The sequence below is a fragment of the Halobacillus trueperi genome (assembly GCF_003386945.1).
In the GTDB taxonomy this organism is placed as follows: Bacteria; Bacillota; Bacilli; order Bacillales; family Halobacillaceae; genus Halobacillus; species Halobacillus aidingensis.
Genome location: NZ_QUAE01000001.1, coordinates 284,878 through 342,548, shown reverse-complemented (window position 1 = coordinate 342,548; position 57,671 = coordinate 284,878). Strand labels below are relative to the sequence as shown.

57 protein-coding genes and 1 riboswitch (2 of these 58 only partly in view) are annotated in these 57,671 nt (G+C 47.0%); of the genes, 11 read left to right on the top strand and 46 right to left on the bottom strand.

Annotation, left to right across the window (positions count from 1 at the left end; translation table 11 throughout):
• The 6 genes from DYE48_RS01780 to DYE48_RS01755 form a co-directional block, all read right to left on the bottom strand.
• Positions 1–1,262: the 5' portion of a bacteriocin maturation protein gene (locus tag DYE48_RS01780; protein ID WP_115822134.1), read on the bottom strand. It extends 670 nt beyond the left edge of the window; only the first 1,262 of its 1,932 coding nucleotides appear in the window; it begins with the start codon at positions 1,260–1,262; its stop codon lies beyond the left edge, outside the window.
• 150 nt (positions 1,263–1,412) lie between these two features.
• Positions 1,413–1,703, bottom strand: coding sequence for a heterocycloanthracin/sonorensin family bacteriocin (locus DYE48_RS01775; protein WP_115822133.1), 291 nt, complete (start codon positions 1,701–1,703; stop codon positions 1,413–1,415).
• A 185-nt stretch (positions 1,704–1,888) separates the two neighbouring features.
• Complete coding sequence (locus tag DYE48_RS01770; protein WP_115822132.1) at positions 1,889–2,650, bottom strand: phosphotransferase family protein; 762 nt, start codon at positions 2,648–2,650, stop codon at positions 1,889–1,891.
• Positions 2,651–2,682: 32 nt separating this feature from the next.
• Entirely contained in the window at positions 2,683–3,714 is a 1,032-nt protein-coding gene (locus tag DYE48_RS01765) for a DUF2332 domain-containing protein (RefSeq protein WP_115822131.1), read from the bottom strand.
• A 144-nt stretch (positions 3,715–3,858) separates the two neighbouring features.
• Complete coding sequence (locus tag DYE48_RS01760) at positions 3,859–4,689, bottom strand: ABC transporter ATP-binding protein (RefSeq protein WP_115822130.1); 831 nt, start codon at positions 4,687–4,689, stop codon at positions 3,859–3,861.
• 186 nt (positions 4,690–4,875) lie between these two features.
• Positions 4,876–5,091 (bottom strand): hypothetical protein, encoded by a 216-nt coding sequence (locus DYE48_RS01755; RefSeq protein WP_115822129.1) that lies wholly within the window; start codon positions 5,089–5,091, stop codon positions 4,876–4,878.
• A 773-nt stretch (positions 5,092–5,864) separates the two neighbouring features.
• On the opposite strand from DYE48_RS01755, the gene DYE48_RS01750 reads away from it, so the two are divergent.
• Complete coding sequence (locus DYE48_RS01750; RefSeq protein ID WP_115822268.1) at positions 5,865–6,347, top strand: SRPBCC family protein; 483 nt, start codon at positions 5,865–5,867, stop codon at positions 6,345–6,347.
• Here the strand turns inward: DYE48_RS01750 and DYE48_RS01745 are convergent, their stop codons facing one another.
• The gene (locus DYE48_RS01745; protein WP_115822128.1) at positions 6,348–8,702 is read right to left on the bottom strand and encodes a penicillin acylase family protein; all 2,355 of its coding nucleotides are present in this window, start codon (positions 8,700–8,702) and stop codon (positions 6,348–6,350) included.
• Positions 8,703–8,811: 109 nt separating this feature from the next.
• Here DYE48_RS01745 and DYE48_RS01740 point away from each other — a divergent pair, with 109 nt between their 5' ends.
• Together DYE48_RS01740 and DYE48_RS01735 are read left to right on the top strand one after the other, a co-directional pair.
• Complete coding sequence (locus DYE48_RS01740) at positions 8,812–9,816, top strand: aldo/keto reductase (RefSeq protein WP_089651072.1); 1,005 nt, start codon at positions 8,812–8,814, stop codon at positions 9,814–9,816.
• Positions 9,817–10,083: 267 nt separating this feature from the next.
• The gene (locus DYE48_RS01735; protein WP_115822127.1) at positions 10,084–10,560 is read left to right on the top strand and encodes a DUF456 domain-containing protein; all 477 of its coding nucleotides are present in this window, start codon (positions 10,084–10,086) and stop codon (positions 10,558–10,560) included.
• Positions 10,561–10,654: 94 nt separating this feature from the next.
• Here DYE48_RS01735 and DYE48_RS01730 read toward each other — a convergent pair whose 3' ends face one another.
• The 7 genes from DYE48_RS01730 to DYE48_RS01700 form a co-directional block, all read right to left on the bottom strand.
• On the bottom strand, positions 10,655–11,443 hold the full coding sequence (locus tag DYE48_RS01730) for a TerC family protein (RefSeq protein WP_115822126.1): 789 nt from the start codon (positions 11,441–11,443) through the stop codon (positions 10,655–10,657).
• A gap of 28 nt (positions 11,444–11,471) precedes the next feature.
• Positions 11,472–11,852 (bottom strand): sporulation protein, encoded by a 381-nt coding sequence (locus DYE48_RS01725; protein ID WP_115822125.1) that lies wholly within the window; start codon positions 11,850–11,852, stop codon positions 11,472–11,474.
• 532 nt (positions 11,853–12,384) lie between these two features.
• Positions 12,385–12,849 (bottom strand): helical membrane plugin domain-containing protein, encoded by a 465-nt coding sequence (locus tag DYE48_RS01720; protein ID WP_115822124.1) that lies wholly within the window; start codon positions 12,847–12,849, stop codon positions 12,385–12,387.
• Positions 12,849–15,785, bottom strand: coding sequence for a formate dehydrogenase subunit alpha (fdhF, locus tag DYE48_RS01715; protein WP_115822123.1), 2,937 nt, complete (start codon positions 15,783–15,785; stop codon positions 12,849–12,851). The genes DYE48_RS01720 and fdhF overlap by 1 nt, the downstream gene beginning before the upstream one ends.
• The gene (gene fdhD, locus DYE48_RS01710) at positions 15,778–16,581 is read right to left on the bottom strand and encodes a formate dehydrogenase accessory sulfurtransferase FdhD (RefSeq protein ID WP_115822122.1); all 804 of its coding nucleotides are present in this window, start codon (positions 16,579–16,581) and stop codon (positions 15,778–15,780) included. The genes fdhF and fdhD overlap by 8 nt, the downstream gene beginning before the upstream one ends.
• Positions 16,582–16,874: 293 nt before the next feature.
• The gene (locus DYE48_RS01705; RefSeq protein ID WP_115822121.1) at positions 16,875–18,089 is read right to left on the bottom strand and encodes an MFS transporter; all 1,215 of its coding nucleotides are present in this window, start codon (positions 18,087–18,089) and stop codon (positions 16,875–16,877) included.
• Positions 18,090–18,149: 60 nt separating this feature from the next.
• On the bottom strand, positions 18,150–18,740 hold the full coding sequence (locus DYE48_RS01700; RefSeq protein ID WP_115822120.1) for a DUF2087 domain-containing protein: 591 nt from the start codon (positions 18,738–18,740) through the stop codon (positions 18,150–18,152).
• A gap of 225 nt (positions 18,741–18,965) precedes the next feature.
• Between DYE48_RS01700 and DYE48_RS01695 the strand changes: the two genes are divergently transcribed.
• Complete coding sequence (locus DYE48_RS01695) at positions 18,966–19,226, top strand: hypothetical protein (protein WP_115822119.1); 261 nt, start codon at positions 18,966–18,968, stop codon at positions 19,224–19,226.
• A gap of 125 nt (positions 19,227–19,351) precedes the next feature.
• Here the strand turns inward: DYE48_RS01695 and DYE48_RS01690 are convergent, their stop codons facing one another.
• The 6 genes from DYE48_RS01690 to DYE48_RS01665 form a co-directional block, all read right to left on the bottom strand.
• The gene (locus DYE48_RS01690) at positions 19,352–20,056 is read right to left on the bottom strand and encodes a LutC/YkgG family protein (protein ID WP_115822118.1); all 705 of its coding nucleotides are present in this window, start codon (positions 20,054–20,056) and stop codon (positions 19,352–19,354) included.
• Positions 20,053–21,480, bottom strand: a complete 1,428-nt coding sequence (locus tag DYE48_RS01685; RefSeq protein ID WP_115822117.1) for a LutB/LldF family L-lactate oxidation iron-sulfur protein — start codon at positions 21,478–21,480, stop codon at positions 20,053–20,055. The genes DYE48_RS01690 and DYE48_RS01685 overlap by 4 nt, the downstream gene beginning before the upstream one ends.
• Before the next feature lie 15 nt (positions 21,481–21,495).
• Positions 21,496–22,212 (bottom strand): (Fe-S)-binding protein, encoded by a 717-nt coding sequence (locus tag DYE48_RS01680; protein WP_115822116.1) that lies wholly within the window; start codon positions 22,210–22,212, stop codon positions 21,496–21,498.
• 78 nt (positions 22,213–22,290) lie between these two features.
• Complete coding sequence (locus DYE48_RS01675) at positions 22,291–22,995, bottom strand: FadR/GntR family transcriptional regulator (protein ID WP_115822115.1); 705 nt, start codon at positions 22,993–22,995, stop codon at positions 22,291–22,293.
• A 79-nt stretch (positions 22,996–23,074) separates the two neighbouring features.
• Positions 23,075–24,658, bottom strand: a complete 1,584-nt coding sequence (locus tag DYE48_RS01670) for an L-lactate permease (RefSeq protein ID WP_115822114.1) — start codon at positions 24,656–24,658, stop codon at positions 23,075–23,077.
• Positions 24,659–24,892: 234 nt separating this feature from the next.
• Positions 24,893–25,753, bottom strand: coding sequence for a DUF1028 domain-containing protein (locus DYE48_RS01665; RefSeq protein ID WP_115822113.1), 861 nt, complete (start codon positions 25,751–25,753; stop codon positions 24,893–24,895).
• A gap of 284 nt (positions 25,754–26,037) precedes the next feature.
• Between DYE48_RS01665 and DYE48_RS01660 the strand changes: the two genes are divergently transcribed.
• On the top strand, positions 26,038–26,385 hold the full coding sequence (locus tag DYE48_RS01660; RefSeq protein WP_089651057.1) for a YflT domain-containing protein: 348 nt from the start codon (positions 26,038–26,040) through the stop codon (positions 26,383–26,385).
• A gap of 37 nt (positions 26,386–26,422) precedes the next feature.
• On the opposite strand, the gene DYE48_RS01655 is transcribed toward DYE48_RS01660, so the two are convergent.
• From DYE48_RS01655 to DYE48_RS01635, 4 genes are all read right to left on the bottom strand, one after another.
• The gene (locus tag DYE48_RS01655; RefSeq protein WP_115822112.1) at positions 26,423–27,871 is read right to left on the bottom strand and encodes a phospholipase D family protein; all 1,449 of its coding nucleotides are present in this window, start codon (positions 27,869–27,871) and stop codon (positions 26,423–26,425) included.
• A gap of 732 nt (positions 27,872–28,603) precedes the next feature.
• Positions 28,604–29,170, bottom strand: coding sequence for an energy-coupled thiamine transporter ThiT (thiT, locus tag DYE48_RS01645; protein WP_089651055.1), 567 nt, complete (start codon positions 29,168–29,170; stop codon positions 28,604–28,606).
• An 88-nt stretch (positions 29,171–29,258) separates the two neighbouring features.
• Positions 29,259–29,358, bottom strand: a riboswitch (TPP riboswitch).
• 81 nt (positions 29,359–29,439) lie between these two features.
• On the bottom strand, positions 29,440–30,180 hold the full coding sequence (locus tag DYE48_RS01640) for an alpha/beta hydrolase (protein ID WP_115822267.1): 741 nt from the start codon (positions 30,178–30,180) through the stop codon (positions 29,440–29,442).
• Complete coding sequence (locus DYE48_RS01635) at positions 30,134–31,036, bottom strand: SDR family oxidoreductase (protein ID WP_115822110.1); 903 nt, start codon at positions 31,034–31,036, stop codon at positions 30,134–30,136. The genes DYE48_RS01640 and DYE48_RS01635 overlap by 47 nt, the downstream gene beginning before the upstream one ends.
• 218 nt (positions 31,037–31,254) lie before the next feature.
• On the opposite strand from DYE48_RS01635, the gene yfkAB reads away from it, so the two are divergent.
• Positions 31,255–32,379, top strand: a complete 1,125-nt coding sequence (gene yfkAB, locus DYE48_RS01630) for a radical SAM/CxCxxxxC motif protein YfkAB (RefSeq protein ID WP_115822109.1) — start codon at positions 31,255–31,257, stop codon at positions 32,377–32,379.
• 18 nt (positions 32,380–32,397) lie between these two features.
• Positions 32,398–32,979: a YgjP-like metallopeptidase domain-containing protein gene (locus tag DYE48_RS01625; RefSeq protein WP_167449422.1), complete on the top strand. Its 582-nt coding sequence runs from the start codon at positions 32,398–32,400 to the stop codon at positions 32,977–32,979.
• A 44-nt stretch (positions 32,980–33,023) separates the two neighbouring features.
• Here DYE48_RS01625 and zupT read toward each other — a convergent pair whose 3' ends face one another.
• Both zupT and DYE48_RS01615 read right to left on the bottom strand, forming a co-directional pair.
• Positions 33,024–33,830, bottom strand: a complete 807-nt coding sequence (gene zupT / locus DYE48_RS01620) for a zinc transporter ZupT (RefSeq protein ID WP_115822107.1) — start codon at positions 33,828–33,830, stop codon at positions 33,024–33,026.
• 216 nt (positions 33,831–34,046) lie between these two features.
• Positions 34,047–34,712 (bottom strand): SIMPL domain-containing protein, encoded by a 666-nt coding sequence (locus DYE48_RS01615; protein ID WP_115822106.1) that lies wholly within the window; start codon positions 34,710–34,712, stop codon positions 34,047–34,049.
• Positions 34,713–34,837: 125 nt separating this feature from the next.
• On the opposite strand from DYE48_RS01615, the gene DYE48_RS01610 reads away from it, so the two are divergent.
• Entirely contained in the window at positions 34,838–36,295 is a 1,458-nt protein-coding gene (locus DYE48_RS01610) for a flavin monoamine oxidase family protein (protein ID WP_115822105.1), read from the top strand.
• 207 nt (positions 36,296–36,502) lie between these two features.
• Here DYE48_RS01610 and DYE48_RS01605 read toward each other — a convergent pair whose 3' ends face one another.
• Both DYE48_RS01605 and DYE48_RS01600 read right to left on the bottom strand, forming a co-directional pair.
• Positions 36,503–37,657, bottom strand: a complete 1,155-nt coding sequence (locus DYE48_RS01605) for a S1C family serine protease (protein WP_115822104.1) — start codon at positions 37,655–37,657, stop codon at positions 36,503–36,505.
• An 11-nt stretch (positions 37,658–37,668) separates the two neighbouring features.
• Positions 37,669–38,820, bottom strand: coding sequence for a zinc ribbon domain-containing protein (locus tag DYE48_RS01600; RefSeq protein WP_115822103.1), 1,152 nt, complete (start codon positions 38,818–38,820; stop codon positions 37,669–37,671).
• A 442-nt stretch (positions 38,821–39,262) separates the two neighbouring features.
• Between DYE48_RS01600 and DYE48_RS21580 the strand changes: the two genes are divergently transcribed.
• The gene (locus DYE48_RS21580) at positions 39,263–39,757 is read left to right on the top strand and encodes a 3D domain-containing protein (protein WP_115822101.1); all 495 of its coding nucleotides are present in this window, start codon (positions 39,263–39,265) and stop codon (positions 39,755–39,757) included.
• Positions 39,758–39,974: 217 nt separating this feature from the next.
• Here DYE48_RS21580 and DYE48_RS01585 read toward each other — a convergent pair whose 3' ends face one another.
• Positions 39,975–40,211, bottom strand: coding sequence for a hypothetical protein (locus DYE48_RS01585; RefSeq protein ID WP_115822100.1), 237 nt, complete (start codon positions 40,209–40,211; stop codon positions 39,975–39,977).
• A gap of 642 nt (positions 40,212–40,853) precedes the next feature.
• On the opposite strand from DYE48_RS01585, the gene DYE48_RS01580 reads away from it, so the two are divergent.
• The gene (locus DYE48_RS01580) at positions 40,854–42,104 is read left to right on the top strand and encodes a YeeE/YedE family protein (RefSeq protein ID WP_115822099.1); all 1,251 of its coding nucleotides are present in this window, start codon (positions 40,854–40,856) and stop codon (positions 42,102–42,104) included.
• Positions 42,105–42,430: 326 nt separating this feature from the next.
• Here the strand turns inward: DYE48_RS01580 and DYE48_RS21575 are convergent, their stop codons facing one another.
• The 6 genes from DYE48_RS21575 to DYE48_RS01555 form a co-directional block, all read right to left on the bottom strand.
• On the bottom strand, positions 42,431–42,523 hold the full coding sequence (locus DYE48_RS21575; RefSeq protein ID WP_226591619.1) for a putative holin-like toxin: 93 nt from the start codon (positions 42,521–42,523) through the stop codon (positions 42,431–42,433).
• A 659-nt stretch (positions 42,524–43,182) separates the two neighbouring features.
• Positions 43,183–43,578, bottom strand: coding sequence for a secondary thiamine-phosphate synthase enzyme YjbQ (locus tag DYE48_RS01575; protein WP_115822098.1), 396 nt, complete (start codon positions 43,576–43,578; stop codon positions 43,183–43,185).
• Between the two features lie 4 nt (positions 43,579–43,582).
• On the bottom strand, positions 43,583–44,551 hold the full coding sequence (gene dapF / locus DYE48_RS01570; protein WP_115822097.1) for a diaminopimelate epimerase: 969 nt from the start codon (positions 44,549–44,551) through the stop codon (positions 43,583–43,585).
• 75 nt (positions 44,552–44,626) lie between these two features.
• Complete coding sequence (locus tag DYE48_RS01565; protein ID WP_115822096.1) at positions 44,627–46,651, bottom strand: iron ABC transporter permease; 2,025 nt, start codon at positions 46,649–46,651, stop codon at positions 44,627–44,629.
• 14 nt (positions 46,652–46,665) lie between these two features.
• Positions 46,666–47,679, bottom strand: a complete 1,014-nt coding sequence (locus tag DYE48_RS01560) for an ABC transporter substrate-binding protein (protein WP_167449421.1) — start codon at positions 47,677–47,679, stop codon at positions 46,666–46,668.
• A 287-nt stretch (positions 47,680–47,966) separates the two neighbouring features.
• Positions 47,967–48,788 carry a helix-turn-helix domain-containing protein gene (locus tag DYE48_RS01555; protein WP_115822095.1) on the bottom strand — a complete coding sequence of 274 codons (822 nt, stop codon included), beginning with the start codon at positions 48,786–48,788 and terminating at the stop codon, positions 47,967–47,969.
• Positions 48,789–49,178: 390 nt separating this feature from the next.
• Between DYE48_RS01555 and DYE48_RS01550 the strand changes: the two genes are divergently transcribed.
• Positions 49,179–49,475, top strand: a complete 297-nt coding sequence (locus DYE48_RS01550; RefSeq protein ID WP_115822094.1) for a hypothetical protein — start codon at positions 49,179–49,181, stop codon at positions 49,473–49,475.
• A 26-nt stretch (positions 49,476–49,501) separates the two neighbouring features.
• Here DYE48_RS01550 and DYE48_RS01545 read toward each other — a convergent pair whose 3' ends face one another.
• The 11 genes from DYE48_RS01545 to DYE48_RS01490 form a co-directional block, all read right to left on the bottom strand.
• Entirely contained in the window at positions 49,502–49,708 is a 207-nt protein-coding gene (locus DYE48_RS01545; protein ID WP_115822093.1) for a cytochrome C oxidase subunit IV family protein, read from the bottom strand.
• Positions 49,709–49,728: 20 nt separating this feature from the next.
• Positions 49,729–50,094: a cytochrome aa3 quinol oxidase subunit IV gene (gene qoxD, locus DYE48_RS01540; RefSeq protein WP_089651037.1), complete on the bottom strand. Its 366-nt coding sequence runs from the start codon at positions 50,092–50,094 to the stop codon at positions 49,729–49,731.
• Position 50,095: 1 nt separating this feature from the next.
• Positions 50,096–50,701 carry a cytochrome aa3 quinol oxidase subunit III gene (gene qoxC / locus DYE48_RS01535; RefSeq protein ID WP_089651036.1) on the bottom strand — a complete coding sequence of 202 codons (606 nt, stop codon included), beginning with the start codon at positions 50,699–50,701 and terminating at the stop codon, positions 50,096–50,098.
• A gap of 1 nt (position 50,702) precedes the next feature.
• Positions 50,703–52,646, bottom strand: coding sequence for a cytochrome aa3 quinol oxidase subunit I (gene qoxB / locus DYE48_RS01530; protein ID WP_115822092.1), 1,944 nt, complete (start codon positions 52,644–52,646; stop codon positions 50,703–50,705).
• A 24-nt stretch (positions 52,647–52,670) separates the two neighbouring features.
• Positions 52,671–53,618: a cytochrome aa3 quinol oxidase subunit II gene (gene qoxA, locus DYE48_RS01525; RefSeq protein WP_115822091.1), complete on the bottom strand. Its 948-nt coding sequence runs from the start codon at positions 53,616–53,618 to the stop codon at positions 52,671–52,673.
• Positions 53,619–54,049: 431 nt separating this feature from the next.
• Positions 54,050–55,084, bottom strand: a complete 1,035-nt coding sequence (locus DYE48_RS01515) for a zinc-binding dehydrogenase (RefSeq protein WP_115822089.1) — start codon at positions 55,082–55,084, stop codon at positions 54,050–54,052.
• A 101-nt stretch (positions 55,085–55,185) separates the two neighbouring features.
• Positions 55,186–55,626 carry a GyrI-like domain-containing protein gene (locus tag DYE48_RS01510; RefSeq protein ID WP_115822088.1) on the bottom strand — a complete coding sequence of 147 codons (441 nt, stop codon included), beginning with the start codon at positions 55,624–55,626 and terminating at the stop codon, positions 55,186–55,188.
• Positions 55,627–55,810: 184 nt separating this feature from the next.
• On the bottom strand, positions 55,811–56,314 hold the full coding sequence (locus DYE48_RS01505) for a DUF4188 domain-containing protein (RefSeq protein ID WP_115822087.1): 504 nt from the start codon (positions 56,312–56,314) through the stop codon (positions 55,811–55,813).
• Positions 56,315–56,327: 13 nt separating this feature from the next.
• Positions 56,328–56,864 (bottom strand): GNAT family N-acetyltransferase, encoded by a 537-nt coding sequence (locus DYE48_RS01500; RefSeq protein ID WP_208639624.1) that lies wholly within the window; start codon positions 56,862–56,864, stop codon positions 56,328–56,330.
• A gap of 149 nt (positions 56,865–57,013) precedes the next feature.
• Positions 57,014–57,481: a thioesterase family protein gene (locus DYE48_RS01495; RefSeq protein ID WP_244199346.1), complete on the bottom strand. Its 468-nt coding sequence runs from the start codon at positions 57,479–57,481 to the stop codon at positions 57,014–57,016.
• A 14-nt stretch (positions 57,482–57,495) separates the two neighbouring features.
• Positions 57,496–57,671, bottom strand: partial view of a 3-hydroxyacyl-CoA dehydrogenase NAD-binding domain-containing protein gene (locus tag DYE48_RS01490; protein WP_115822085.1) — the 3' end only. 778 nt of this gene lie beyond the right edge of the window; the window shows 176 of its 954 coding nt (coding positions 779–954); its start codon lies beyond the right edge, outside the window; the stop codon is at positions 57,496–57,498.

The window sequence follows — 57,671 nt, the reverse complement described above, 5'->3', positions numbered from 1 at the left end:
ACCCCCATGAGAGCTGCTTCCCGCCTTGCCTCTTCATGGGTTCTCCCACCGGCAATGATCTCTGGATTCAACTGCTGTGTCCGGACATGGACCACTTGAACGGCACATTGGGAAAGAGGGAGCTGTTCCAGGTCCTTTTCTTCCCAATGATGAAAGATTCCTAAAGGGCTCGCCGTTAACTCACTAAAATAGTACAGCCATTCGTTCTGGTCTTTCTTTTGAGTCGATCCTTCCGCTCCAGGCTTCATTTTATCCGTTGAAATACTCTTTGTAGCGAGTGGATGCGGTTTAAAAGGTTGCCACCTTCCCTCAAGGGTTTCCAAGTTCAGCAGATAGACGTGGTTGGTCTGATGAGCCTCCTGGATTCCTGTCATTTTCTTGAACAGTTCAAATACCAGGATTGTGGAAAGCATGGATTGAGCAGGACTCGAAGCATTCAGGGACGGGGATCCGCTTTTCATATGATGGGGCAGGCTCCGCCAGGCCGATTCCCAAGCTTTGCCTGAAGCTTCATCTATATAGGGCCCTGTTATTCCATAATCTCCTAGAATCATAGCTGGAATGAAGCCTTTCTTCTTTTCCAGACATTGGTTCATGATGCTCTGAAGCTCTTCCACCTTCCCTTCTTGAGATACGTAGAGAACCGCATCATAAGGATCGATCTCCTCAGCCCAGGAAAAGGACTCCTTTTCAACAAAGATGTTCACCGATACGGCAGGGTCAATTTTTCTGGCTGCTGTTTCTAATTCCGATAACCGGTGTACGTTTGTCTTCTTTGGATCTGTGAGAAAGACAGAAACGTCCGCCAACCCAGATTGAAGCATAGCGGAAACCAGCCCGGTCACCATCGTCCCCTCACCGATGGCTAACACTTTTTTCTGACGAAACTGCTGAAAATGGTAAGCAGGGGAGGCAACGAAACTTTCTAAGTATTCGATTTGAGAAGCGAATGCTCCTACCACCTGCTCTTTCAAGTCGTGAGTCCGTTCCTGACTGACATCTAAAAGGAACCCATTCTGATAAAGGGTGTCGGTAATTTCATAAAGCCGCTTGCGATAAGGATTCGGTAGGCCGTCTGTCAGACTTTCCATAGAATGACTTCCGTTCAGCATCGGGATGAGTTTTTCAATCCATTGCTGAATCATCGGGCCTTCCATTCGGAAAGAACCCGCATTGTTTCTGAAATAAACACGATCGGTCTCCGGCATAAAAAACGTGCCCTTTTTGACTTTCAAACACATGGAAGGTTGGACCTTTGTCATGACGTTCCTCCTTGCCAACTAAGGTGACTTCCTAACCGATTTTATGTATGCCGACACCGGAGTTATGCGTGGACAACACGGAAGAACCCCTGTCGGAATATCCAACAGGGGTAAGCATTCTCTTTCATTATGTCCGTCCGGGTCGATGGATCAGCGTCCTCCGCAGCGACCCCCACAACGGGCGCAGCCTGCACAACGAGCACAGCCGCCGCATCCCGCACAGCGGGCACAACCGCCACATCCCGCGCAGCGGGCGCAGCCTCCACATCCCGCGCAGCCGAAGCAACTGAAACAACCGAAACATCCTCCAATTCCGAACCCAAGCCCCACACACAGACGTGCGTCATTCGAATAAACTTCCTGCTGCTGACTCGGGACCAACTGTTGAGCCCGATATTCACCGACGTCTAAGTTTTGAATTTGATTTTGAAATTCATTCACTTTGTTTTCCCCTCCATCATTCCATCCTTTGTGCACAGAAAACACAAAGCACTACGTTCACAACAACGTATGAAGAAAGCCTAAAGATTGTTACAGCTCAGGAAAGTGGCCGGTGCCTGCCCCACCCTGTTAAAGTGATAACAGAGTGGCGGCAGAAGGTGATGTAAGATAGTTCAAAATAACATTTATGATCGATCGTAGTAGTGATTGACAACTTCCAATAACCTGCTGCCTTCTTCAGCAGATACTGATTCAGACAATCTTGCGGCAGCAATAATTGGCGCCCACCGGAAAATTTCATCTTTGGAGAGGCCGGTTTTCTTACAATACAGCTCTATGTACATTTCTGCCCATTTTATCGAAACTTGTGAATATAAAAGGTACGTTCTATAAATATCAGCGCGAATATCCCCTGCACTTGCATCCACCCAATCGATGACAGCAGCTTCATTCCCTGATTGAATCAAATTAAAAAAATGAAAGTCCCCATGACAGAGTTTCTTCTCATATGTCATGGCATTCAACTGATCCAATAATTCTTTTTTCAGTCTGAATTCCAAGCGAGGGGCTTCTTTTATTTGACGACTCAGTTTCTCTTGCATAGATTCCAAAGAGTGTGCTTCATGCTCATGAATGTTTTGCTGTAAATCTATAGAAAGATTCATATAATACTCCACTTGTTCCGGGTGTTGGGAGATGAGATGGCCCACCGTTTCGCCCTGAACATATTCCATGATCAGCGCTTGTCTGCCATCTACTTTTGTGACATCAAGAACCTTTGCCACAAAAAGCCCGCAGGAATGAGCATACTTCTGTTTTTGGGCCTCGTTCACAGCTTCCGAATCCGGCAAATACTCTTTGAATATTTTGACAACCTTGTTTTTAAAAAGATACACCTCTGCTGTATTCCCAACTGCAAATGGTGTGCCTAAATCAGTAATATTCATTCATGTACTCCTCTTATCACATTGCGCTCCTCCTAATTCTGCAGCTCCCAATCAAACCACCGTCCATGGCCATCCGTTTCACCGACCCTCTCCGTCTTAAAGCTTCCCTGCACATAGGAATCCACATGAAGCATTCTGTCATGGATATTGTTATAAATATGGAAGACGTCTCTTCCTTGTCCTATTTCATCCACTTTTTGAAGAAGGTCTTCTTTTACATTATCAGGCATTTGGTTGGCTACATGCGTATGATAGATACATAGAGTAGAGTTATGGGGGATATCCTCAGCAACGCTTGGAAGCAGGGCCACTCCATCCCCTTCCATCATTGTGGGTGGGGACGTTCTAAACTGTCGGACGGCCGTTTCAAAGTTCCTTCTACGTTCTTCGTGTTCCGGCCATATGAGGGCTTTCAGCCATTGAACATCCTCTTCTTTTGTTAAATCACTGACATGGAGGTCAACGCCTATTCGTTTTTCCACGGGAGGTGATGATTTCATTACCTCCGGCGACAACGTGCCTCGCCTTACTTTCGAATGGAGCTGGACGAGGGAGGATGGATCCCCGTAAATTTCATGATCTCCATAGGAATAGCTGTATTTGTCCAACAGCAATTGGAGCCCGGCGCTTGTTCCGATCTCTATGAGGGAGAGAGGTTTCTTTGTCTGTTGATGGATGGTGCAGAAAACAGGGTAGAGATAGGCGCACCGGCGGACTTCGTTTGTCTGTACACGCTTCGTTTCAAGGAGGGTGATGATGGCTTCTCTGTTTTCTTTACAAAAGGATTGGAAGAAAGGAAAAGGGTTTTGAGTTAGATCTGGAGATGTCGTGATGCTAGGGTAAAAGGTTCCCAGTTCATGATGATTTCCTTGCAGCAGCAAATAATGAACAGCACCGAAAAGCAGATTGGGGACGGGTTGTGATTCTCTTGTATGCCGGCACAGTTGTAGGATTTTCTCATCTTCAGCAATTTGTAGAGATAACTGTTTATAAAGCTCACTTGAGCCTTCACATTCGTTCCTGGCAAAATCTTTAAATAAGTCCGCGATGGATAATGTTTTCATACCATTTCCTCCTGTTAAGATATTCTTTATCCTGATTATGGAAAATGTTCTCTATTAAACATAACACACCCTTATTTCTTCAAAAATAAATACTTCCTGCAAAATATAAAAAAACCTGGAGGTCGATTCTCCAGGCTTTACGTCTTATCCATATATACTAACTGGTTCTTTTTGTTCCTTTTTCTTCTCCTGCCCGATCAAATCATAGGTAATCAGCGCAGGTCGGTGAGTGCGGGGATCGGTGACAATGGCTGCATCAATGTTGAACACACGTCTCAGTACAGAAGAAGTCATGACCTCATGCGCTGTCCCTTCTTTAATGATTTTTCCGCTATTCAAAGCGACTAAATGATCAGCAAAACGTGCTGCGTGGTTCAAGTCGTGGAGCACCATCACAATCGTGCGGCCTTCTTCTTTGTTCAACTTTTCCAAAAGAGTGAGCACTTCAAGCTGGTGAGCAAGGTCCAGATAGGTCGTCGGTTCATCCAAAAGCAGTAATTCCGTGCCTTGTGCTAAAGCCATCGCGATCCATACCTTTTGACGCTGGCCGCCGGATAAAGCGTCGATCGGACGTTCAGAAAATTGGAGAACTCCTGTTACTTCAAGCGCCCACTGAATAATGTCACGGTCCTCGTCCGTCAATTTCCCGAATCCACGCTGGTGTGGGAAACGCCCGTAAGAAACGAGTTCATAAACCGTCAATCCACTCGGTGCCTGCGGAGTTTGGGGAAGAACCGCCATCTTCTTGGCAATCTGCTTGGTCGATTCTTTATGAATCGCTTTTCCGTCCAAATAGACGACCCCTGACTTTGGCTCAAGCAAGCGCGACATCGTTTTTAGTATCGTCGACTTCCCGCAGCCGTTCGGACCGATGATCGTCGTGATTTCGCCTTCAGGGATATGTAAGTTCAAATCTTCGACAATTTTCACTTCACCATAGGCAATGCCTAAGTCCTGCATGGACATTCTCACCATTGTAGTGCACCTCACCTTTTCTATTTGCATGCGCTTGCATGTTCTATATCCGTTCAGTTTAGATAGTAATAATCATTCTCAATTAATCGTATACGGAAATCATTTTTTCGTCAAGGAAGAACATGCAAAAAAAGAAGCCCTATGGAAAAGGACTTCTTATCGTCTAGCATATAGCTGTTCCCTTCATCAAGACCTTTGTGTTACAGAAAAATATTGGAACCAGAATCGAAATTCATCAAAAAATGCGTGTGGGGATATTTCGATATTATCGAAAAAATCCTCCAACTGCTCCTCCTCCACTTCATCCAGTAACCCTGTCACGTATAAAGGGGTTTGAAAACGGTTGTACATCTCTCCATGTCCGTAGGTTTCAAACACTTCCTGCATTTGTTCTTTAGTCATCCGTGTCCACTCCTTTATTCTAGAGTGGCACGAATACTCCAAATCTATTCTTTTTTACACATTAAATTTCTTTAAGTATATGACATTATTCTTGAAGACTTGATTTCGAGATGTTTGTGTGGATTTAGGGGCTGCGGGAAAAGGTTCGCTTTCCATGGGGCGGGCGCTGAGCCTCCTCAGGCTACGCCTTCCGGGGTCTCAGCTGTCCCGCACACCCCATAGGAGTCTCACCGTTTCCCTCCGCCCCTTTGCCATATGAGGTTCTCGAAATCCCTCTTATGGTACCCTGCCTAATTCTGTGGCAAAGTCCTGCCTAAACCACGTCGATATAGGATTCTTAACCATAAAAGCGCTTGTTACTGGAAGGTAGTTTTGAGAATCTTTTACGGCAAGGGACGGAAGGGAATGGCGAGACTCCTACCTTAAGAGGCGTCTTGATCAGCGGCGGATGGACAGGACTGATCTGGCCGAGATATAGGAAACACGAAAAACGGGGTGATTCGATGTTGACTTATCGTACAGAAGCGAGGGAAGTCTCATTATCCGCTAGGCGCCGGAACCGCATATCGAAGAGGAAAAGAGAGCAGGGTGAAACCCCGCAGAGCTAAGCTCGAGAAGGCTCACCGCGCTTCCGCGGAAAGCGAGCGATTCCCCTCAGCCCCCACCCACTCAACAAAAGTCTCAAAACTAAGTCTTCTAGAATAGGGAGCTTATTTTGTGGAAGAGAGATGCGTTATAATGGTGGGAAAGATATTGGAGGGGAGTTGGTGGAGGTGCCTGTCATTGTTCAGCGGACATTTATTAACGCGTCAATGGAGGTGTGCTTTGATCTCGCGAGAAATGTGGAGGTCCACACACAAACGACCAGCAAGACGCATGAAAAAGCGGTGGCTGGGGTGACGGAAGGTTTGATGGAAGAAGGAGACGAAGTAACGTGGGAAGCGACACACTTCGGTATCCGCCAACGACTGACGGCCCGGATCACAGAAATGGACCGGCCCCATCGTTTTGTTGATGTGATGGTCAAAGGAGCTTTCCAATCGTTCACCCATACCCATGAGTTTTTCAAAAAAGCAGAGGGCACCGTTATGGTGGACACGTTTGCCTATAGATCGCCACTCGGCCCTCTCGGTATGCTCGCCGATCGGCTGTTTCTGGAGAAATATATGAGAAGCTTTATAGAACTTCGCGCCGCTGAAATGAAAAAGATGGCGGAAAAAGAAAAAGACTCAGAGGTAAACTCTGAGCCTAAATGATTATGGAGTAAGAGTCAGGACATCGCCGTCCACTTGATCGGTGGATGTCAGGTGATACTCTCCTTCTACCCAATCTTCCAATTGATCATGGTACCAATCGCTCCTAAAATGACCGGATTGCCCTGGTCCGACGATGTGGTACGCTTCGGTCGGATCATCCATGTCGATGACAAAACGCCACGATGCGCCGTGATTAACAAGACCTTCGCTATTGAAACCGGCGGCGCGTACGGTCACTCGGCTGCCACTGACTGGATGAGGATCACCTGGGTTCAGAAATCGTTGCAGGAATCCGATGCTTGAGAGTGGATGAGTAAATTCGACGGCATGGGCGTCTCCCCATGTCCATTCGGAAGGATCATCTCCATATTCCTCCTTCACCTCATTCAACGTCGCTTGAAAAGCCTCGGATATCACCGATTCCATGCCTCCTGCTTTTTGTATCCATCGGGATTCGTCACCCATCCGCAGCAATTCATCGGTCGTCTGCCCGGAGCCTTTGAAAAACTTTTGAATGTCCGCGGACAAGTCTACATTGTACAGATCATCTTCAATGTTCGCCATCCAGCGATGGAAAATCAACGGCTGTGCGAGCGCACGATCATCCTCCATATTCCAATCCCTCATCAGCGCGATGGTTTCTTTTTCAATAGTGGTGACAGGTTCAACATGATCAAGCAATAGAGGCAGAAACTCTTCCGCCTGGAGGTTTTTCACATCCATCTGCATCGCTTGAAATTGTTCCGGCGTCAGCTCATTTTCTCCTTCGAGCATCTCACGGATGCGTGCGTAACGATAAGGCTGTGCCCAATTGTGGCTGATATGGTAAGGGTAGTCATCTGTTGTGATTTTATTGTTCGCCGTTGCAATGAACCCTTCTTCCGGGTTGACCACTCGCGGCAGCTCATCAAAAGGAACGAACCCCTGCCACTCATCTTCAGACTCCCAGCCCCGCATCGGAAGCAACGCATCATCCGGTTCATTATAAATCGGCACCTGGCCATTCGCCTTGTAAGCAATCGTTCCGTCTTTACTCGCAAAAACGAAATTCTGCGCGGGAACGAGGAATTTTTCCAACCCACTTTCAAACGATTCCCAATCAACGGCGCGGTTCATTTCAAGCACCGCTTCCAGTTCGGTCGTCGCATCAAGGGCGGTCCATCGTAACGAGAGCAGCGTATCTTTTCCAGACTCCCCTGCATAGTCACTGATCACAGGCCCGTGACGGGTCTCCACGACCTCCAGTTCAACTGAATCCCCGTCTTTCACGTCAATCGTTTCTGTGAACACATCTGCTTCTTCCCATTCGTCTTCATATAAAAATTCGTGTGGATTCTCGGGATTCCTTTTTTCTAAGTATAACTGCTGCACATCAGGCCCGACGTTCGTCACACCCCAGGCGATGTTGTCGTTATGTCCGAGGATGATGCCGGGAATGCCTGCGAAGATTACCCCGGAAACGTTGTAACCAGGTGCTTCCAAATGCATCTGATACCAGATGGATGGGGTCGCCATGCCTAAATGCGGGTCATCAGCGAGCATCGGAAATCCGGATGCCGTACGATCTCCGCTCACGACCCAGTTGTTGCTGCCATTGAATTCATTCGGAATGATCACATCGGCAAAGCTTTTTTCAATATCAACCGCGTCTGCTTCAGCAAGGACTGTCGGGGCATCTTCCGGATACGCCGGGAAAAGTTCATACGCTTCCTCTTCAGAAAAATTCTGCAAGAGATAATAGTTGAACGCCTGTCGCTCCCAGTGGCCGCCAAGGTCAAACGCCATATATTTTCCGATCGTCAACGAATCAAGCGGTGTCCAAGGCTCCGGGTCGATGTTCATCATCGCAAACTCCGGAGGCAGCGATTCGTTATTTATGAACGCATTGACCCCTTCCGCAAATGCCTCAAGCCGTTCGGTGGCTTCGTCTGAATAAACCGCCAGCGATTTTTCTGCGGCCCGTCTCAGCCCGAGCGTCCGGAAATAACGGTCCTGATCGACCGTCGCCTCCCCGACCACTTCACTCAACCGCCCTGATGCCTGCCTGCGCGCAAGCTCCATTTGAAAAAGCCGGTCCTGCGCCTGCACATACCCTTGAGCGCGAAAGACATCGAGTTCGTTTTCCGCCTGAATATGAGGCACACCCTGATCGTCCCTTGTCACGGTCACGGAGGCTTGTAGTCCACTGAGTGAAACTTCCCCGGAGGTCTCAGGCAGGCTCCTTAAGGTGTAAGCGTTTACAAAAATAACAGCACTAACGACCAACAAAGCGATGATTCCGAGCGTCAGCCAGGTCACCTTTTTCCAACGTGGGCTCTTCTTTTTTTGTGGATCGATCTGTCTAGCTGTCTCCATTCCCCCACCCCCAAAACTTTTCTTCATTATATCTCATTTTCGAGAAAATAGATTAAAAAATTTTCGAAACGGGTATGGAACGAATGTGCTTGACTTTGGAGGTGTAAAAATGGAAAAAATCAAAATTAGTGATACATCCATGGAAGCGAGCCGCATCGGCCTTGGCACATGGGCGATTGGCGGTTGGATGTGGGGAGGCACGGATGAAGAACAATCCGTTAAGACGATCCACTCCGCGCTTGACCAGGGCATCAACTTGATCGATACCGCACCTGCTTATGGGTTCGGACGCTCAGAAGAAATCATCGGAAAAGCCGTCGAACAATATGGGCGACGTGAAGACCTTCTGCTTGCGACGAAAGTAGGCATCGACTGGAACGAAGACTCCGTTTTCCGTAATGCCAGCAAAGAGCGCATCCATAAAGAAGTCGAAGATTCACTGAAACGATTGAAAACCGATTACATCGATATTTACCAGGTCCACTGGCCGGATCCGATCACACCGATCCACGAAACAGCGGAAGCTCTATCTTACTTGTACAAACAAGGAAAAATCCGCGCCATCGGTGTCAGCAACTTTTCACCAGAACAAATGGATATCTTCCGTGAAGCGGCGCCGCTGCACACGTTACAGCCGCCGTACAACCTGTTCGAACGGGACATCGAGTCAAAAACACTCCCTTACGTCCAGGACCATAACATCACGACGATTTCCTATGGCTCGTTATGCCGTGGACTGTTGTCAGGAAAAATGTCCACAAAACGTGAGTTTGAAGGCGACGACTTGAGAAACAATGATCCAAAATTCCAACAGCCACGCTTCAAGCAGTACTTGAACGCTGTAAACGAACTCGAACAGCTTGCTGAAAACCGTTTTGGCAAAAGCGTCCTGCAGCTTGCCATCCGCTGGGTGCTTGATCAGCCGGGCTCCGGCATCGCCCTCATGGGAGGCCGCCGCCCTGATCAGCTCAACCCGATTGACGGTGTCGACAGCTTTACGATTGATGAAGAAACGCGACACGACATTGACGAAATTTTGCTGAAACACGTCAATGATCCCGTGGGACCTGAGTTCATGGCTCCCCCTGATCGTCAGGAATTAGGATTAAAATAAAATTTTGGGCGGACCCTCTCTCGTAGGAGGGTCCGTTTTTACGTTTGAGGACATTGAACCGTAGTTAGAGGACCTTGAGACTGCGTTCGGGAGCGTTAAAGCAGAGTTACTGGACATTGAGCTCCCGATAGAGCACATTAACATGGAGTTAGAGGACATTGAAAGGTTGAACGAGCACAGAAAACTAGAAACCCATAAAAGTTTAGAAACTTTTATTCTCGTCAATCGTATAAAGGAAAGGAACAGAAACTCAGGAGGTACACGTTTATGGATATACTTATTTGGGTGATCATCATCGCCTGCTTCATCGCTAGTTTTGCAAGCGTCATTTTTCCAATCATTCCAGCACCGCTCGTGCTGTGGATCGGATTCCTTGCTTATGCGTTTTTCATCAATGGCAGCGGGCTATCGGTCTTCTTCTGGATCGGAGCGGTCGTTTTAACTATACTGCTCATCGTCTCTGACATCATTGCCAACAGCTACTTCGTGAAAAAGTACGGGGGTAGTAAATGGGGCGAGCGATCTGCAGCGATCGGTGTGATCATTGGATCGTTCATCATCCCGCCCTTCGGAATCATCCTCATTCCGTTCGTGCTTGTCATCATTGTGGAATTAGTGCAGAAACGATCTTCGGAAGAGGCGTTCAAAGCAGCCATCGGATCTCTGTTCGGTTTCCTCAGCGGGACGGTTGCGAAGATCATCATTCAGGCGATTCTCATCATCTGGTTTTTCTTTGATATTTAAACACTAAAAAATCTCAGAGTTTATGGCTCTGAGATTTTTTTTGATCATTTTTTGGATTATTTTACTTCTCTTTGTCCATTCCGATGACCACCTATTAAGATACATGCTCTTCAGCGGAAGGAATCTTCTCCTGGCTCTTTTCCTTAGATAAGAACCAGCCGCCAACAGCGATCAACAATAGAATTGACCAAAATGTTAGTTTCCATGGAGCACTTTTCGCAAAGCCTTCAGAGAGAACCGCGATTTCCGGGTGGGCCATCGTATAGACCGCAAGCTTTACGCCTACCCAGCCGACGATCATGTAAGCCGCTGTTTCCAGGCCCGGCCGGCGATCGAGCAAGCCGACAAAATAACTGGCAGCAAACCGCATGATGACAAGACCGATGATGCCACCAGCGAGAATGACAGCGAAGTGGCCGCCATCCAAACCTCCGACTTGTGGGAGACTCGTCAACGGTAAGGTTACAGCTAAAGCAACGGCAGCCAAAATCGAGTCAACCGCAAAGGCAATATCTGCAAGCTCCACTTTTATGACCGTAGCCCAAAAACCAGACCCCTTTTTGGCTGGGGTTTTGGCTGTTTTCACCTTAGGTTTCAACACGTGTTTTTTCAACAAATGATAAGCGGCAATACCGATAAGATAGAGGGCTCCAATCGCCTGAACCTGCCAGATGTTGACGAGGTAAGAAATGAGAAACAGGGAACCGAAACGGAACAAAAAGGCACCGGCTAACCCGTAAAATAAGGCTTTCTTTCTCTTTTCCTCAGGAAGGTGTTTAACCATAGTTGCGATGACGAGCGCATTATCCGCAGCAAGAATCCCCTCAAGACCGATCAAAATCAACAGCACCCAGCTGTATTCCATAACTAAACCGAAGTCCATTTTCTTTACTCCTTATTTTTTAAGTTTTTTAGTTTACGACGATCTCATCATGATCAAAACTTTTAGCATTGTTTTCATAGACCAGCCTCGTCTGCAGTTTATAAGATTTCCCCTCTGATAATAGAGGAAGGTTTCGCGGCAGTTCATAGCGGAAGGGATACTCATCGTAACCTCCCGCTTCCATTGTCCGTGTCATGAGGACAGTGGTGACCGGCTCTACCAATACAGGCTTCATCCCCCGTTCAACGACGACCAAATCGCATTCGAGACGCTTGATGTTCTGCTTTCTCCAACTTCCAGAGAGTTGAAAGATTCCCGACAGGACATAGGGGTCCTCTCCTTTTGAGTCCAGAACTAGATCCACCTTCGGCTTACCGATCCTTAATCCATTCATCCATTTCGTTAACAATGAAAATCCCTCCTATGAATATAAAAAAACCTTTACCAACAGATGGTAAAGGTTTTTGAGAGTTTTCATCCTATCCCTTTACCATCATGGCAAAGGTCTCGCGAACAACGTGTTACGTTGCCAGGTATGCCGGAGGCCGGATGGGCCACGTAATGACGACATAACTGTAAGCTACTCCCCTTTGGAGTAATATAAGCTCTATTGAGCACAGTCTTTACTCGCTGACTGTAACTCAATCATAATGAGTTTTCTGAAAAATGTCAATTCTTTTTTTAATAGCTTTTAATATGGTTATGAGCTCGCTGGCATAGAGAGTCAGTGGTGGTGAATGCGCCTAATTCTTATCGGTGGGTTTCCACCTTTTATCAGTAGGTTTCGAGTTTTTATCAGCGACTTCCGGGCTTTTATCGGTGGGTTTCGTAGATTTATCGGTGACTTTATTGAATTTATCAGTAAGTTGGCTCCGAATGAGGAATAGGGAGCTTTTTTGAAAAAGAGGATGAAGCCATGATGGCTTCATCCTCTATGTTTGTTATCTTCCCATGCCCTTCAGAAAATGGAGGAGCATCGTAATGCTGCGGTTGATTTCCGGATCTTTCAAAGCTTTGGCAAGATCAAGGAACGATGTCTTGTCTGTCGTCCCTTCTCCTTCCATCGCTTCAAGACCGTGATTCAAACGGGAGCTCAACTCACGGATGCCGCCTACATTGATTTCTCCTAGCAGGAAGACGAGTTCAGGCAGGTTGCGGAGCAAAGGTTCGTATTGGTCCTTATCGATTTCCTTCACAACGTTCGCAAGAGCCTCATCCTTCGCCTTTACAAAAGCGGTCGTAGATTCGAGGGTTCCCCCGTTATCGAGCGCCTTCAGCAACTCGATCCCTTTGAGGATCGAATCTTTGTTGTCAGCAACGGCTTCTTTCACTTCGCGGACATCCTGCTCGACCTGATCTTCCCGGGATACTTCATACCTTTTGATTTTCGTAATGGCTTTGGCCATCATCGTCCCCCCTTGCCTGGGAATATATAATCTTCACGCTTCCATTTTTCCTGTACTTTGACACCTTTTTGCGGAACAGGATTCCCGCGGCGGTGGTTGTTGTGCGGAATCGGTGACTTACCTTTCTTCTTCAACACTTTCATCTTCACCGCGATTTCCTTGTATGCGGGTGTATCCGTATCTTTATCGACACGGTTATCTGTCAAATAGTTGATCGCTGATTTGCCGTTATCATTGAGCGGAAGGAAAAGCTCATTGCCGCGCACGCGGTCAGTAACTGTAACAACGCCTGTCGCTTCGCCGGATTCTGAGATCAGCTTCACTTCGGCACCTTCCTCAATGCCACGTTCTTTCGCAAGCTCATTCGATACTTCAATGAACGCATTCGGCGTTTTACGAGTGATCCCTTCCGATTTGTAGGTCATGTTTCCTTCATGGAAGTGCTCGAGGAGACGACCATTGTTGACATGCAGGTCGTATTCTTCATCCGTATCATACATCAGCTCATACGTCAGTGGGTACAGCTTCGCTTTTTTATCTTCAAAAGGAAACCCTTCCGTGAACAAGAGCGGTTGATCGGATCCGTCTTCTGCGACCGGCCATTGCAGGGACTTGTAACCTTCAAGACGATCGTAATGGACACCCGCAAACAACGGAGCAAGGCCTGCCGCTTCGTGCATGATTTCAGATGGGTGCTGGTAGTTCCAGTCACGGCCGAGTTCTTTTGCGATCAATTGAATAATCTGCCAGTCCGGCTTCGTTCCTTCGAGCGGCTCGAAACTCTGGTACAAACGCTGAATGCGGCGTTCAGTATTCGTAAATGTCCCTTCTTTTTCAAGACTAGGAGATGCCGGCAGCACAACATCCGCGTATTCAGCGGTTTTTGTTAAGAAAAGATCCTGTACGATGAACAAGTCTAACTTTTCAAAAGCTGCCGTTACGTAATTAATGTTGGAATCGACAACACCTGTGTCCTCACCCATGACGTACATCATGGAAAGCTCATCATTATGGATCGCCTCGATCATTTCGTGGTTATCCATACCCGGCTCTTTCGGAATCGTCGCATCCCACGCTTTTTCATAACGGGCGCGGACCTCATCATCTGAAGTCGCTTCATAACCAGGGAAGAAGTTCGGCATGCTTCCGAAATCACTGCATCCCTGCACGTTATTATGGCCGCGGAGTGGATAAGCCCCTGTTCCCGGCTTGCCGTAGTTTCCTGTAATGAGCAGTAGGTTACTGATCGCTGTACTCGTATCACTTCCGAGCATATGCTGGGTGACACCCATCGCCCAGCATATGGCGACAGATTCCGAATGGGCGATTTCTTTCGCGACATCCTTTAATTCCTGTTCAGGGATGCCGGTCAACTCAGAGGCATAGGCCATCGTGAACGGCTCCAAGCTTTCGCGGTATGCGTCAAAATCATTGACCCATTCCTCAAGGAAGCTCCTATCCTCCCAACCTTGGTCAAGAATGTACTTCGCAACAGCGGAAAGCCAGACGAGATCTGTGCCTGTCTTCGGCTGGTAAAAGCGGTCGGCACGCTTCGCCATTTCGTGCTTTCTCAAGTCAAAGACGAAGAGCTTCTGACCGAACAACTTTTGGGAACGCTTGATTCTCGAAGCTAGAACAGGGTGAGATTCTGCCGTATTCGATCCAATCGTCAACACAAGTTTACTTGCGGCGATATCGTCGATCGATCCGGAGTCTCCCCCATATCCGACTGTACGGAACAATCCTTTCGTCGCTGGTGCCTGACAGTAACGGGAGCAGTTGTCGACGTTGTTCGTCCCGATCACTTGACGGGCAAGCTTCTGCATCACATACGATTCTTCGTTCGTCGCTTTTGATGAAGAAATGAACGCCAGGTGATCGGCTCCTTTTTCTTCCTTGATCTGTGTCATGCGATCCGCGACATGGGCGATCGCTTCGTCCCATTCGACTTCTTCGAAATGATCGCCGCGGCGAATGAGCGGCTTCTGCAGACGTTCTTCGCTATTGACGTAATCCCAGCCGAATTTTCCTTTCACACATGTGGAAATGCCGTTGGCCGGAGATTCTGCACTCGGTTCGACTTTAAGGATTTCTCTTCCCTTCGTCCATACATCGAACGAACAGCCGACGCCACAGTACGTGCAGACCGTTTTCTCCTTTTGGATGACTTCTTCGCGCATCGCCGCTTCCGTATCAGACACAGCGAAAAGCGGGCCGTAACCTGTCTCCACTTTCTTCGTCAAATTGATCATCGACTTCAAAAGGCCGGGCTCGGTGTCCGTCAAGAAGCCGGCATCGCCTTCCATCCCTTTTTCCATCATCGCATTACAAGGGCAGACCGTGGAACACTGGCCGCAGTTGACGCAGGACGATTCGTCGATCGGCACATCATTATCCCAGATGACACGTGGTTCCTTGCGATCCCAATCGATCGTCAGCGTCTCGTTCACCTGGACATCCTGACAGACCTCGACGCAGCGACCGCAGAGGATACACTGATCCGGGTCATAGCGGTAAAAAGAGCCGGAATCGTCTTTTTCATAACTCGTCGGCTGAAACGGACGGGACTGATGTTCCAGTCCAAACTCCGCCATCGTGTTGTGAATCTCGCAGGAGCCGTTGTTGTAATCACAAACCGTACAGTACAATTCGTGTTTTTCCAAAATGCGGTCCAACGACTCCTTCTGTGCTTTATGTACATGAGGAAGTTTCGTTTGGACTTTCATGCCGGCTTTCACACTCGTGCCGCATGCGCGTGTCAGTTCGCCATCGACCTGGACGACACACGTATCACACGTCTGGATCGGACCGAGCGATTCGTTGTAGCAGATTTGCGGCACCTGTTCTTCCGCCTCGTTCATCAGTTGAAGCAAGTTCTGCCCCGGTTCAGCCAAAAATTCTTTTCCATTGATCGTCACTACCGTGTGTTCATTCAATCGTTATTCCTCCTCCACTGGCTGCAGCAATACGCCTCGGATGAGTGTACACATTCATCCGCTCCCCCCGTAAAAATCCGACAGCCGTAATGTTCAAATCATCCGCAAGCTGAAGGGCTAAATCTGTCGGTGCCGATTTGGACAGCAGGACACCAAAACCCATTTTCGATATTTTCAAAAGGACTTCTGAAGAAATCCTGCCTGTAAATAAAATGATCTTCCCTTTTCTGCTTACGTTTTCTTTCAATAAAAAACCATACAATTTGTCCAGCGCGTTATGACGACCGATGTCCGCATACGCTTTCACTATTCCATCTTCTGTGGCTATGGCTGCCTGGTGCACCCCGCCCGTCCGTTGGAATAGGCCCGCCTGGGACTGGAACTCTTCCATCAATCTGTAGCAGACATCAGGATCGAATGTACTTTCATCCATGGCTGTACGGGCTGTCGCCGCATCGCTTTGAAAATAAAACGCCCGGCTTTTCCCGCAGCAGGATCCCAGCCACCTTTTTTGACCGCTTTGTATCTGTGGAAGGCTCTTCACTGTTTCCACATAAGCGAACCCACGGTCTTCATCGATGGTCATCTCTTTGATTTCCTTCACATTCCGTATCAGACCTTCGGATGCGAGGAATCCGATGACCATTTCCTCTTTGTCCATCGGAGTGCAGACCATCGTCGCGAATTCTTCCCCGTTGACGGTCACCGTGAGTGGATACTCGATAGCGACTTCATCTTCTTCAGAGGACCATTCTCTCTCTCGAAATCTATGAATCTGCCACGACCTCGTCCCCAATTTTTTACCCCCTTACCAATCGTTCCCTAACTTATTCCCGTTCTTTCGACAAAACAAACACCTGCCATTGGAAAAGTTGGACAGGTGTCTGGGTGAATATTCTCTTTAATATTTTCTCTTTTCGTGTCCATTTCCCTTATTTGCTGGCGTTTATAATTACAATTAATGGGAAGGTAACAAATAAAATAATCTTATGAAAAGTGGTGATGGCAATGAATGTATTAGAAACCCTATTTCATATCATTCGAAAAATTCGCGGCATCATTTTATCGATCGTTCTCATTTTCATCGTTCTATTCGCGCTCTTTATTGCGGCAGGATACATCACTTCCCTCTTCAACTGATGCGAAAGCTTGCTTTTTTCTAAATTGAAAATAGAAGAATAGCAGCCAAACACCTCCAATGATTCCGATCCCCCCTCCCCACAATCCAAGGGTGCGGGCATTGAACACATCTAAAAACCAACCGGAGGCAAACATCATGAGCCCAAGCTGAACGTTGGTCCATGACTCCATCCACCCGAAAACACGCCCTTGTTCTTCGGCTTTCATATTTTTCATGAGAAAAGCATCCAGCAGAGCGCCCCATACACCACCGATCAAGGCGATCGATACGAACATCATCCACAAACCAGGAAAATTGGCCATGCGGCTGGCGAGCAGATGGAGCATCCCTTCGACGATAAGGAGAGCCACACATAACGGGAGACCATAGGTTTTGATCTTACTAGAAAAAAAGAAACTGGCCACCAGCCCTGTGCCGAGAGCTCCATATAAGAAACCGACGCCAAGTTCGCCAAGATGAAACGTTTCGGCCCCATACACACTGATTAAGACATTGAACGCTCCATCCATTGTAGCGCCGACAAGCTGAATGACAACAACAAAAATCATCCATCCTTCCCAATGGACGCGTTTTCTCGTTTCTTCTTTTTCAAAATGGATACTCGATGGAGGGCTCTTTAAAGGGAGAATTAGTACAGCTGCCGCGATAAAAGAAATGCCGTTCAGCCAAAAGGCGAATGAAGTTCCGAAGACATATGCGACCACGCCACCTGTAATGGAGCCGGCGATCAAAACGACTCCAAGCAGCAGCTGCTCCCAGCCATTCACCTTCACCAAATCATCTTTTTCTACAATTGTAGCAATCAAGCTTTTCCGTACCGGCTGATAAACAGCCTCTCCGCAAGCCAGGACGAACATCGCCATGAAGACGAGCCACACCATCTCCTTCGTATCCACCAGCAAAAAACTGAGGGCAAACGGAATCCTGAACACGTCCGTCAGCACAAGCAGCCACTTTTTGTGAAAACGATCGGCCAGCCTTCCACCGAGCGGGGATAACAGCAAGTAGGGAAGCACCCTTAACCCAAGAGCCGCTCCTACCGCCAACCCTGAACCGGTCAGTTGTAATAGGAGCGTCAAAACCGCTACCTGGCTGAACCGGTCACCGATCCCATTGACGATCCCTGAATAAAACAGATAACGATAAGAATGCATGCGTATCATACAAACCACAACCAGTTAGATATACATCTAATTAGATTCTCAAAAAAAGAAGCCATGTCGTCACCTTTGGACGACGACCGGCCACATCTCCACAGGGTTCAGCTCATACTGATTGTTCTCCCTGTACATGAACTGCTGCATGATCCATTCCCGTCTGACGGTCGCAAAATCATCGAAGAATGTTTTGATATATTCATTGACCTCTTTCTCGTCATAGTTTTTTCCATGTTCAAACCATTGGACAAAATAAGAAAGAATGACGTTTTTCTTCTTCAGCTGGCTTGGCATCTGTTTCAGTTTCCCTTCAACTGTGACGAAATTTTTAATGATTTTCGCCTGATCTTTTGCATCTACTTTCAATTCTTCGGCTACCACTCGTTCATCATCTCCAATCCTTAATATCGCGGTCGTCATGAATTCCAAATTCTGCTCATTCAAATAAAAATAAATCGTATTCTTATCCCTTCTCGAATAGACCGCCCCTGTATCTTTCAGCTTCTTCAAATGATGGGTAATTGTCGGCGGGCGCAATCCCAGCTTCCCTGCGATTGCCTGGCCGTGCAGAGGTCCCTTTCTCAAAAGTGCGATGATCCTTAACCGTGTCGGATCTCCCACCGCTTTATGAAACGCGACCATTTTTTCTAATTGCATATGTCCACCCCACTAATTAAATGTATATCTAATTAAACAATAATCTAATTAGATGATACTGTCAACGACGATTTCTAATTCAAGTCTTTTATGAAGGAAGATTCCATATTCAAAATGCACAACTTCCAAACAATTTGTATAATTTTTCTAGTTCTGAAATAATAGAATAGATGCTTTATGTTTGGAAAATGAAGGATCTCGTTCTTTCTGAAGGAGGGAATTCTTATGAAGAAGCTGCTTTTCTTATTCCTTTTATGTGTAAACGTATTTTATATCGCCCATGCTCTTTTAGATTTTGGACTACAGTTGTCCATGGAGTGGAACATTTTGCTCGGTCTTTTATTCATCACGAGCCTTTTTTATTCCATCATCCATCTTTTACGATCCAAGATGTACCCTCTTTTGAGTATTGCCGTCTTGTCACTAAGCTTAGCTTCACTCGGTTGGTTTACGTTTATTAACTTCCTCTCCATTGTGATGGGATAACTGAATCATAGGAGAAGGAAGAAGTGAATGGAGAAGGTTCTAAGATGTTGGTTTGATTATAGATGTCCACTATTTCCCAGCAAAAAAGCACCCCATACCCGGGTGCTTTTTCGTTATCCCAACCACTATAAATCTTCCACCAGAATATAGGCCGCTTTCACAGGTCCATGAACACCGACGATCAAGTTCATTTCAATATCCGCACTGTTACTCGGTCCAGTAATGAAACTGACGCATGACGAAACAGGGTTCCCTTTCTGTTCCTGTTCATGGATCACCCGGGCTGCCTGCGTCATTCTCGGTACCAACGTACTTTTCGGAATGATGGCGATAAACGTTTCAGGAAGAAGGCTGATGGATCTGCCATTATATTTATCGTTAAAAAGGGTCACCGTCCCGGATTCTGCAAGCGTGATATCACTAAAGACGATCCCGACCCCTGCCTGTTCGGCGAAAGTGACGTCACCTTCTTGGTCATTCCAAATGCGGAGGTCGAAGCCTTCTTTCCCCAGCTCCTCATAAATGTCAGGCAAGCCGAATTCATCCAACCTCGGACCTCCTGCGCTGATGACTTTCCTGGAACCCTTAAACGAAGCAAGCACCTTTTGTAAGGAGGCACCAAGAGCAGCGCGTGTTGTTCGTTCGAAGGAAGTATGAATGACGCTGCATTGGGCTTCCAGCTTTTCGATCAGTTCGTCCTGGGTGGCTCCTTGGAAAACACGGTCCTGCGGCTGTACGGAATACACAGGAGCTTTCACTTCTGTACGCCGCTCCCGCCCAAGATTCTCGGCGACACGATCGAGAAACGATGTCCGATTATGAACGGTCATGCTTCTCCCCTCCTTTTTTCTCGTTGTTTATACCATTCGCGGAAGTTCTTCTTCGCAGGAGCAGGAAAGTCCCTGCTCTCCGTCCATCGCTTCAGCGGACCCGGTCCTTTTTCAATCTGTTCGTCTTTCGTCCAAGGTTTCATGGCTGTCCTCGCCATTTTCGTGCTCATTTTATAGGCAGCAGGTGTGGATGCCCATTTGGCGAATCCTTTCATCATCCATTCTTCAGACTTCGCCCCCATTTGTTCCCGTTCAACGATGATTTCGCGGTGCCGGATCAAATGTTCATGAAGCGGAATCTTCACAGGACATGCCTCTGTGCAGGCGGCGCACAGTGTAGATGCATAAGGCAGGTCTTTATGGTCTTCGTACCCGTCAAGGAGCGGTGTTAAGACAGCACCGATTGGACCCGGATAGATGGAACCGTAAGAGTGGCCGCCCACATGCCGGTACACCGGGCAGGCATTGATACAGGCCGCACAGCGAATGCAATGCAGCGCAGACTGAAATTCTGTCCCCAGAATTTTCGAACGTCCGTTATCGACAATAACGAGGTGGAAATCCTCCGGCCCGTCCGTTTCGTCTTCTAACCGTGTTCCTGTAAGTGCCGTGATGTAGCTCGTCAGTTTTTGACCGACGGCTGCTCTCGTAAGTAAGCTGACCACGACTTCAAGCTCTTCCCACGTTGGAACGACGCGCTCCATGCCCATGACGGCAATGTGGGTATCAGGAAGGGCGGTCACCATGCGTGCATTCCCTTCATTCGTGACGAGGGTGACCGCGCCTGATTCTGCGACAGCGAAGTTGCATCCCGTCACACCTAAGTCTGCTTCCAGAAAATCTTTTCGGAGCTGTTCGCGGGCAAAGGCGGCCAGTTCTTCAGGCTGATCGGTTTTCGTATAGCCCTTTTTATTCGCAAACGTTTCGCGGATTTGTTCTTTATTTTTATGAAGGGCAGGGGTGACGATGTGAGACGGAGGATCTTCATCGAGCTGCAAAATCCATTCCCCGAGATCCGACTCCACCACTTCACAGCCGCTCTGTTCCAAGGCTTCATTCAAGCCGATTTCTTCTGTGACCATCGACTTTGATTTCACCACTTTACGTGCCTGCTTTTTCTTCGCGACTTCCTGGACGTAAGCGTTCGCTTCCTCAGCGGTTTCAGCAAAAAACACCGTTCCGCCGCGTTTTTCCACTTGCTCACTGAGCTGATGCAAGTAGTAGTCCAGGTTTTCCATTGTATGATGACGGATTTCTTCGCCAAGCGTCCGCCAATCTTCCCAATCACCGAGTTCTTCGGCCGCTTTCAAACGTCCGCTTCGGAAGCGTCCTTGCGCCGAAGATACCGCCTGTCTCATGAAGCTATTCTCAATCCCGGCCTGAACCCGCTCGGCATAAGGCTTATCCCCGATTTTAATTCCCATGTGACCTCTCCTTTCTTATTGGCTATTCAGCACTTGAGCGATGTGCAGTACTTTCACGTCCTGTTTGTTCCGGCTCATGCATCCACCCATATTCATCAGACAGCCCATGTCTCCTCCGATGAGATATTCGGCCCCGGTCTCATCGATATGCTGGGCTTTTTCTTCCACCATTTGACCAGACACAGCCGAATTTTTCACAGCGAACGTGCCCCCGAACCCACAGCAATCTTCCTTCATCGGGAGCTCGATCAAATGCAATCCTTCCACGTTTTCCAGTAAAATTCTCGGAGCATCTTTCACTCCTAAGAGACGGGTCATATGACAGGACGGATGGTACGTCGCTGTCCCTTGGAACGTGGACTTCACATCCTTCACTTGCAAAACTTCTACTAAAAACTGCGTCAGTTCATACGTCTTATCTGCGACAGCCTGGGCACGTTCGTTCCACTCCGGTTCATCCTTCAACGCATGTGGATACTCCTTGATCATCTGCACACAGGAACCGGATGGACCGACAACATATTGTGATGCTTCAAAGGCTCGGATCATTTGTTTCATCGCTTTGATCGATTCTTGCTTGTACCCACTGTTGAATGCCGGTTGGCCGCAACAGGTTTGGTTCGCAGGGAAATCCACGTCACATCCGAAGCGTTCTAGCAGTTGGACCGTGTCTTTCCCGACGTCTGGTGTAAACGTGTCACAAAGACAGGTAATGAATAGTGATACTTTCAAGGCTATGTCCTCCTCTTTATACATAAGGTCATCAGATGACTTAACATTTAAGAAAGGATACTGACAGCAGAATCCTTTTCATGTTAAATATTCAGCTAAATGTTCTTCCACACTTTCCAAGTGACGGACCATCGCCTCTTGGGCTAAGGCTTCATCCTGAGCTCTGACGGCATCCAGAATTTGTTTATGCTGCTCCAGCAAACGGGTCGTTCCTTCAGGCGTATGCAAAAGTTTGCGGGTTTCCCTCATGGCCTGCATCATAATTTCTGAAACGCTGTTCATCAGGTTGATCAAAATCTGATTCTGCGTCGCCTGGACAAGAGCGATATGGAACTCAAGATCCGCTTTTTCACCGAGCTCCCCGTTGCCTTTCGCTTTTTCCATATCCGACAGGGCCTGCTCCATCGCCCGAAGGTCATCCTCCTGCCTCGTCCGGGCGGCTGTCCCGGCAGCGCCCACCTCCAAGATATGTCTCACTTCCATTAAGTCCTTCATATCTTCTTTTTTCATCAAAAACGCCACAGATACAGGTAAAGAAAAGCGCGACGGATCGAAGGCCTTCACATACGTCCCTTCTCCCTGGCGCATTTCGAGAATGCCCATGGCTCTCAAGGCACTCAACGCCTCACGGATCGCCGATCTTCCGACACTGAAGCTGCCGGCTAGACTCTCGACACTGTCCAGCTTGTCTCCCGGCTTCAATTCCCCTTTTTTCAATGAATCCAAAAGCGAATCGGCTACTTGTTCATATATTTTTTTCGTACGAATCGGTTTATAATTCATGCTGTTTCCTCCAAAGTTTCGCTGATCTCTTCCTACTATTCTAATCGAAAACCATATCCTTTAAAAGAGAACGCGATTTCTAAGTAAAGAAAAGATAAACAAAAGCAGCGGTTCCAACAAGCAGCCCATACAACAAAGCAGGGCCGATCGTTTTTCTAATGATATCCCCTTCTTTTCCTGCGAGTCCTACGACCGCTCCTGCAGCTACGACATTATGCACACAAATCATATTGCCTCCTGCTGAACCGAGGACCTGCAGAGACAACACGGTATCTTTAGCCAGGCCCGTTTCCTGAGCAATGCTGTACTGAACGGGTGAGAACGTCAGAGTCGAGACGGTAGCGCTTCCGGTAATGAACGCTCCCAGCTGTCCAAGAAAAGGAGCAACCATGACCCACATGGACCCGAATCCCGCGGCGAGTGTCTGGGCGATATACTGAGGCATACTCACAAGATCTTGAGCGTTCATACCTGAATTCGTAAACACCTGAACAAGCGCAAGTGTCGCAACTAACGCTAAAGCCGCATCCTTCATGGAGAGCACGGATTCTTTCGCCGCCTTCGCAAACCGGTCAAAGGACTTCCTCTGCACAAGGACCGCCATGATGGCAGCAAAGACTAATACAGATCCCGGGGAATAAAGCACTTGCCAAGAAGACGTAATGCCTTCCACACCTAAAATATCCGTCCAGGAAAGATCAACCCAGGTCAACGCGAATGATTTGACTGACGGAACGATCCTTGTCACAAGTAAGAGTAAGACAATGATCACATAAGGAGCCCAAGCCGCCCACAAGCTCATAGAGACAGGTTCATCGGCCCCCTTCTCCTCTTGAAGGGCTTCCTGCCAAGGTTCATCAGGAAGCAGAAAACCTTTCTTCGCCGTCAAGGTGGCAACGAGCAGGCCGGTCAAAGAAGCTAAAATCGCGACGAACTCATGACCGAAAAGGCTTGCATAAAGATAAGCGGATAATGTATAGGTGAAACCGACCAAAAGTGTCCACGGAATCATTTGTTTAATATCCTTGAGTTTCCGCTGATTCCCAAAAAAGACGGTTAGAATGACTACAAGAATAAGTGGAATGAAACTTCCTGCAAACAGATCAAAGAACGCGACTTGTACTCCGATTTCTTTGTAAAAAGAAAGATCTGCTCCCGGAATATTACTCAATCCGACCTGGATCGGGGTGCCAACTGCTCCATAAGAAACCGCTGAACTATCCGCAATAAGCGCGATGGCCGCGGCAGCCAGTGGTGAAAATCCTAAAGCCACCATCAAAGGCCCTGTCACAGCCGCCGGCGTCCCAAACCCCGCGGCTCCTTCGATCAAGGCGCCGAATAAGAAGGCCACAATGACAATCTGTACTCTCATATCTTTGGAAATGCTCCGGAATCCTTGATTGATCCTGTCCACCGCACCCGTGTTCCTTAAAGTGTTCAAAAGAACAATCGCTCCGAATAAGATAAACAGGATGGTTAACGTCTTATGCGCCCCCTCCAGTATAGAGGCAGCAATCACCTTCTCCCCCACACCCCATACGAAGTAAGCAAGGCCGATCACAATCAATGCGCTATACAACATCCCTTTTTTCGCCGGCATTCGTAAAAGGACCAGAAAAATAAAAGGAGCGAGTATCGCACTCAAAGCCACGAATAAAATCATATAAATCCTCCCCCACCACTCGATTTGTCAACGCTCTCAATACATGTATAAAAGTAAGGTCATCAGATGACCTGCTTTACTTATATTTTATACCGATGGTGTGGTTTTTGCAAACGCATTTATGAATTTCACAGAAAAGACAAAAGTTGCTGAACTTTTCTCTATTAGGTAAAAGGATTCATTGAAAATAGTTCAATCAAAAAGCCGCACATCTCTCATGTACGGCTTTCAAACTCATTGTTTTTTCATGTATTCAAGAACTTTCAAATCAATCTTACCGCGCTCCTGCTCACGGCTTTCGAAGTTCTCCGTGTGTAAATATGTCGTGAACGTATCGTAAAACTCATCAAGAGTAACGTCCTCTGACTCGAGATAACCGAGACGACGCAAGTGACTTTCGACCTCTGCCTTCACCTCACCATCCAGTCCTACGACATCCTCAGGATCGGATGCCCCGAAATAGAGTTGGTGCAGCTGATAGATGCGGTCCAGTTCTTCAATCGGTTCCGGATGATCATCGACTCGGAGATCGACGGCGACGTCACTGAGCTCTCCATACCCTGCTTTATCTTTCACGACGAGAATAGCTGCCGATTGTTTCCCACGGCTGTCTCCCCCCGCACGCTGAGCGGCTTTAATCGCAGCCATTAAACGGTCAGCAAGAGAACCTTCCGCCTGTTCAAAAGCTTCCCCCATATCGGTGACGGTCTCCTCATTCACAAGAATGTTCCCTTGCGCCGCATAGTGTTTGCCGGCTTTGCCACCAGCCCACTCGTAGCACTCCTTACCTGTAAACGTAGCTCCGTTTCCTTTCGCATCGACAATTCCGACTTGGCGGTCTTCCTTTTGTGGATCCTCGGAAGTTAACCGCTCGATCACTTCCTCAGCTGAAAGCCCTTGTTCGAGCAGGCTCAGTCCGTCCGGCCCGTACTGCGGGTTTCCTAGCGCCTGGGTTGCAATCGCTCCCACACCTGCTTTCGCCCACGGAACAATCGATCCAACACCTAAAAACTTCGACTGTACGGCAACGCCCCACTCCCCTGTTTCAGGGTCGTGAGCACAAATAGAAAACGTAGCGATGATCTTTGATTTCATTTTCTCCCCTCCAATCTTGTATGTAATTCGAGGTTTTTGGACAAATTCCTGCAAGATTTCGGTTTGCGGTTTAGCAATTAGAAGCTTAATTGTTATATCTAGATTTCAGTTGATTTATTGAATTTTTAATTGATATATGAAATTTTCAATTGATATTTTTACGTTTTGATTGATATCCTTTTCGTTTTGGTTGATAAAACCTCTGCCCATTCACACGTTTAATTCACCTCCACCCGGGTACATTCCATACCGTAGCAGCTATTAAAAAAAGGGAGAGATCAACGATGAAACCGACAGTGCGTGAATACACAAATGATGAAAAACTGATGGAAGATGTGAAGCGCTTAAAAGACGAAGGCATCGACAACAAAGACATTTACATCCTGTCGCACGATGACGACCGTACAGACCGTATTGCTAAAAACGTCAACGCCAATACCATCGGCCTTTCCGAACAGGACATCAAAAACGTAATCAGCAATCTCTTCAGCAAACAGGGCGACGAACTACGCACAAAACTTCAGGAAATCGGATTTTCTGAACAGGAAGCAGAAGAATACGAAGAAGATTTGGATGAAGGGAAAGTTCTCCTTATTGTGACAAACCCTGCTAAAGCAGAAACACTATTATAAAAAGAAAGGAGCGCACGGAATGTGCGCTCCTTTTCTATCAGTATGTCGTAAACCATGTCCATTTCTGCAAATAATAGGTGGCATAACGGATGAATGTTAAATTATCCTGGTATTCTTTATAGTCAGCCGTGTAATGTCCATCTTCATTGTTCCATATACGTGTAAAGTAATCATTTACATCTGTAAATACTTGTTCTTCTCCATTCCCTTTGATGACAACATCGGCTTCCAAGTTTAAGTTGGATAGGTTACGACGCGTATAGTTCGCAGACCCCGCGATGATGACATCCTCCTCAGGATGGTCGATATACAGCATTTTCGTGTGATACTGCTCGATATTGACGTCATACCAGCGCAAATGGATATTCTCATTACCAAGGCGCTGCAACTCGGCAGCTACAGGTAAATTAGGAATGCCGGTTTTTTCATGACCAAACGCCTTTTTGTTTGGATCCATCACAATGTTCACCGTAGCTCCTCGGTTGGCTGCATCATCAAGCGAGCTCATGGTTTTCTTATCAGCCAGATAGTACATTCCGAGCCAGACGGTATCCCCTTCACCTGCTTCCGACAATTCATCGAGAACCGCTCGATAAATTTTCCCTTCCGTTACAAATTGAGTCGTCAGAGGACCTTCCTGGGCCTCCCAATTCCGGTTCTCATATTCAGGAAAATCAGCCTCCCCTGAATAGTTAACAACGGCTTCTTCGGCTTCTAAAATATCTTTGATGATCGGCCCTGTCATCTTGAACGCCACGTTTTCATGATAACCACTGGCATCATGAGGGTTTGCTGTCGAGACAATTGCAGATTTCTCCGTGACAAGGATTTTCCTATGGTTCGCCTTGATGTTCAACAGTTTCATATACGATCTGAGCGTCACATCCGGAGCTTCTTTGGCCATAGGATTACTGATCCAACCGTTATCTCCGGTACCCATCCAGGAAAACAACAGCCGCCAAACGCTCGAATATAAAGGATTCGAATCTCTCAATTTATTCAAATTGGTCAAAACGACATCGACCCCTCCATCTTCCAGACGCTTGATCGTCTCCGATTCATACGACCCGTAAATCGTGTTGATTTGATCGGTTATGAAAACCACTTTCAAATCAGGGACTTCCTCTTTCCTTTTTAAAATGGCATCCACTAGATTACTTGAGATCTGAGGAAACTCGTTTTTCCCATTCGTGTAGCCATTGAATAAGAACATATCCGCTACAATAAAGTCTTCAGCTTCCGATATGGTTTGATTGATCTCTTCAAAAACCTGAAGGTCATGCACGGTCTTTCCTGCTTCATTTTCGTATGTTAAATCACGGAAAAACTCAATATTTTCCATCTTGTGCTTTTCCCCTTCATAGGAAACCCCCTCAGGAAGAGCTTTCCATGAAGTGTGATAAGCAATCGTAACACTTAAAATAGCTATAATGATGACGATAATCCAAAACCACTTACTTTTCCCAATCCGCTTTAAACGGTCCATTACGTAGCCTCCCCAACTAGAGTGCTTATCTTATTTTCACTATAATCGCCCGTTTCAAACCTCGATAGAAGAAAAAATCAAATAAAAAGCATTTTATTCGACTAAATGGCAGGATTGTGGAAGACTCGATTTCGAGACTTCGGGGTTCGTTTGCCGAGTTGAGTGTTAGGGGTGGCTGGGAAGCTACTCGCTTTCCTGTGGGGGAGTGGCAAGCTTCCTCGGACTTCGTCCTGCGGGATCTCGCCTATCTCCTTTCTCCCACGGGAGTCTCGCAGCTTCCCAACCACCCCATTCCATGAAGGTGAGAAACGAACCCCCTTTACTGTGGGAGGGTGCCTTCCACTATCCATGTGTTATAAGCATAAAGCGCTCTATAACAAGCTTTTCGTATGCAGAATAGCGTCCTTAGGAGTTCATTCCCCTCCAATTACCATGGGCATAAAAAGCGACTTATTCCGGAAGTGGTTTCAAGATACTTATATGGCAAAGGGGCGGAGGGGAATGGCGAGACTCCTGCGGGAAAAAAGTGCTTGGTGAGACCCCACAGGACGCAGTCCGAGGAGGCTCACCGCGCTCCCGCGGAAAGCGAGTCATACCCCGCAGTCCCCATCCACTCAACAAAAGTCTCGAAACTGAGTCTTCCTCAATCGGAGCGTTAATGAGATTGAACAATGATAAAGAAATAACTAAAATCCCCCGATTGATGCCGAAACACCAATCGGGGGATTCTTATTAATGGCTTAATAGTGTTGGTCGTTTTACAAATAGGAGACTGACGACGATACTGCTTAAGATAAACGCCGGAAGCATGTATCCACCATTATAGACGAGGGAATACAACCAGACCGGCTGGCCTTCAGGGGCGAACTCGCCATAAAAAACGATGCCTGCAAAAAAGTGTCCGAAAAAGCGCAGCACACTTCCGATCAGGCAGCCGACAATGATCCATCCGACCAATCGACGGGACTCTTTCGATTTGATCGCATTCCATAGCGGTTTTGCTACTAAGCCAGCTGTTCCAATCACAGCAAAGGCGACGACATAGTCAAGAAACGCCTGAAGAGGGGTCATAATATAGGCGCCTGTCATGATTTGATAGATTCCTAAAAGCAAACCGGTGGTGACACCACCTTTTACCCCCCAACGGAACGCCATGATGAAGACTGGGACCATGGCAAAGGAAACCGATCCTCCCTGCGCCCACAGTTTAAACGATAAAAACGGGATGATATCCAACAATAGTGCGAGTGCTGAAAAAATCGCAATCTCTACGAGAAATAAAACGCGACGATTTCTCATTTCAACATTCCTCCTAAAAAAAGACACAAAAAAAGCAACGCTAAATAGGGAAGCTTCCTGATGGAGGAGTCCCAACTTTGCATTGCACCATCAAAAAAGCCGCCATCCCTACGCCAGTGCTAACTGACAGGTTCGAAGGGTCAGAACTATACGTTCACTCTCAGCCGGAGGCTCCCCTTGAAGGCTTTATACCGTTTACTTTTCTTGATTTGTCTCTATTATAATAAATTTTTTACTAGATTACAAAGCCTTTTCTATTTCCCGGGCAATCACTTTGTGTTCGTGTACATTTGGAAAAATTCCAGGGTGCGCTCGATAATCATATCCTTATCATGATCAAGGGTCGCCACATGGTAACTGTTTTCCAGATGGATGATCTCTTTGTGTTCAGAAAATACCGATTCGAAGATGACTTCTGAATTGTGAGGAGGAACGACGTGATCCTCATCCGATACGAAAATCATAATCGGACAGTGGATTTCATCGAGCCTGTCCTTCACTTTGCCCATCAATCCGACGAGCTCTCCGATCGATTTCACCGGTGTGCGGTCATACGCAAGTTCGACAGTTGCAGGATCCTTGATATCCGATCCGATCGCATCTAAAAAGCGTTCGTCCGTTCCCTGGCTATTTTCAAGTGCGGGAATATCTATGGCCGCATTGATTGGAATGACTCCTTCAATGTCCCGGTACTCACTCGCCATATACAACGCAAGCGTTCCCCCCATTGATAACCCTACGACAAATATTTTCGAACACCTTTCTTTCAACCAGGTGTACGCTTCTTCTACTGATTGCACCCAATCCATATGAGAGGTCGATTCCATATCCTCAGGGCTTGTTCCGTGGCCTTTTAACCTCGGACAATAAACGGTGTACCCAGCTCTAGCATAGGCTTCAACTAAAGGCTTCATGCTTTGCGTCGTTCCTGTAAACCCGTGAGACACGAGGATTCCGACTTCATTACCCTCGAAGCGCATCTCCTCCGCTCCATGCATCACTTTTTCCATTCAACCCCACTCCTTTGGCTTTCTCTTTTCCTAGAATTTTTTGTAACACAGTCTTTTCCAGCCACTTCCACGGCAGCAAACGTTTGAACCAAACATTGGCTCTCACACCGGCACCGATCGGATAGCGGAGTTTCACTAGCGATTCTTTTTCCATCAATCCGGTCATCAGGTCAGACACATCCTGAGGATTGCCGTGCGGTTCTTTGTTGAGCGCACTCCACAACCCTTTTATGTATTCGGCATAAGGAGATTCAGGGTTCTGGACTTCTTCCGGCATCTCCAGCCCTGTCGACCATATATTCGTCTGGTAAGAGCCCGGCTCGATCAAAGCGACATCAATTCCGAACGGTTTCACTTCAAAACGGAGACTTTCTGATAATCCTTCCAATGCATGTTTGGAAGAAACATAAGCAGATAAGCCCGGAAATCCGATCAAGCCACTCACACTGCTCACATTTAAAATCTTTCCTCTCCCCTGTTTACGCATTAATGGCAGAACCGCTTTGGTTACGGCAATGACACCGAAAACGTTCGTATCAAATTGCTTGCGGTACGTTTCAAGCGGCACCTGTTCAAGAAATCCGCCAACAGCATAACCCGCATTATTGACGAGTACATCCAGTCGTTCCAGCGTGTTCACTTTTTCTGAAAAACGCTCAAGCGACTGTGCATCCGTCACATCCAACGGCCATACTTCGATGCAGTTCTGTACCTCGTCATCGAGCGTTTCATACGCAGAGGCCTTTTCTACATTTCTCATCGTGGCGATAACACGAAAACCTTTTTGTGCACATTTCACTGCTGTATGGAAACCGAATCCACTGGATGCTCCTGTAATGAGTACGGTTTGTTTCATGATCTGAATCCCCCTTGTGCTAGTCGTTACCCCATATCATTCGATGTCACACCCTTATTCTCCTCTTTCCATAAAAGCTTCGTAAAAACTAAACAGGTTCTTATTGGCATGTCACGGCATAATTCCGATACATATTGTATGGTTTTAGACATATTAATGGTAGAATGGTAAAGGTTATCGACCGAATAAATATTAATAGAAAGGAAGTTTCATATTTTATGAGTACGAACATGAAGCTTCAGTCGCTTACCCCTTCTTATGACCCGTGGGAAGCGTATATGGACGTGGAAGAACACGGAAAAATGACGTTATCGAATATTGAATTTACGACGACGACGCTCTGCAACATGCGTTGTGAGCACTGTGCGGTCGGATATACGTTAGGTGCGAAGGACCCCGAGGCTTTGCCGATGGACTTGCTCAGAAAGCGACTCGATGAAATCCCTCATTTGAGGACGCTCAGCATCACGGGCGGGGAACCAATGATGTCGAAGAAGTCTGTAGAGAACTATGTGGTCCCATTGCTGAAATACGCGCACGAGCGGGGAGTGCGGACACAAATCAATTCCAACTTGACGCTTCCGTATGAGCGTTATATCCCGATCATTCCTTATTTGGACGTTTTACATATTTCCCACAACTGGGGAACGATCGAAGAATTCATCCATACCGGATTTGCCCGTATGGAGCGGAAACCATCCGAAGAAAACCGTAAGAAGTTTTTTGACCGGATGGTAGAAAATTCCCAGCGACTTTCTGAAGAAGGGGTCATGGTCTCGGCTGAAACGATGCTCAACCGCCGTACGTTCCCATACCTTGAATCGATTCATGATCATGTGAAAGAAATGAAATGTGCGCGCCACGAAATTCACCCGATGTACCCGGTGGATTTTGCCAGCAGCTTAGAGACGTTGAGCCTTGAACAAATGCGTGAAGGCATCAACCGTCTTCTTGATCATCGCGATGACGACATGTGGATGTTATTCGGAACGCTTCCCTACTATCCATGCAGCTCTTCACAAGACGATCTCGATATGCTGAAGCGCCTGTACAGCGAAAAGAATGTGACGGTAAGAAATGATCCAGATGGACGCTCCCGCTTGAACGTCAACATTTTCTCAGGCGATATTATTGTGACAGATTTCGGTGACGAGCCTGGGCTTGGGAACATTCAAGACACGAAGCTTACAGATGCTTACAACAACTGGCTTACTACTAGTACAGCGAAAAGCCTGAACTGCCATTGTCCAGCCGTGAAATGCCTCGGCCCGAATGTCCTTGTCAAAAACACGTACTATGAAGGTGTCGATTTCCAAAAACGGAAAACGAACCTCACGTTGTAAGGCAGAAAGGAGGCTATGATGCCAACTGTTACTTTTGATGAAAGAAAAATTGCTTATACTGTAGAAAAACAAGAGGTCTCTTTTATCAAAATTTATCTCGACGATTTAAATGGTGTAAAAGTGACCGTTTCGCCTCAAAAAGAGGAAGCAAAGGTTCAGGCTTTTGTTGAGAAAAAAGCGGACTGGATCTTTGAAAAATGGCAGAAGACGCATGAAGATCTATACGCGGTCAATGAGCTTATCGCTTCCGAGAACGAAAAGATTTCTTACCTCGGCCGCTCTTACCGGCTGAAAATTGAACATAAAGATGAAGCACACTTCGCTTTTCGAAAAGGAACCTTTCTTTTTGTCTATCCTGAAACATGGACAGCGGAAGAAGTGAACCAACAGCTCAGAATAGAAGCGAGCCAATGGCTTAGCCGGAAAGCGGAGGAAAAGTTTTCGAAGCTTTCAGAGTGGCAGGTCGTGTCAGAACAAGACCACCTCAGGCTAGGTGTAAAAGATCAAGACCGCATCCACCTCAACTGGCGGCTTGTTCAAAGATCGAAACAAAAGATCCAAGAGACCATCGAAGATCTAATCCACGCGAAAACGTGTTAACAAAAAATGCCCAGCAAGCGATATCGCTTGCTGGGCATTTTCTTTTAGATAAATAACAGAAGGCTCAAAGCCATGACCGCCATTCCGGCGACGACCCCGTAAATCGATAAATGCGCTTCTCCGTATCTTCTAGATGCAGGCAGCAATTCATCAAGGGAAATGAACACCATGATCCCTGCCACCCCTGCAAATAAAATACCGAACACCATGTCGTTCAAGAACGGCATTAATAATAGATAAGCTAAAATCGCTCCCACCGGTTCAGACAAACCACTCAAGAATGAAAGCTTGAATGCTTTCTTCTTGTCTCCGGTTGCATAGTACACCGGCACGGATACCGCGATTCCCTCTGGAATGTTATGGATCGCAATCGCCGCAGCAATCGCAATCCCGAGTGCCGGGTCGTTCAAGGCTGCCGTAAACGTCGCGATTCCTTCCGGGAAGTTGTGAATCGCAATGGCGAGCGCTGTGAACGTTCCCATCTTCAATAAATCAGGATCTTTCACGGCTGTGTCTCGTTTCGACATGTCTTCCACTTTTTTCACTTCGTGAGGGTTCCCTGACTTCGGTATGAATTTATCGATGAGTGCAATGACGAGCATTCCTCCAAAGAAGGCACCAACCGTCATCCACCGGCCTGGTTCGTTCCCCATTGCATCAACTAAGGCATCCTGTGCTTTGAAAAAGATTTCCACCATAGATACATAGATCATGACCCCTGCTGAAAAACCGAGCGCAAGGGAAAGGAACTTCGTGTTCGTCGTCTTCGCAAAAAATGCAATTAAACTCCCTACACCTGTGGCTAATCCGGCAAGTAAGGTCAGCCCGAAAGCCAATAACAAGTTTTCCATTGTACCTCTCCTTCAATTCGAACATTTTCTCTAAGCACATTGTAACGAAGGTTTTTCCTTAGAGCAACTTTTTTAGTTTCAGTTATATTTTATGAGCCCATAAAATAAGTGCTACACATTATTCCCAACTTTTATATTCATATTTAGGTCCTCCCGTGCATAATCTTTCCTTTTTTGCCCATAAAAAAACCACCCTCCGGTTTGGAAAGTGATTGATTACGGTAAATATTGAAAATGTGCTTCCACCCTGGCAACCGTTTCAAGCGTCCCGGGTTCGATCGGAGTGGCAGTCGCTCCTAGTACATCCGCTTTTTGAAAACTTTGCACGGGAACAGCAGGCGTTGTGCCTAATTCAATGATTTTAACAGGAGTTTGATCCAAGTTCAGCCCCATAGTGCCCGCGATGGTCTGCGCATTCGCTAGCGAATTACCTAGTGCGATTTTTAACGCCTCTTGATAATTTTGATACGGATCACTCACTGTAAAAGCAATATTCGATATCCGGTTTGCCCCGGCCGCTACAGCTGTATCTATGACATAACCGGTTTGACTCACATCATCGATCGTCACTTTTAAGGTATGGGTCACTTGATACCCGCGGAACTCCTGCTTGCCATCGACATAATCATATTCAGGAAAAATGAAGTAGTCTGCGGTCTGAATGTTTTCTTCCGGAATGCCCGCAGCAACCAACTGATTACGTACGTTTTCCATCGTCTGAGCATTCTCCTGCTGTGCTTTTTCCAAGTTTTTGTCCTGTGTTACAACACCGATATTCACATTCGCAACATCAGGACGCACTTGAACTTTACCGACGCCATTGACTTTAAGAAGCCGGTTCTCCCCTTCTCTTCCTACCTGTCTCATACCAGGATAATACATCTCGCATCTCCTCCTTTTTTATTTAATGAAGGAGGGCAGAAGATTATGTCCTTTCTCTAGATAAGGATTTCTCCCTATACTTTTATTTCCATTTTTTGAATAGATAGTAAAAGGGGGTGGCGACGATGCATCGTGCATATGAAGAAAGAGTGAAAGAATATAAACCCTATATTCTCAAGGGGTTACCTAATTACGGACGGAAAAAACGGATTCTTATTTTAGGTGCGGGTATGGCCGGGCTTGTTGCCGGGTCCCTTTTAAAGAACGCCGGGCATGACGTCATTATTTTAGAAGGAAACGATCGAGTCGGTGGAAGGGTCCATACCATCCGGGAACCTTTTTCAAACGGAAACTACATAGACGCCGGGGCCATGAGAATTCCAAAGAACCACCAATACGTCCAAACGTATATCGATAAGTTTGGCATAACGACCAACCCCTTTATTAACTCTAAACCCAACGATCTTTTGATGATTAATGGTCAAAAGGTGTTCCGTTCGCAATATGAACAAAATCCTGACCTATTACAGTTCCATCTCCTCCCGCACGAACGAGGGAAAACGGCGAAGCAATTGTTTCTTAGTGCTGTTCAGCCATTTTTAGACCTTTACCAGAAAAGTACAGATCAGGAAAAGAAGAAATTGGAGGATCAATTTTCTGATTTTTCGATGGGGGAGTATTTGAGAAACAACCCTTACGGCCCTTCGATGTCTAATAACGCTGTACGTATGATCAAAGTCTTGCTTGGCATTGAAGGCTTTCCTGAGTTTTCTTTTCTCGACATATTAATTGATATCACCTTTCCTATTTTTAATGGCCAAACAGAGTTCATTGAAATCCAAGGAGGAAACGATCGTCTCCCCCATGCCTTTCTTCCTGAACTCATCGATAACCTTTACTTTGAACAAAAAGTAACGAAAATCGTTCACAACCACGACCGTGTCACTGTTCACACAGAAGATCAGCGTTTTTTGAAGACATCGTGCTGGAGTGGTGATTTTCTACTGACGACCATTCCTTTCAGCGCCTTTCAATTCATTGACGTCTTTCCCTTCGGCTGTTTATCACAAAAAAAATGGCAGGCCATTCGAGAGGTCATTAACGTACCAGCCGTCAAGATCGGTATCGAATTCAAATCCCGTTTTTGGGAAAGGTATGCGGTCGGAAACCTCATTTCTGACTTACCGATCCGCTTTGCTTATCAGGCGAGCCATCATCAGGGCATGCCGGGCCCGGGCATTCTGCTGGCCAGTTACACCTGGGGGCAGAACGCGCTGCTTTTTAACAGCCTCAGCCAAAAAGAAGCGACCAAGCAAGTACTAGAGAATCTTGCTCGTGTGTATGGAAACGTCGTATACGAAGAATACATGCAGAGCGTTGTTTACAATTGGAGCCAAAATCCGTTCTCCGCCGGGTGCTTCACCTTATTCACACCGGGACAGAGCCGCGACCTTGAAGAAGTGATGCCGCTCCCGGAAGGTCGGATCCACTTTGCCGGGGAACAAACATCCTCCTACCACGGCTGGATAGAAGGAGCTGTAGAATCCGGCATCCGTGCTGCGAAAGAAATTAATGAACGTTGATGGTCGGGTGACTGATGTTGACGAGGTGCCTTTGGCGGGGTGCCAGGCACCGAATTTCACTTTTTGGTGCCTGGCACCAGTCTGCGCGTGGAATTGCCTGGCACCATAAGAAGCCCTCAAGGTGCCAAACATTCTGTTCGCCATTTCACATTCGCATATACAAAAAAACCCCTTTCCACTATTCAAAGTGGAAAGGGGTTTTTATAATTAGGATGCTTCTTCCTGCTCGGCACTTAGCTCTTCACCGGAACCGCTCCAGATTTTGACGGATTGATTCTCTTTTTTGACAGGATAGACGACTTTGTATTTCTTCATCTGCACCTCGCCATCGACCGTTTCTTCGGCCGTGAGGAAAGCGGTGACTTCGACATGATCGCCCTGCGGGTCTGCGACGAGATTATCCACTTTCACACTAAGCGTATTGTTGTACCCAGAGCGGAAGTTTTCAAAAGAAATGTCTTCCTGCCAGCTGGCGCTGAGCAGGGAATACGCTGTGACGAAATCACCTTGATTGATACTGTCATAAAAATACTGCACCATATAACTTGCCTGCTCGGCATCCGTCCCTGTTACGGGTGAGTAGACCTCACCGGTGAGTTCCGGGAATTCCGGAAGGGAGCGCATCGGAGATTCACTCCAACGCTTCACCATCGGAAGGACATCGGTAATAGGGATGCTGAAACCGATTGATTCGTCATCCATTTTAGCCGAGTTAATGCCGATGACTTCACCGGTTTCCCTATCAAGAAGGGGTCCCCCACTGTTTCCTGGGGAGATCGGTGCTGAAATTTGGTATAAGTTTTTATAATGGAAGGGCTCGATGTCGAGCGTCCGTTCAAGGCCGCTGATTTCCCCATTTGTAACGGTGTTTTGCAGCCCTAAAGGACTTCCGAGCGCCAAGACTTCATCGAGCAGCTCTGCTGAATTTTCTTTTCTGATTGGCAGTGGCTCTTTCCCTTTTAAGCCTGGTACTCGTACGACAGCGACATCAATGTCACGGCTGACCCCGATCACGTCGCCGGGCATTTTCTTTCCATCGGATGTAATGACATTGACACTCTCTGTATTCGCAACCACGTGCGCGTTCGTTATGATATCTCCTTGATCATTGTACAAAAAGCCTGAACCGACAGAACCATCTTCGAGCTCTAGTTGCACGACAAGCTTCTGCGATTCAAAAATGATTTCCTGTGTTTCTTTCGGTACTTCTCCCTCTTCGTCATCCTCAGCCGGTGGTTCATTTAAAACCGCTGAAACCGCCACATCCTTTTGGACGGTATCCAAAACGTAAAAAACGCCCGCGATCCCGCCACCGAGGATCAGAAGAGTGGCGAGAAGGCTGATGATCCAAGAGCGTTTCATCTTCCATCCCCCTATTCTACGAGCCACTCCATCTCTGTCATTTCGACGGAGTATTCTCCCTCTTCTAATTCATAATGTACTTTATCAAACGTTCCCTGATCTCCAGGGTTCAAATAGTTCGGAAAAACTTTCACAGATTCAGAGCGGACGACGTTTCCTTCTTCATCAAGGATGTCATACTTCACAGTCACCGTACTGATGATTTGTGTCGCCACACTTTTCAAGGAACCCTTCACTTTATAATCACCGAACTCATCTTTTGTAATCGAAAGGTCGACAACTTCAAGTGCCTGGGTCTGGTTACGCAATTCATCCTGTGCCGCTTGCTGCATGGCACTTTCCAGCCTTTGCTGTTCCGCTTGTTCGAAGGCCTTCTTCTCCTGTTGGATCCGTTCCTTCAACTGAATCAATTTTTCGTCATTGGAAACGTACTGCAAGCCCTGATCGATGATGGCAATCGCTTCGGCATAACGCTTTTCCCCCGCTGCTGCTTCCGCTTTTTTCGTCGATTGGTTCACGATTTTTTCAAAAATTTTATCCCGGACTTTGGAAGCTTCCTCCAAATTCAGGTCGGACAATGTATTCAGTTTTGCTGCCAGTTCATCCACATCTGTGATTTTCGAAAGTTCCTGATTGATTTCCTTCAATGTCAGTCTGGAATCCATTTCATTCATTTTTGGAACAAGGGTAACAAGCAAACGGCTGTCTTCTTGTCGCAAAGACTCTTGAATGGCCGTGAGCTTCTCATTCGCTTTTTTCAATGAACCTTCTTCAATCCACTTGCCAACCGTCTCAAGCTCCTGATCCCAGGTCAATGCTTCCTGCACAGATCCGAGCTCCTTTTGAAGCGCTTCAAGCTCCGGACGGCGGTCGATCGCTCCGACGAGCAGTTTTTCCGCTTCCCGGTACTCCCCGGCAAGGGCTTCCTGCTCCGCTTCTTTTTTCATAGCAACGACTTCCGCATTCACATCTTTCTGATAGTCATAAACAAAATAAAGGGCCACCCCCATTACGACAAGCATGACGAAAGGCGTAATGATTGGCAACCACGATCGTTTAGCCGTGCTATTCGGTTCGGGTGTTCGCATCAAGTTCTTTCCGCATTGGGAACAGTAACGGGCACCGTCATCCACCATATGCTTACAATGAGGACATTCAGTCATGGTCCCGTCCTCCTTTTCTATCACTTTCATAATTCTGGAATCTCTAAGAATCCTTATCTATTATAGCATGCCTTCCGCTGGATGAGTAAACGACATAGGTCCCTTTTTTCAAAAAAATTCACTGATGCAGGATAAGCGCACGGCCCGTTCTTATTTGTCCGCATAAAATGATATATCTTAAACCCGAGAGGAGGGTCCTCATGTCGAATCGCCCTAATGAAAACAAGCCGAGCAGAAAGCCCTCAAAACCGTGTTGTGGACGTAAACGCAAAGGGACGTCCCGCTGAAAATAGCAGGAGCCGCACGAAAAAAAGCGGCTCTTTTTCAACAGGGTGTCATTTGTCACAGGAATGTAATCTATTTGTAGGTATTTTGTCTTTGTATGATGGTTTAGTGGTTGGTACAATGGGCGAAGTGAAATATTGAAAGGGGACCTTTACTTATGAACAAACGTCTATTTTCCCTTCTTCTTCTGCCTATGATCATCTTCGGACTTACACTTCCGGCAGCTGCCGATGAAGTGGACAAGCCCGCTCAAAATATAGAAACGAAATCTCTCTCTTTAGATAAAAAAACAAAAGATCTCGAACGTTTTCCTGACAAAGAAAAGAAAGCCGTCACAGCATCCGCTACGAAAAACGACGTCAAGCGTACCGTTGCTGTTGAAGCGACTGCCTACACAGCTTTTTGCGAAGGATGCAGCGGAGTCACCTACACAGGTATCGATCTCCGTGCCAATCCGAATCAAAAAGTGATCGCCGTCGATCCGAATGTCATCCCGCTCGGCTCTAAAGTCCGCGTGCCGGGCTATGGCACAGCCGTGGCTGGCGACATCGGCGGAGATATTGAAGGTCACCGCATCGATCTCTTTATGGAACAGGAAAAAGACGCCTTCGACTATGGGCGCCGACAAGTAAAAGTTGAGATTTTGAATTAAACTCTTCCTTACAGGGAGAGTTTTTTTATTTTTTCTTCACTAAGAGGAAATCATTTAATCTAGAAGCGTTCCTTGTTTACCCACTCATTCTAATGCCTTGACGAACGGAGCATGAATTCTCGTCATCGAGCACGCTGTCATGAAGGCCGACTCCTTCAACCTTAAAAGCGTATAAAAAATAGGCAGCTTCCTTTTCACAGGAAAGCTGCCCATTTTTTTAATCTCTGCTGAACCTTGTTTTCTTCGCACATTTGTCCAAATAAAAACTCTCCACACTACTGGTATGAAGCGCTACACCATCTTCCAAAAACCACCATGTGCCCTTATCCAGCTGTTTGACGATGAATTCGGACGCCTCACGCTCATCCATTTCTTCACTCAGCTCAAGGTCGTGCGTCACGACACGCTTGCTATCCAAAAGGAAAATCACGTGCCACTCTTTTTTCTTCGCCATGTTAACCACTCCTTTTCCTATATGTAACTTACTATTACTTACCCACCTGTTTTTTAGTTTAATCTTAAAATTAAAACTCATACATCAACTTCTAGTACTGTGCGCCAAACCTGGACATAAGATATCCGCATTGCCTTATTTATTAGCGGCTTTTGCAACTATATTAGCGGCTTCCTCCTGTTTATTAGCAGCTTCAGCATACATATTAGCAACTTTCTCCTTATATTAGCCACTTTCCCCCATTTATTAGCGACTTCCACAAAACACCTTCCCTAAACAACAAAAAAGCCACGCCAGCAGCGTCGCTTTCGATCAGTCTTTATGTAGGGGGAGGTGCGCCAGATGTACGCCAAGAAGTTCTTCGATTTGCTTTTTCACAAACAAAGAAAAACCAGCGAGTAACATATGAGCGAGCGACAGGTATAAGACATCCCTCCAATAATTGTTTTAGGTCGTCCTGTCTACACATTTATTTTACCACTTGTCCTCGTTGAATCATGTTAATTCTACGTAAAGACTGAGCTTTGTTCTCTTTGTACAACCATTGTATGCAGGATGATTTACAAATAGACGAGTCTCCGTTACAATATCAAAAGTTCATTTAAAACTAAGTAAACAAATCGGATTTAGGAGGAATGAAACATGCAACAACAAACTGTCCAGCAGACGGTTGAAGAAAACAACACCCGTTCGACCGTCATCGCTCCATTAGATCCGGTACAGAAACCATTCGTATGGATCGGTGCGATCGTATCGCTGCTTTTATTTATAACGATAGTATCTGTCACAACCTTCACGCAGGGCGTTCTGTTCTTGATCGGCCTTGTTTTCGGGCTCGTGCTTCTGCACGCAAGGTTCGGCTTTACTTCAGCATTCAGACGGCTGATATCGGTCGGTAATGTCCAAGGTCTTCAAGCCCACATGCTCATGCTCGCTGTTGCAACAACGCTTTTTGCCATTATATTAGGGACAGGGTTCAGCTTCACAGGTAACGTCCCTCAAGGCTATGTATTCCCTGTCGGCATCAGCGTCGTCTTCGGTTCCTTCATTTTCGGTATCGGCATGCAGCTTGGCTCCGGCTGTGCATCCGGAACGCTATATACTGTCGGAGGAGGAAAATCGTCGATGATCCTCACGCTGCTAGGTTTCATCGGAGGCTCAGTGCTCGGTGCGTATCATATCGGGTTCTGGCGCGAGACGCCGACCCTACCGGCCATTTCTTTAGCGGAATCCACCGGCTTTGGCTATTTCGGTGGCTGGATTCTGCAGCTGGCGATTTTCTTAGGGATCTACGGCATTACCGTTAAGGTAGCCAGGAAAAAGAACCCACCGAAAATGGCTCCACTCAAAACGACGACCGGTTTGAAAAAATTGTGGCGCGGGGCGTGGCCGCTGCTGCTTGCTGCCGTCATCCTAGGCGTATTGAATGCCATCACCCTTGCTGTCCGCGGCAACCCTTGGGGCATCACCTCCGCCTTTGCGCTTTGGGGATCGAAGTTCATCCAGATGTTCGGCGTAGATGTCGCGAATTGGACATATTGGTCCAATGACCCGGAACCATTGAATCAGACGGTCCTTGCCGACTCCACGAGTGTCATGAACTTCGGCATCATCCTTGGGGCCTTCATTGCGGCAAGCTTCCAAGGTAACTTCAAGCCTGGAAAAATTAAACCAGGCATAGGGGCTGCATCCATCATCGGGGGTGTTCTTATGGGATACGGCGCACGCCTTGCGTTCGGTTGCAACATCGGCGCCTACTTCGGCGGCATCGCATCCTTCAGCCTGCATGGCTGGGTATGGATGATCATGGCCTTAGCCGGAACATATCTCGCTCTGTTCCTGCGGCCGATGTTCGGCATGAAAAACCCGAACCCTAAAGATTCGATATGCTAAAAGGAAAACCTCCAGCTTTCGGGCTGGAGGTTTTTAAGGTTTATTGATCTATGGAATATTCAGCCGATATCTGTCTTCCTTTCATTGATATATTGAGATTTCAACCGATATATTTAAATTTCAAGCGATTTCATCCAAGTTCAATTGATATCTGTTCGAAACACTCACCTGTTTCTTTTTCAAAAAATGTGGTATGATAAGAACAGATAAAGGATACACATAAGAAAAGGACCACAGCTGGCACTGCGGTCCTCCCGGATCAGCGCTTAAGCCAAAGGGCGCAGCCTTAAAATAGACTCACCCGCATTCACGTCAGAATAGGGAGTCTATTTTTTTATGCGTAAAATCGCGACAACTAAGCCGAGAACGGACACGATGAACGAACTGAACGCGATCATCACCATCAACGATTCATACATACTCAGAGGCATCACCCCCTTTGCGCTGGGGTTAGCCGACACCCTATTCAATTGGCGAAAAGCGTGATCCACTTTAAATTATACCATGTCCTTCCACGGAAACAGACAGGCTTTTTGGACTATCCCTACTTCCACTATCGCTCCCGTTTGTTGAAGACGGAGTTTCGAGACTTTTGTTGAGTGGATGGGGGCTGCGGGGAATCGCTCGCTTTCCGCGGGAGCGCGGTGAGCCTCCTCGGACTGCGTCCTGTGGGGTCTCACCATGCACTTTTTTCCCGCAGGAGTCTCACCATTCCCCTTCGCCCACTTGCCGAAAGAGATTCTCGAAACCACCTTCCAGTAATAAGAGCTTTTATGGTTAAGGATCCTATATCGACGCAGTTTAAGCAGGATTTCACACCAAAACTAGGCAGGTTACTATAAGAGGGATTTCGAGAACCTCATTTGGTAAAGGGCGGAGGGAAACGGTGAGACTCCTATGGGGTGTGCGGGACAGCTGAGACCCCGCAGGACCTAGTCCGAGGAGGCTCAGCGCCCGCCCCATGGAAAGCGAACCTTTTCCCGCAGCCCCTAAACTCATACAAAAGTTTCGAAATCAACCTTTCAATAATACTGCCATCATCTAAAAAAGGAAGGCACCGAAGTACCTTCCTTTCTCCTTATAATAACTTCGCGACAAACTTCCGGCTTCTCGGTCCGTCGAACTCACAGAAGTAAAGTCCCTGCCATGTACCGAGAACGAGTTTTCCATCTTCCACAAGCAGCGTCTGAGCATGTCCAAGCGTGCTCGTTTTCATATGTGCGGCTGTGTTTCCTTCCGCATGACGATCTTCCGGGTGGTCCCATGGATACACTTCACGGAAGCGGCGCAGCATATCGGTTTTCACGTCAGGGTCGGCGTTTTCATTCACAGTCAGGCCTGCCGTCGTGTGCATCGACTGCACAACGACAACACCGTCTTTGACGCCTTCTTCACGGATCCAGTCCTGGACCTGGCTGGTCACATCAATCATTTGATCATGATGATCGGTTTTAACATGGAATGTTTTTAACATAGAATCAACCTCCGATTTCTGAAGCGGCGAACGCTTCTAGTTTTTCATAGGTCGCATTTTCTTCTGCAAAAAATTGCTTCTCTGAAACTTCAAAAGTAAGGGCTCCCAAATCGACATCAACCTCTGCTTGATAGACATTGGTTCCATTCCCGCGCAGCTGGATGGAGAAACGTCCGTTGTCTTTTTCGACGACACAGTTGACGAGTCCGCCTTTATTGATGACAACGATCGGTGTACCCAAATCATTCGGTCCTAGAATCGTTGATACTAACGAAGAAGCGCTCATGGCAGTACCGCAGGCGTTTGTCAATCCGACACCACGCTCGAACGTACGGACGAAGATTTTATTTTCCTCAAGAATCTGGACATAGCTTACGTTTACACCATTCGGAAAAACTTCCGGCAAATCGTTCGCCTTTTTCCCGACCGATAGCAGTTCCTCCTGATCGACAGAATCGACGATGGTCACGATGTGAGGGTTTGGTACACTTAGAGCTGTAAATGTTCGCTCTTCAGACAACTCGGGAATCTTCACATCGACCGCTTCTTTCCCTGCAAAATTCATTGGCAGTGAATCGACCTCAAAACTGACAGGCTCAATCATGACAGAGAACGTATCGATCTCAGGGAAAATCTCTTCTACTTGAGAAACGGGCAGCACGGCTTTCTCTGTTTCAATCGCAATTTCCTTTTTCCCGAGTTTTTCAATCATATGGCGGGCGACACAGCGCAGACCGTTGCCGCACATTTCCGCTTCCGTGCCGTCTGAGTTGAACATCCGCATCCGGCCTTCCGCTTTTTCACTCGGCATAACAAAAAGAATGCCATCAGAGCCGATGCCTTTTTCCCGGTCACATAATAACAGCGACAGCTCCTCTCGCTCTTTTTCTGAAAAGCCAAAGTCATTTTCAATCTCATCGATCAGGATGAAATCGTTCCCCGACCCGTGGCATTTGATGTATGGAATCTTCATAATACAACTCTCCCCTGGCGTTCATTTTTTCATTATCATAGCATACATACGCGCAAAAAAAGAAGCGTGTGACCGTTAAGTCGCACGCTTTTTCATCAACCATAAAAAGTAAGGCGCTCCAATCAGGGCGACGAGGATCCCTGATGGAATTTCATTCGGTGCAAGCAGTGTCCGGCTGAACAAATCCGCAACCACTAACAGCGCCCCACCGATCAGCATCGTAACAGGCAGCAGCTTCTGGTTGACGCTACCGACGAGCAAACGCGCAAGGTGTGGAGCAATCAGTCCGACGAACCCGATTGAGCCGACAGCAGCTACACTGCAGGCAGCAAGCAGCGTTGCAATCAACGCCATTTGAAAACGCACGTTCACGACACGAAGTCCGAGTCCTTTGGCCGTATCATCTCCGAGTGACAGGACGTCGAGCGTTTTAATGTAAAACGCAAGGAGCGGGATGAACAACAAGACCGGCCAGATCAAGTATTGCAACAGCTCACTCCACCCTTTGGCATAGGTCGTACCGGAAAGCCATGTCAACGCAGAGGCCACTCCGATATCCGCCTGGACGACCATGATTTGAATTAAAGCCGAACCGAAGGCCGACATCCCGATTCCAAGTAATGCGAGCACAGTTGGTTGGAATTCGGCTTTTACCCCTAAAACCATGACGATGATGAAAAACACCAAAGCACCGGCCATCGCGCCGACGGGAATCCACACGGCCGAGACACTGAACCAGTACATCGTCATCAACGCACCGACACCGGCACCGGAAGTGATCCCGATAACGGAGGGATCTGCAAGCGGGTTCCGTAACACGCCTTGGAAAATGAGACCACTGACTGCGAGAACCGCCCCACTGAACAAAGCAACAAGTGCACGAGGCAGTCTCAAGTCTATGATCAAACTTTGTAAGAAGGTGTTCGCTTCCCCGAAGAACGCATTGTAGGTAACCAACGGTTCGAATCCGTAGTTCCCTGAAGCAAGGCTGACGAGCAGCGTAATCGTAATAAGCGCCAACAATACGGGCAGCAATTTTTTCATGGACAAGGTAGCGGAATTCTTCCCGGCCATAATCGCCCCGCTGTTCTGGCTGCCTGTCCGCTTCATCCGCATCACTAGCCAGATGAGCCACGGCGAACCGACAAGTGCGGTAATAGCACCTACCGGCAGTTCATTGAAGGATGGATCAATCACGCGGGCAAGGACGTCCGCTAAGAGAAGCACGTTTCCTCCCCATAAAAACGACCCTAAGATGAGCGGCAGGTGGGCACGATAACCGATTAGCTTGATCAAGTGCGGCGCCACAAGTCCGACAAAACCGATCGGACCGACGATACTGACGGTCACACTCGTTAAAAGTACAGCAGCGATAATTGTGACGACTTTAACGCTGCGCACATTCTGCCCGAGCGCTGTCGCGACATCGTCTCCGAGTGTTAACGTATCAAGCTTGCCTGAATAGATTAAAGTCACAATCACTCCAACGATGATTACCGGCAGAGAAAAGGTCACTCCATCCCAGTCATTCTGAATCAGTGTTCCAGATCCCCACAAAAACAACCCCTGCGTTTCATTTTCATAAAAAATCTGCAGGACGGATGTAAGCGCTGAGAATAGGAACGTAACAATCATCCCGGCAAGCACCATCCGGACAGGCGTTGCATCAGAACCGCCCGATAAGACGTACACGAAAAGAAAAGTCAGAATTCCACCGAGAAAAGCGGTCATGATTCCATTTCCGACCATAGCGGCCGGCAGAAAAATCGTTGTGACGACAACGGCAAAATACGTCCCTGAATGGATGCCGAGCGTACTTGCAGACGACAACGGGTTTTTCGTAACGGTCTGTAAAATCACACCGGAGACGGCCAGCGCACCACCAGCAATGATTCCCATGACTGCACGGGGCATCCGTAATGTACGGACGGTATGGTGCTGCAGGGTATCCTGAGGATTGATGATTGATTCAACAACAACCCCGAGCGGGATCTCTACATTTCCTTGATTGATATGTATAAATGTTAAAAGACACAATAACGCGGTCCCACCTCCGAAGGTGAGAACCGCAATCATTGTGTTCTTAAGTGTAGAATTCATAACATCCACTCACTTTATTTTTCTTCAAGGGCTGCGTTGACCACTTGTTCAGCTAAGACTTCTGCAGATAGTGGTCCACCGAACGTCCAAGCATCTCCTGGCATTTGATACGTACGATCTTCTTTTACGAACGCAAGGTTTTCCCATACCGGGTTGCCCGCCAACTGATTTTTGAAAATGTTGTCTTCTTCCTGAACGATGTAGAAGAAGTTGGAGTCCTGATAGTTCTGAAGCGCTTCTACTGTTGTTTCCGTGTAGCCGTACACTTCAAGCTTTTCAGACTCATAATCGTTCTTCATGCCCATACTGTTCATAATTTGTGCGACCATGGAGTTGTCTGTGAACAAACGAAGCGTCGGCGTATCCTGCATCGTGAACGCTTGTGTGATCACGTAGTTCATGCCATCTTTCCCAGCCTCTTCTAAGCGGGCCTGCTGCTCTTTGAATGTATTCTCCATATCAGAAAGGACCTGTTCAGCCTTGTCCTCTTTATCAACGATTTTCGCCATCGTGTTGAACTCATCTTTCATGTTCTGGAACTGATCCTGTGCTGCTTCTTCAGAATATGGTGCAAACATGACCGTTGGCGCGATGCTTTCCAAATCTTCTTTGATGGCATTGTGACGGAAATCGACACCAATGATCAAATCAGGATTCAAACGGGAGATCGCTTCCAAGTTCGGCTCTTGACGCGTTCCTACATCTTCCACTTTTTCGCTGAATGGAATACCGACATTGACCCAGTCGCCATATTGATCAAGACCAGCGACACCAACCGGCTCCATGCCAAGTGCCTGAAGGTTTTCCGCATACGTCCACTCTAAAACAACGACTTTCTTAGGTGTTCCTTCAATCGTCTGTTCTCCGTTTGCATCTTCAATTGTCACGGAACGAGTTTCCTCTTCTTCCGTTGTTTCTTCTTCCTGATTTTCTGTTCCTTCACTCTCGGAACCTTCTTCAGATCCGCCACCACAGGCAGCAAGAACGACTAGCCCAAGCATAAGGGCAAACAACCAAAACTTCTTCATGTTTGACATCCTTTCACACGTTTCTTTTATGTAGAATCCTTTATCCGTCGCTTCATCTTCATACCCTTACATAGAAAAAAATAACAACTGATAAAGATTCTCATTATCATCACAATCACTATCCTACCTCAGACTCAAATTTCTGTCAATGAAAACTTTTCTCAATGAAACGCTTGTGAAACATTAGGCTGATATACAACCACGTTCAGTCGCTATGGCAAGTGGTTAGGGCGTTACTTCCCTGCGCTAGGTCGTTACTGGTTCTCTTTAGAGCGCTATCCTCACAATTACGAATGCATACTCCCCAGCCAATCATAAAAAATTAAACCTTTCCCCGACTCAAAGCCCTCCTTCCGCACCATCTGTTTGAACACTTCCATCAATCCCCCATAAAAGTAGCGCAGCAATTCTGTACGTACCATTCCTTTTTTATAAGCAAAAACCGCCTGCCTGAACGTCTCGTTGATCTTATCCAAATAATGCTCGATCGGTTGTTGCAGCTTCCATTGTTTAAACGCACTCTGCACCGTCCGCCAAGCCGGCAGCACCTGTTCCGCGCCTACAAATGGCTGAGAGGTTTCAATGAAGGAAGAGGGGATGAACGATGGCAGAAATGTCGCATCAAACGGTACAACTTTACTAATAGAAGATTCTCCCTGTTTTTTCTCTGTTTCAGGTGTGGATTTGGCCGCTTGAGGGTTGTCCTGTTGGGGAGTTGCCGTTTTTTGTGGGGTGTCAGGAAGGGTGTCACGAGGGGTGTCATCCGAGGGTAAAAAAAGATCCGGCTGTTGCAGGAACACGAGCAAATTGCCACCCTGTCGTCCGTTCGGCTTCTTCGTTGTCACTTTTTCAATCAAATTCTCGTTCACTAAGCTTCTTAATGCACGAACCACTGTGCTCTCACTCAATCCAGTCCCTTTTATGATCGTCGCTCTTTTCGGAAAAGCGACACCGGGAAACTTGACGGCATGACGCCAGATGAACGTCAGTACCTTGAGCGTTCCCTCTGACAATGCTGCCTTTCTTTTGTATAAAAAACTGCGCACATGCAGATCGAGCTCCTTTTTATCTTTGAAGCGTTGATGTTCTTTTATATTATTCCAATCCATTTTCCTTCCACTCCCATTTTATAGTCTCAAACTATAATCGATAGAAGTGAGAGTTTGGTGTCTAAGAAAATGAAATTTTTCATAAAATTTAGAGTTAGGACACTTTGTATTGGTGTTAAGGTACTTCCCTATGACGTTAAGTCACTTTAATCGCAGTTAGGACACTTTCAACCTCCGTTAGGTCACTTTGCCTCCCCGCACGGTCACTTTCACTCATGCCGCCTCACCCGAACCCTATAAAAAAAACCTGTTTAAACAAGGGCCAAATCGGTAATTCTAAAATTGTCAGCCTAATTATGAACATTTTGTGTCCAAAGTGCGAATTTTTTGTTACAATGAAATCAAAGAAAACGTTTACATTAAGGAAACATCAATAAGGAGATGATTTTCATGGGTGCGATCGTAATGTTCTTGTTATTGGCGACAGTAGCTCCATTTCTATTTTTACAAGCGAAAAAGATGGCTTTTGCCGTCGCACAATCGATTCTGCTCATCGGCATGTGGCTGTACTTCTTCCAGGTGACGATGTACGCAGATCCAGGTGCCTTCTCGATCACATGGTCGATGTTCTATCTTGGATTGATCGGCGCGCACGTCGCATGGGTGATGTTCATCGTGGCGACCGTCAAATCAAGCCCTGGGTACCAAGACAGTTTAACCAAAGAAAAAGAAACGCTCCTTTCCTGATTCCAGGAAAGAAGCGTTTCTTTTTTTTAATCTCTCGGCTGCAGTTTGTACAGCTGGATCATGGCCTGTACAAAACCAAAGCCTGTTAATAGATAGAGTACAAATTTAGGGTCATAGGAGGAGTAAAGCGCTCCGCCTAAGGAAAAAGCCGTCAGCAATATGCAAAGAACGAACCCAACTAAATCTTTCCACGGCCAGCCGGCCTCCATCGACATGTTCTGCTTTTGTTCCATCCTGATAACCCCCATTTGTATTAATGACCGCTATGGTCTTCTGATTCTTGCTGCTCGTGCTGTTGGTGTTCGCCTGTGTCTCCATGATCATGCCCGAAGGACATTACGAAAAGGGAGCCTGCTACGATGATGCCAGCGAGGGCGAAACCGTGAAACATCATGTTCCATGGCACATGTCCATTTCCACTTGAAGCTTCCGTGACGTGCATGAACATGAACAATTGAACGCCTGCTTGAAGCAGAGCCAAAATCATGATGCCGATGATGACCCATGTGACAGGCAGGTCGGATTGAATCGCTGCCCATGCGGCAACAAGTGTCATGACAAGCGACAAGATAAAGCCAATGACGTGATTCATCGGTACACGTTTTTTCGAATCTGCCATATTAAATCACCATCCCAATCAGATAGACACTCGTGAAGATGAAGATCCAAATGACATCAAGGAAGTGCCAGTATAAGCTGATGATAAAGAATTTGCGGCTTGTGACATTCGTCAGACCACGCTGCTTGATTTGGATCAAGAGCAGAATCGCCCAGCCGATACCAAGCGTGACGTGCAGTCCGTGTGTTCCGGCAAGGATAAAGAACGCCGACCAGAATGCACTGGACTGGATCGTTGCGCCTTCATGTGCATAGTGAACGAATTCGTAAATTTCAAAACCAAGGAATCCAAGACCAAGAGCCAGCGTAATGACCATCCAAAGAATCAGCCCTTTGACCGACCCCCGTCTCATTTCGTGAATCGCAAGTCCACAAGTGAAACTACTTGTAAGAAGCAGGAAGGTCATGACAAGAACGATGCCCGGCTCAAACAATTCGCTTGGCAGTGGTGCATCAGCTGTACGTCCGAACAACACGGCATATGTTGCGAAAAGGGTTGCGAAGAGGACGACTTCGGCTCCGAGGAAAATCCAGAAGCCCATGATGCCCATCTGCCCTTCTTGGGTGCGATATTCTAAAGGACCTGTTTTCAGTTCTTCCGCAGCCATATCATAACCCCCTCGCTTTTTTCTCTGTACGTTTGATTTCTTCAACCGGTACATAATAACCGTCGTCATAATCGAAGGAACGGCGGATCATCATGAACACCGCACCGATTAATCCGAAGACAGCGACATACATCCATTCAAAGACAAGACCGAAACTGGCAAGTCCAAGGAAGGCCATCATAATAAACGGCTGTCCTGTATAACTCGGCATGTGGATCGGCTTCACTTTGTCTTCTTCAAACGTCGTTTTGCCTTCTTCTTTCATACGGATATATGGATCGATTTCATCGACATATGGCACCGTTGCAAAGTTGTAATAAGGAACTGGTGTCGTTGTCGCCCATTCAAGCGTACGACCGTTTCCATTCCAGGAGTCGCCTGTTGTTTCGCGCTCACTGTAACGGAAGCTGTAGTAGACGTTGTAAACGAACACGATGAAACCAAGTCCCATTCCGAAAGCACCGACGGTTGAAATGACGTTCAATGGAAGCCACTCGGCGACGTTCGTGATGAACAAACGACGCGGCATGCCGTCTAAGCCTAGGAAATATTGTGGGAAGAAGCAGACATGGAAGCCGAAGAAGAACAACCAGAATGCCCATTTACCCAAACGCTCGTTCATCTTGTGACCGAACATTTTCGGATACCAGAACACAAGACCTGCGAAACAGGCAAATACGGTACCTGCGATCAGCACGTAGTGGAAGTGCGCGATCAGGAAGTACGAGTTGTGGAACTGATAGTCCGCAGCCGCCATACCGAGCATGACACCTGTGACACCACCAAGGATGAAACTTGGGATGAAGGCCAGGGACCAAAGCATCGGTACAGTGAACTCGATTTTCGATTTATATAAGGTCGCGAGCCAGTTGAAAATCTTCACTCCGGTCGGTACGGCGATCAACATCGTCGAAACGGAGAAGACGGAGTTAACGAATGCGCCGGCACCCATCGTGAAGAAGTGGTGGACCCATACTAAGAAACTAAGCAATGCAATGACGATCATCGACCAAACCATCACATTGTAGCCAAACAGACGTTTTTTCGCGAATGTGGCAATGACTTCGGAGAAAATACCGAAGGCAGGAAGGATAACGATGTACACTTCCGGGTGTCCCCACATCCAGAACAGGTTCGCCCACATCATCGGCAGGCCTTCTCCTGTCAAAGTAAAGAATTGTGCACCGAAAATACGATCAATCGTAAGTAGTGCAAGAGCTACGGTCAAAATCGGGAAAGCGAACACGATGATGAAACATGTGACCAATGTCGACCATGTGAAGATCGGCATATGGAAAAGCTTCATGCCAGGGGCACGCATTTTCAAGATCGTCACCATCAAGTTGATCCCTGTAGCAAGGGTACCAATTCCTGATAGCTGCAGTCCCATCAGATAGAAGTTTTGTCCAGGTCCAGGGCTCATCGCTGCACCGGAAAGCGGGGTATAACTTGTCCACCCGGCATCCGGAGATCCTCCGATGACGAAGGAAATGTTGAAGAGCGCCATTCCGAAGAAGAAGGACCAGAAACTTAAGGCGTTCAAATATGGAAACGCGAAGTCACGCGCTCCGATCTGCAATGGAACGATGATGTTCATGAGTCCGATCAAGAACGGCATCGCCATGAAAATGATCATGATCGTTCCGTGCGTTGTGAAAATTTCATTATAGTGCTGGGAGTTCAAGAATCCCAAATCAGGGAATGCCAGCTGCACCCTCATCATCATGGCGTCGACGCCACCACGGAATAACATGAGAAGGGCACTTAAAATATACATGACACCGATTTTCTTGTGGTCAACGGTCGTCAACCATTCGCTCCACAGCCATTTCCATTTTTTGAAATACGTCAGAATGAAAAGGAGGGCGAGCCCAACTAAGGCCATTGATACCATGGCACCATAGATGATCGGTTCACCGGTGACTAGAATATCTGTAATGTGCATGTCTTCACCTGCTTTCTTTACGTTCTATTGGAAGCTTTCCTGTTTTTCAATTTCATACAAATGAAGCTTTTCTTTGAATTGTTCACGGTATTTATCGACGACATAGCCCATATCTTCTCTCGTATGGTGCTTCACATAATCCAAGTGTGTGCTGGAATAGGATTGTTTGTCAGTCAGTCCAGGTGCAAGCAGCTCATCATAACGTTCCGCTGTCAGCTCTGGTGCTTCATTGTTAATTTCCTCTGCCCATGTGTTGAAGTCTTCTTCACTTTCGGCATGTACTTTGAAGGTTTGAGCAGCGAAACCTTCTCCATTGAAGTTGGAGTTACGACCATCGTAGACCCCTTCTTCATCTGCCTGCAGATACAATTTTGTCATCATACCTGCCATGTTGTACTTTTGACCACCAAGTGCCGGAATCCATAGGGCTGACATCGAATCTGCCGAAGTCAGTCGGAATTCAATCGGACGATCGGTAGGGATGTGTAAGTAGTTCACGGTTTCAATATCCTGTTCCGGATAACTGAAGAACCATTTCCAATCCGCCGTCGTTGCGTGAATGACTAGAGGTTCCTTCTCCTCTTCCCCTGCGGCAGGTTCGGGAGCTTTCTCCAAGTCGAACAATGTCGTAACGGTCGGGATGGATAAAAGAATGACAATGATGAACGGAATGACCGTCCAGATGACCTCGATGGTCGTATTCCCATGCAGATTCGGGTCATAGTCACTTTCTTTACGTCCCGGTCGGTTCTCACGGTACTTGATGAGCATGTAGGCAAACAGAGCAAACACGACAACAATGATACCAAGCATGAACCAAAGGGAGTATACAATCAGGTCATATTGACTTTGAGCGACCGGCCCTTTGGGATCGAGCACAGTCATTTCCAACTGCCCGCACCCGCTTAAGAAAAGAATCAAGCCGAGCGGCAGCAAACCAAACCATCTATTACGGAGATGCTTAGCTTTCATGAATCTTAACCCTCCTATCAATCTGTTAAATTTTAAGTATAAAACTCGGAAACTAGGAGCTGTTATACGTATCAGGGCTTGACTGATTATATCAGATTTTGCGGAATTAGAAATACAAGTTCACAACTTTGTCATACATCGTTCACGAACTTTTAATAAATCCGCCACATGATGGACGCTTTCAAGGAAATTACTAACAATTTAATAAAAAATAGGATGAACAACCAGGAAGGGAATGGTATTTTCAATCGTCGAAAAAGCCAGAACAATCGGGGATGGTGAGCTTCCCCCTCTCCTTACCCCTCTTCCAGATGTGACGAAACCTTTTTCAGCCAATACCGGCCCCTGCACGTTTCAACTTTCAGGCAAAAAAATAAGAACCTGTTTCACTATAAAAGTGAAACAGGTTCTTTAAATGGATGAAACACCTTTTATGGAAGAAGGACGATTTTTCCTTTTTTACCCGACTCTTTGAAATACTGCTGCGCTTCCCGCGCTTCCTCTAATGGAAACGTCCGGTCGATGACAGGCTGTATTTTCTTTTCAGAAATCGCTTTTAACATCCGCTTGAATTCTTCGCGTGTCCCTAAGACCGATCCATACATGGTGATGTGCTTCAAATAAAGGGTACGGAAATCGAGTTCTGTTTTTTGCCCCCCGGAAGAGCCGGATGTGCAAAATTTGCCGCCCTTTTTAAGCACGGTCAAGGCCGTGGAGAACAGCGCATCTCCGACGACGTCAAGCACGGTATCAATGGGACCACCGTTGGCTTCCAAAATTTCTTCTTCCAGATTCTCGGATTTATAAGACAGCACATGTGTCGCTCCGAGTTCTTTCATTCTCTCTTCCATACTCAAATCCCCAACGAGCGCAATGACATCCGCTCCGAAAACTTTCGATGCGATCTGGATGTTGAGCGAGCCGACGCCGCCGTTTGCGCCTGTGACCATCACCGTTTCACCAGGTTTCGGCTGCACTTGTTCGACCATATGCCAGGCCGTCATACCACTGACCGAAAACACACAGCTTTCGGTGTAATCTTCAAGCGGCATATCAAAGCAAAGCTCTGCGGGCCACACGACATACTCAGCATATCCGCCATCATATTCGGAACCGATGAAGGACATGTCTTCCGAAATGTGTTCTTGTCCATCCGGGCCACTGGAAGTGAACGGAAAAAGAACGACGTCTTTCCCCATCATCGTTTCATCGACTTGTTCACCGACCTGGACCACTTTGCCGGTAATATCAGAACCAGGGGTACGTGGGAATTGAACGCCTTCGGGACGCCAGCCTGACTTGCCGCCTTGGCCGTAAGCCCCTTCCCTCATCCAGATTTCCGTATTATTGATAGCACAAGCTTTCACCTGCACGAGCACTTCATTTTCTTTCGGTTCTGGAGTTGGAATGTCCACCAGCTTCAACTGATCTACATCGCCATATCCAGTTACTTGAACAGCTTTCATCTTAAGGCACCTCTTTCCGATTCGCTTTTCTCAACTAATATGCGATATTCATCATAAGGTTATTCATGGCGTGCATCAAGTCATCCGCTCACAGTATGCATTCATGAATCGAGTATGGGCAGGAACACTTCAACGTCTTCCCCGTTTTCCGTAGGGTGATATGTCTCTACAATATAGGTCAGCCAATCCCGGGAGAGTTGTTGTTGAAATATCCACTCCCCCACTTCCTTATAAAGGACATCTACATGATCGATGGGTCCTCTAGATGAAGCATAGGTTCCGGAAACCTCTAAATACTCCATCCCTTTAGGCACCTGACTCGGCTTATCTTTTACCAGAACCCCTACATAATAGTGACCCTCGAGGTGATCCTCCCCCATCTTAGGCTCAAAGAGAGCGATCTCGATATTGGCATGGTTTTCGATTTCCCTCGTCCGATGTAACAGCTGTCTCGCAAAGTCCGGGACTTCGGTTGCAAAATTTTCAAAAGCTCCGTGGCCTTTGATGGCGACGATTCGAAAGGTTCGTTTCAACGTGATCATGGTAGAACTCTCCGTTCTGAAGGAGCCTTTTGAATACTGCTTAAAGATCCTTCTTTTAAGTTTTTATGCTGGTAGTCTCTTTTTTTCAGCTCCATCATTTTCTTATCTTCGATTCACTTTTAGACGAGTTTCTTCCATTGATTATCTTTCTTCACATGTTCAGAAATGGAAAGCGTCTACCGCTTTATGAACGGGTATTCGCAAACGGCTCTCTTTCCTTTTTTCTCAATCTTTGTTTCGCTGAAGCCGTGTTGGGTAGGACGGGGACATGCTGGTAGGCTTTGGCGAGACCAAACAAGGGCATATTCCCGTAAATGACTTCATGCGCCCCGTCCTTCACTTTGTAAGTTTCATGGTAGATTCCGACAGCCGGGTTATCTTTCACTTTGCGATTGAAGTTTCTCCACGCCTTCAAATGCTTCGGAGCTCTGGCATAAGCATAAAGTTCGTTTTCCGAACGCCAATACTGGATCATCAATGTTGTTCGAAAGTTTATGAAATTCTCTAAGGAAAAGAAACCATTGTCCTTTTGTGAATAAAGCTCCTGAACCATTGGCGGCATCGCCAGAAGAACGGGCAGCCATTTATGTACAGCCAGCCATTTGTTAATCCTCATCCCAATCAAAAACACAATCACTTCATCATCAGCTTCGGCTGTATAACGACCTGGAAATATTTTAGCGGCCATGAGCTTCCTCCTTTTATGTAAAACGTGCCATCAAGATCGTCGAATAATAGTTACCATCAGAAAGTCGCATATCTTTTTTCAGCACACCTTCCACCTCAAAACCGAAACGCTTATACATTTCAATCGCTTTTTCGTTTGTTTCAAGAACACGCAGGGTAATTTTAACGATCCCGTTTCTTTCCGCCCAGCGGATCGACTGCTGCAAAAGCTCTTTTCCGACATGGTAGCCCCAGTATTCCTCTAACACTCCTACACCGAACTCCACATGATGGGAGAGCCTTTTCAAATCACTGCCGGCACACCGACTGAAACCAATGAGGGTCCCTTCTGTTTCGGCAACCAGAAACAAATGGTTGTTCTCATCTGCATCTTTTTTGATGAGCTCTTTGAAATCCCATTCACTTAAGTGTCCTTCTCCCTGTTCTCGATCCAGGTATTCGGTTTCACCGTCAACACGATGCCGAACTACAGAAAGCTCTTTCGTATCCGCTTCTTGAGCGACTCTTACAACATAGGACAGATCCCGAACAACATATGTACGACTTTCCATCTTTTCCACACACCCTGCCAATCTCATAGAATTCTAAATATTTCCTTAATTATAGCATGATTCATGAACGATTATTGGATGGAAGATAAAGTAAGACCTGGTCACCCAATTTTTGGGTGACCAGGTCTTACATATTATTCCATATTTGATTATTTCCTACGAATGCCGATGGTGCGGCCGACTTGTTTGGGTTGTTCTTGACCAGAGGTCTGATTGTATTCCGCTTCCACTTTCCGAGCTACTTCATCAGGAAAGGGTGCCGGACGACCTTCGTTTTGATCGATGCCCATCAGCATCTCTTCAAGCGTAGCGACAACTTCCCCATCAGCATTGTGCATCTCCAAAAACAGATGGATGCGCTTCGCATCATAATCCAATACGCGTGCAGACACTTCAAAACCTGCGTCTTCATGCATCTCTTTCAAGTAGCACGTATGCGTCTCCAGGGTGAAAATCGTGTACTGGAACTGCTCACGCCCTTTTTCACCAAGCCCAATCCAATCGATAAACGCATCTGTAGCAAGGCTGAACGCACGATTGTACTCCGCATCGTTCATGTGGCCGTTGTAATCGACCCATTCACCTGGAACAGTCTGTTTGTAAGAAAAGGATGACACAAAAAACCCCTCCTTTACGCTTTTGCTTTTTCTGTTTCTTTCGGCCAGTATTCCTGGACAAGGTCATAGAGACGGATTAAGAATTCGTTCCGGTTCTGATCCAATTCCGACATGCTCATGCCGTTCGACTGCGCTTCACAACCGGACACGACCCTGTCGTAAAGCTCATCCGTAAGTTCTGGTGCCTCAA

Bases quoted from the DNA above. Each gene is read 5' to 3' on its own strand.
- DYE48_RS01760 (WP_115822130.1), bottom strand. From the start codon at position 4,689: ATGGTGAGAATGTCCATGCAGGACTTAGGCATTGCCTATGGTGAAGTG.
- DYE48_RS01555 (WP_115822095.1), bottom strand. From the start codon at position 48,788: ATGGATTGGAATAATATAAAAGAACATCAACGCTTCAAAGATAAAAAG.
- DYE48_RS01510 (WP_115822088.1), bottom strand. From the start codon at position 55,626: ATGATCACGTTGAAACGAACCTTTCGAATCGTCGCCATCAAAGGCCAC.
- DYE48_RS01675 (WP_115822115.1), bottom strand. From the start codon at position 22,995: ATGAATTATAAACCGATTCGTACGAAAAAAATATATGAACAAGTAGCC.
- DYE48_RS01545 (WP_115822093.1), bottom strand. From the start codon at position 49,708: ATGGAACAAAAGCAGAACATGTCGATGGAGGCCGGCTGGCCGTGGAAA.
- DYE48_RS01695 (WP_115822119.1), top strand. From the start codon at position 18,966: ATGAAGAAGCTGCTTTTCTTATTCCTTTTATGTGTAAACGTATTTTAT.
- DYE48_RS21575 (WP_226591619.1), bottom strand. From the start codon at position 42,523: ATGTATGAATCGTTGATGGTGATGATCGCGTTCAGTTCGTTCATCGTG.
- DYE48_RS01500 (WP_208639624.1), bottom strand. From the start codon at position 56,864: ATGGAAAGTCGTACATATGTTGTTCGGGATCTGTCCTATGTTGTAAGA.
- DYE48_RS01610 (WP_115822105.1), top strand. From the start codon at position 34,838: ATGCATCGTGCATATGAAGAAAGAGTGAAAGAATATAAACCCTATATT.
- DYE48_RS01580 (WP_115822099.1), top strand. From the start codon at position 40,854: ATGCAACAACAAACTGTCCAGCAGACGGTTGAAGAAAACAACACCCGT.
- DYE48_RS01585 (WP_115822100.1), bottom strand. From the start codon at position 40,211: ATGGCGAAGAAAAAAGAGTGGCACGTGATTTTCCTTTTGGATAGCAAG.
- DYE48_RS01735 (WP_115822127.1), top strand. From the start codon at position 10,084: ATGGATATACTTATTTGGGTGATCATCATCGCCTGCTTCATCGCTAGT.
- qoxC (WP_089651036.1), bottom strand. From the start codon at position 50,701: ATGGCTGCGGAAGAACTGAAAACAGGTCCTTTAGAATATCGCACCCAA.
- thiT (WP_089651055.1), bottom strand. From the start codon at position 29,170: ATGAGAAATCGTCGCGTTTTATTTCTCGTAGAGATTGCGATTTTTTCA.
- DYE48_RS01765 (WP_115822131.1), bottom strand. From the start codon at position 3,714: ATGAAAACATTATCCATCGCGGACTTATTTAAAGATTTTGCCAGGAAC.
- DYE48_RS01730 (WP_115822126.1), bottom strand. From the start codon at position 11,443: ATGGACTTCGGTTTAGTTATGGAATACAGCTGGGTGCTGTTGATTTTG.
- DYE48_RS01605 (WP_115822104.1), bottom strand. From the start codon at position 37,657: ATGAAACGCTCTTGGATCATCAGCCTTCTCGCCACTCTTCTGATCCTC.
- DYE48_RS01625 (WP_167449422.1), top strand. From the start codon at position 32,398: ATGCCAACTGTTACTTTTGATGAAAGAAAAATTGCTTATACTGTAGAA.
- DYE48_RS01745 (WP_115822128.1), bottom strand. From the start codon at position 8,702: ATGGAGACAGCTAGACAGATCGATCCACAAAAAAAGAAGAGCCCACGT.
- DYE48_RS01575 (WP_115822098.1), bottom strand. From the start codon at position 43,578: ATGTTAAAAACATTCCATGTTAAAACCGATCATCATGATCAAATGATT.
- DYE48_RS01615 (WP_115822106.1), bottom strand. From the start codon at position 34,712: ATGTATTATCCTGGTATGAGACAGGTAGGAAGAGAAGGGGAGAACCGG.
- DYE48_RS01505 (WP_115822087.1), bottom strand. From the start codon at position 56,314: ATGGCCGCTAAAATATTTCCAGGTCGTTATACAGCCGAAGCTGATGAT.
- DYE48_RS01640 (WP_115822267.1), bottom strand. From the start codon at position 30,180: ATGGAAAAAGTGATGCATGGAGCGGAGGAGATGCGCTTCGAGGGTAAT.
- DYE48_RS01550 (WP_115822094.1), top strand. From the start codon at position 49,179: ATGGGTGCGATCGTAATGTTCTTGTTATTGGCGACAGTAGCTCCATTT.
- DYE48_RS01670 (WP_115822114.1), bottom strand. From the start codon at position 24,658: ATGATTTTATTCGTGGCTTTGAGTGCGATACTCGCTCCTTTTATTTTT.
- DYE48_RS01755 (WP_115822129.1), bottom strand. From the start codon at position 5,091: ATGACTAAAGAACAAATGCAGGAAGTGTTTGAAACCTACGGACATGGA.
- DYE48_RS01600 (WP_115822103.1), bottom strand. From the start codon at position 38,820: ATGACTGAATGTCCTCATTGTAAGCATATGGTGGATGACGGTGCCCGT.
- DYE48_RS01690 (WP_115822118.1), bottom strand. From the start codon at position 20,056: ATGACCGTTCATAATCGGACATCGTTTCTCGATCGTGTCGCCGAGAAT.
- DYE48_RS01660 (WP_089651057.1), top strand. From the start codon at position 26,038: ATGAAACCGACAGTGCGTGAATACACAAATGATGAAAAACTGATGGAA.
- DYE48_RS01515 (WP_115822089.1), bottom strand. From the start codon at position 55,084: ATGAAAGCTGTTCAAGTAACTGGATATGGCGATGTAGATCAGTTGAAG.
- DYE48_RS01770 (WP_115822132.1), bottom strand. From the start codon at position 2,650: ATGAATATTACTGATTTAGGCACACCATTTGCAGTTGGGAATACAGCA.
- DYE48_RS01635 (WP_115822110.1), bottom strand. From the start codon at position 31,036: ATGAAACAAACCGTACTCATTACAGGAGCATCCAGTGGATTCGGTTTC.
- DYE48_RS01685 (WP_115822117.1), bottom strand. From the start codon at position 21,480: ATGGGAATTAAAATCGGGGATAAGCCTTATGCCGAGCGGGTTCAGGCC.
- qoxA (WP_115822091.1), bottom strand. From the start codon at position 53,618: ATGAAAGCTAAGCATCTCCGTAATAGATGGTTTGGTTTGCTGCCGCTC.
- DYE48_RS21580 (WP_115822101.1), top strand. From the start codon at position 39,263: ATGAACAAACGTCTATTTTCCCTTCTTCTTCTGCCTATGATCATCTTC.
- zupT (WP_115822107.1), bottom strand. From the start codon at position 33,830: ATGGAAAACTTGTTATTGGCTTTCGGGCTGACCTTACTTGCCGGATTA.
- DYE48_RS01560 (WP_167449421.1), bottom strand. From the start codon at position 47,679: ATGAAGAAGTTTTGGTTGTTTGCCCTTATGCTTGGGCTAGTCGTTCTT.
- DYE48_RS01705 (WP_115822121.1), bottom strand. From the start codon at position 18,089: ATGATACGCATGCATTCTTATCGTTATCTGTTTTATTCAGGGATCGTC.
- DYE48_RS01565 (WP_115822096.1), bottom strand. From the start codon at position 46,651: ATGAATTCTACACTTAAGAACACAATGATTGCGGTTCTCACCTTCGGA.
- DYE48_RS01720 (WP_115822124.1), bottom strand. From the start codon at position 12,849: ATGGCCAAAGCCATTACGAAAATCAAAAGGTATGAAGTATCCCGGGAA.
- yfkAB (WP_115822109.1), top strand. From the start codon at position 31,255: ATGAGTACGAACATGAAGCTTCAGTCGCTTACCCCTTCTTATGACCCG.
- DYE48_RS01740 (WP_089651072.1), top strand. From the start codon at position 8,812: ATGGAAAAAATCAAAATTAGTGATACATCCATGGAAGCGAGCCGCATC.
- DYE48_RS01700 (WP_115822120.1), bottom strand. From the start codon at position 18,740: ATGCAATTAGAAAAAATGGTCGCGTTTCATAAAGCGGTGGGAGATCCG.
- qoxD (WP_089651037.1), bottom strand. From the start codon at position 50,094: ATGGCAGATTCGAAAAAACGTGTACCGATGAATCACGTCATTGGCTTT.
- dapF (WP_115822097.1), bottom strand. From the start codon at position 44,551: ATGAAGATTCCATACATCAAATGCCACGGGTCGGGGAACGATTTCATC.
- qoxB (WP_115822092.1), bottom strand. From the start codon at position 52,646: ATGCACATTACAGATATTCTAGTCACCGGTGAACCGATCATCTATGGT.
- DYE48_RS01655 (WP_115822112.1), bottom strand. From the start codon at position 27,871: ATGGACCGTTTAAAGCGGATTGGGAAAAGTAAGTGGTTTTGGATTATC.
- DYE48_RS01665 (WP_115822113.1), bottom strand. From the start codon at position 25,753: ATGAAATCAAAGATCATCGCTACGTTTTCTATTTGTGCTCACGACCCT.